This is a genomic window from Pseudomonas wadenswilerensis, assembly GCF_900497695.1.
Lineage (GTDB): Bacteria > Pseudomonadota > Gammaproteobacteria > Pseudomonadales > Pseudomonadaceae > Aquipseudomonas > Aquipseudomonas wadenswilerensis.
Genome location: NZ_UIDD01000001.1, coordinates 561747 through 614228 on the forward strand (window position 1 = coordinate 561747; position 52482 = coordinate 614228).

General features: G+C 63.0%; 44 protein-coding genes (1 of these 44 cut by a window edge). 25 read left to right on the top strand and 19 right to left on the bottom strand.

From position 1 onward, the window contains the following. Positions 1 to 62, top strand: partial view of a cell envelope integrity protein CreD gene (gene creD / locus CCOS864_RS02715; protein ID WP_115084952.1) — the end only. 1273 nt of this gene lie to the left of the window's left edge; only the last 62 of its 1335 coding nucleotides appear in the window; the start codon falls outside the window, past its left edge; the stop codon is at positions 60 to 62. Then, on the top strand, positions 59 to 307 hold the full coding sequence (locus tag CCOS864_RS02720) for a hypothetical protein (protein WP_115084953.1): 249 nt from the start codon (positions 59 to 61) through the stop codon (positions 305 to 307). Before creD ends, CCOS864_RS02720 begins: the two co-directional genes overlap by 4 nt. Here the strand turns inward: CCOS864_RS02720 and CCOS864_RS02725 are convergent. The 5 genes from CCOS864_RS02725 to aceE form a co-directional block, all read right to left on the bottom strand. Next, complete coding sequence (locus tag CCOS864_RS02725) at positions 300 to 932, bottom strand: glutathione S-transferase (RefSeq protein ID WP_115084954.1); 633 nt, start codon at positions 930 to 932, stop codon at positions 300 to 302. The genes CCOS864_RS02720 and CCOS864_RS02725 overlap by 8 nt on opposite strands. 9 nt (positions 933 to 941) lie before the next feature. Next, positions 942 to 1610, bottom strand: coding sequence for a peptide-methionine (S)-S-oxide reductase MsrA (gene msrA, locus CCOS864_RS02730; RefSeq protein ID WP_115084955.1), 669 nt, complete (start codon positions 1608 to 1610; stop codon positions 942 to 944). A gap of 90 nt (positions 1611 to 1700) precedes the next feature. After that, positions 1701 to 4394 carry a putative bifunctional diguanylate cyclase/phosphodiesterase gene (locus tag CCOS864_RS02735; RefSeq protein ID WP_115084956.1) on the bottom strand — a complete coding sequence of 898 codons (2694 nt, stop codon included), beginning with the start codon at positions 4392 to 4394 and terminating at the stop codon, positions 1701 to 1703. 315 nt (positions 4395 to 4709) lie between these two features. Then, a complete protein-coding gene (gene aceF / locus CCOS864_RS02740) occupies positions 4710 to 6338 on the bottom strand; it encodes a dihydrolipoyllysine-residue acetyltransferase (RefSeq protein ID WP_115084957.1) in 1629 nt (542 codons plus the stop codon). Positions 6339 to 6351: 13 nt separating this feature from the next. Then, positions 6352 to 8997 (bottom strand): pyruvate dehydrogenase (acetyl-transferring), homodimeric type, encoded by a 2646-nt coding sequence (gene aceE / locus CCOS864_RS02745; RefSeq protein WP_115084958.1) that lies wholly within the window; start codon positions 8995 to 8997, stop codon positions 6352 to 6354. Positions 8998 to 9431: 434 nt separating this feature from the next. Between aceE and glnE the strand changes: the two genes are divergently transcribed. The 8 genes from glnE (at position 9432) to CCOS864_RS02785 (ending at position 19485) form a co-directional block, all read left to right on the top strand. After that, positions 9432 to 12368: a bifunctional [glutamate--ammonia ligase]-adenylyl-L-tyrosine phosphorylase/[glutamate--ammonia-ligase] adenylyltransferase gene (gene glnE / locus CCOS864_RS02750; protein ID WP_115084959.1), complete on the top strand. Its 2937-nt coding sequence runs from the start codon at positions 9432 to 9434 to the stop codon at positions 12366 to 12368. Between the two features lie 156 nt (positions 12369 to 12524). Further along, on the top strand, positions 12525 to 13574 hold the full coding sequence (gene waaF / locus CCOS864_RS02755) for a lipopolysaccharide heptosyltransferase II (RefSeq protein ID WP_115084960.1): 1050 nt from the start codon (positions 12525 to 12527) through the stop codon (positions 13572 to 13574). Beyond that, positions 13575 to 14633, top strand: a complete 1059-nt coding sequence (gene waaC, locus CCOS864_RS02760) for a lipopolysaccharide heptosyltransferase I (RefSeq protein ID WP_115084961.1) — start codon at positions 13575 to 13577, stop codon at positions 14631 to 14633. Further along, positions 14633 to 15757, top strand: a complete 1125-nt coding sequence (locus CCOS864_RS02765; protein ID WP_115084962.1) for a glycosyltransferase family 4 protein — start codon at positions 14633 to 14635, stop codon at positions 15755 to 15757. The genes waaC and CCOS864_RS02765 overlap by 1 nt, the downstream gene beginning before the upstream one ends. Next, positions 15754 to 16560, top strand: a complete 807-nt coding sequence (gene rfaP, locus CCOS864_RS02770) for a lipopolysaccharide core heptose(I) kinase RfaP (protein ID WP_115084963.1) — start codon at positions 15754 to 15756, stop codon at positions 16558 to 16560. Before CCOS864_RS02765 ends, rfaP begins: the two co-directional genes overlap by 4 nt. Next, entirely contained in the window at positions 16560 to 17294 is a 735-nt protein-coding gene (locus CCOS864_RS02775; RefSeq protein WP_115084964.1) for a lipopolysaccharide kinase InaA family protein, read from the top strand. The genes rfaP and CCOS864_RS02775 overlap by 1 nt, the downstream gene beginning before the upstream one ends. Continuing rightward, positions 17291 to 18043: a lipopolysaccharide kinase InaA family protein gene (locus CCOS864_RS02780; protein WP_115084965.1), complete on the top strand. Its 753-nt coding sequence runs from the start codon at positions 17291 to 17293 to the stop codon at positions 18041 to 18043. Before CCOS864_RS02775 ends, CCOS864_RS02780 begins: the two co-directional genes overlap by 4 nt. Beyond that, positions 18043 to 19485 (top strand): lipopolysaccharide kinase InaA family protein, encoded by a 1443-nt coding sequence (locus CCOS864_RS02785; protein WP_115084966.1) that lies wholly within the window; start codon positions 18043 to 18045, stop codon positions 19483 to 19485. Before CCOS864_RS02780 ends, CCOS864_RS02785 begins: the two co-directional genes overlap by 1 nt. A 33-nt stretch (positions 19486 to 19518) precedes the next feature. Here CCOS864_RS02785 and CCOS864_RS28140 read toward each other — a convergent pair whose 3' ends face one another. From CCOS864_RS28140 to CCOS864_RS02815, 7 genes are all read right to left on the bottom strand, one after another. After that, the gene (locus CCOS864_RS28140; protein ID WP_166675629.1) at positions 19519 to 19692 is read right to left on the bottom strand and encodes a hypothetical protein; all 174 of its coding nucleotides are present in this window, start codon (positions 19690 to 19692) and stop codon (positions 19519 to 19521) included. Continuing rightward, entirely contained in the window at positions 19689 to 20822 is a 1134-nt protein-coding gene (locus CCOS864_RS02790) for a PepSY-associated TM helix domain-containing protein (RefSeq protein WP_115084967.1), read from the bottom strand. Before CCOS864_RS02790 ends, CCOS864_RS28140 begins: the two co-directional genes overlap by 4 nt. Positions 20823 to 20830: 8 nt before the next feature. Further along, complete coding sequence (locus CCOS864_RS02795; RefSeq protein WP_115084968.1) at positions 20831 to 23257, bottom strand: TonB-dependent siderophore receptor; 2427 nt, start codon at positions 23255 to 23257, stop codon at positions 20831 to 20833. 148 nt (positions 23258 to 23405) lie between these two features. Then, positions 23406 to 24371, bottom strand: coding sequence for a FecR domain-containing protein (locus CCOS864_RS02800; protein ID WP_115084969.1), 966 nt, complete (start codon positions 24369 to 24371; stop codon positions 23406 to 23408). Then, positions 24368 to 24886 carry an RNA polymerase sigma factor gene (locus CCOS864_RS02805; protein WP_115084970.1) on the bottom strand — a complete coding sequence of 173 codons (519 nt, stop codon included), beginning with the start codon at positions 24884 to 24886 and terminating at the stop codon, positions 24368 to 24370. The genes CCOS864_RS02800 and CCOS864_RS02805 overlap by 4 nt, the downstream gene beginning before the upstream one ends. A 95-nt stretch (positions 24887 to 24981) precedes the next feature. Beyond that, positions 24982 to 25692 (bottom strand): 3'-5' exonuclease, encoded by a 711-nt coding sequence (locus CCOS864_RS02810; protein ID WP_115084971.1) that lies wholly within the window; start codon positions 25690 to 25692, stop codon positions 24982 to 24984. After that, positions 25689 to 27626 (bottom strand): DUF294 nucleotidyltransferase-like domain-containing protein, encoded by a 1938-nt coding sequence (locus tag CCOS864_RS02815; RefSeq protein ID WP_115085004.1) that lies wholly within the window; start codon positions 27624 to 27626, stop codon positions 25689 to 25691. The genes CCOS864_RS02810 and CCOS864_RS02815 overlap by 4 nt, the downstream gene beginning before the upstream one ends. Before the next feature lie 234 nt (positions 27627 to 27860). Between CCOS864_RS02815 and CCOS864_RS02820 the strand changes: the two genes are divergently transcribed. Then, entirely contained in the window at positions 27861 to 28304 is a 444-nt protein-coding gene (locus tag CCOS864_RS02820) for a response regulator (RefSeq protein ID WP_115085005.1), read from the top strand. 109 nt (positions 28305 to 28413) lie between these two features. Here CCOS864_RS02820 and CCOS864_RS02825 read toward each other — a convergent pair whose 3' ends face one another. Further along, complete coding sequence (locus tag CCOS864_RS02825) at positions 28414 to 30591, bottom strand: malate synthase G (RefSeq protein ID WP_115084972.1); 2178 nt, start codon at positions 30589 to 30591, stop codon at positions 28414 to 28416. A gap of 434 nt (positions 30592 to 31025) precedes the next feature. Here CCOS864_RS02825 and CCOS864_RS02830 point away from each other — a divergent pair, with 434 nt between their 5' ends. Further along, a complete protein-coding gene (locus CCOS864_RS02830; protein ID WP_115084973.1) occupies positions 31026 to 31544 on the top strand; it encodes a glycine cleavage system transcriptional repressor in 519 nt (172 codons plus the stop codon). Between the two features lie 98 nt (positions 31545 to 31642). Here the strand turns inward: CCOS864_RS02830 and rarD are convergent, their stop codons facing one another. The 5 genes from rarD to CCOS864_RS02855 form a co-directional block, all read right to left on the bottom strand. Further along, positions 31643 to 32530 (bottom strand): EamA family transporter RarD, encoded by an 888-nt coding sequence (gene rarD, locus CCOS864_RS02835; RefSeq protein WP_115084974.1) that lies wholly within the window; start codon positions 32528 to 32530, stop codon positions 31643 to 31645. Positions 32531 to 32595: 65 nt separating this feature from the next. Then, positions 32596 to 33570, bottom strand: a complete 975-nt coding sequence (locus CCOS864_RS02840) for a serine/threonine protein kinase (protein ID WP_115084975.1) — start codon at positions 33568 to 33570, stop codon at positions 32596 to 32598. A 169-nt stretch (positions 33571 to 33739) separates the two neighbouring features. Continuing rightward, positions 33740 to 35641: a PhoX family protein gene (locus tag CCOS864_RS02845; RefSeq protein WP_115084976.1), complete on the bottom strand. Its 1902-nt coding sequence runs from the start codon at positions 35639 to 35641 to the stop codon at positions 33740 to 33742. Positions 35642 to 35704: 63 nt separating this feature from the next. Further along, positions 35705 to 36469, bottom strand: a complete 765-nt coding sequence (locus tag CCOS864_RS02850) for a TOBE domain-containing protein (RefSeq protein ID WP_115084977.1) — start codon at positions 36467 to 36469, stop codon at positions 35705 to 35707. 59 nt (positions 36470 to 36528) lie between these two features. Beyond that, the gene (locus CCOS864_RS02855) at positions 36529 to 37266 is read right to left on the bottom strand and encodes a ComF family protein (protein WP_115084978.1); all 738 of its coding nucleotides are present in this window, start codon (positions 37264 to 37266) and stop codon (positions 36529 to 36531) included. An 89-nt stretch (positions 37267 to 37355) separates the two neighbouring features. Here CCOS864_RS02855 and bioB point away from each other — a divergent pair, with 89 nt between their 5' ends. The 9 genes from bioB (at position 37356) to CCOS864_RS02900 (ending at position 47731) form a co-directional block, all read left to right on the top strand. Further along, positions 37356 to 38414 carry a biotin synthase BioB gene (bioB, locus tag CCOS864_RS02860; protein WP_010221404.1) on the top strand — a complete coding sequence of 353 codons (1059 nt, stop codon included), beginning with the start codon at positions 37356 to 37358 and terminating at the stop codon, positions 38412 to 38414. A gap of 7 nt (positions 38415 to 38421) precedes the next feature. After that, positions 38422 to 39594 (top strand): 8-amino-7-oxononanoate synthase, encoded by a 1173-nt coding sequence (gene bioF / locus CCOS864_RS02865; protein WP_115084979.1) that lies wholly within the window; start codon positions 38422 to 38424, stop codon positions 39592 to 39594. Then, a complete protein-coding gene (locus CCOS864_RS02870) occupies positions 39587 to 40318 on the top strand; it encodes an alpha/beta fold hydrolase (RefSeq protein WP_115084980.1) in 732 nt (243 codons plus the stop codon). The genes bioF and CCOS864_RS02870 overlap by 8 nt, the downstream gene beginning before the upstream one ends. Further along, positions 40311 to 41135: a malonyl-ACP O-methyltransferase BioC gene (gene bioC / locus CCOS864_RS02875; protein ID WP_115084981.1), complete on the top strand. Its 825-nt coding sequence runs from the start codon at positions 40311 to 40313 to the stop codon at positions 41133 to 41135. The genes CCOS864_RS02870 and bioC overlap by 8 nt, the downstream gene beginning before the upstream one ends. 1 nt (position 41136) lies before the next feature. Continuing rightward, the gene (bioD, locus tag CCOS864_RS02880; protein WP_115084982.1) at positions 41137 to 41817 is read left to right on the top strand and encodes a dethiobiotin synthase; all 681 of its coding nucleotides are present in this window, start codon (positions 41137 to 41139) and stop codon (positions 41815 to 41817) included. 107 nt (positions 41818 to 41924) lie between these two features. Then, entirely contained in the window at positions 41925 to 42221 is a 297-nt protein-coding gene (locus CCOS864_RS02885) for a pyrroloquinoline quinone biosynthesis protein PqqE (protein WP_115084983.1), read from the top strand. 269 nt (positions 42222 to 42490) lie between these two features. Continuing rightward, the gene (locus tag CCOS864_RS02890) at positions 42491 to 44296 is read left to right on the top strand and encodes a phenylacyl-CoA dehydrogenase (protein ID WP_115084984.1); all 1806 of its coding nucleotides are present in this window, start codon (positions 42491 to 42493) and stop codon (positions 44294 to 44296) included. Positions 44297 to 44546: 250 nt separating this feature from the next. After that, the gene (locus CCOS864_RS02895) at positions 44547 to 45830 is read left to right on the top strand and encodes a GGDEF domain-containing protein (RefSeq protein ID WP_115084985.1); all 1284 of its coding nucleotides are present in this window, start codon (positions 44547 to 44549) and stop codon (positions 45828 to 45830) included. Positions 45831 to 45952: 122 nt separating this feature from the next. Continuing rightward, positions 45953 to 47731: an acyl-CoA dehydrogenase C-terminal domain-containing protein gene (locus tag CCOS864_RS02900; protein WP_115084986.1), complete on the top strand. Its 1779-nt coding sequence runs from the start codon at positions 45953 to 45955 to the stop codon at positions 47729 to 47731. Positions 47732 to 47960: 229 nt separating this feature from the next. On the opposite strand, the gene CCOS864_RS02905 is transcribed toward CCOS864_RS02900, so the two are convergent. Further along, positions 47961 to 48884 (bottom strand): LysR family transcriptional regulator, encoded by a 924-nt coding sequence (locus tag CCOS864_RS02905; RefSeq protein WP_115084987.1) that lies wholly within the window; start codon positions 48882 to 48884, stop codon positions 47961 to 47963. A 102-nt stretch (positions 48885 to 48986) separates the two neighbouring features. On the opposite strand from CCOS864_RS02905, the gene CCOS864_RS02910 reads away from it, so the two are divergent. From CCOS864_RS02910 to CCOS864_RS02925, 4 genes are all read left to right on the top strand, one after another. Continuing rightward, positions 48987 to 49685: an MOSC domain-containing protein gene (locus tag CCOS864_RS02910; protein WP_115084988.1), complete on the top strand. Its 699-nt coding sequence runs from the start codon at positions 48987 to 48989 to the stop codon at positions 49683 to 49685. Then, entirely contained in the window at positions 49682 to 50962 is a 1281-nt protein-coding gene (locus tag CCOS864_RS02915) for an aspartate aminotransferase family protein (protein ID WP_115084989.1), read from the top strand. The genes CCOS864_RS02910 and CCOS864_RS02915 overlap by 4 nt, the downstream gene beginning before the upstream one ends. A 164-nt stretch (positions 50963 to 51126) precedes the next feature. Then, positions 51127 to 51285 (top strand): YqaE/Pmp3 family membrane protein, encoded by a 159-nt coding sequence (locus CCOS864_RS02920; RefSeq protein ID WP_003177654.1) that lies wholly within the window; start codon positions 51127 to 51129, stop codon positions 51283 to 51285. A gap of 245 nt (positions 51286 to 51530) precedes the next feature. Beyond that, a complete protein-coding gene (locus CCOS864_RS02925; RefSeq protein WP_115084990.1) occupies positions 51531 to 52460 on the top strand; it encodes an IS110 family RNA-guided transposase in 930 nt (309 codons plus the stop codon). Positions 52461 to 52482: the final 22 nt, after the last annotated feature.

Below are 52482 nucleotides of genomic sequence, written 5' to 3' on the forward strand. Positions count from 1 at the left end.
TGTTCATGGTCCTGACCCGTCGCCTGGACTGGTATCGGGTTGGCCAGGTGAAACTGTCATGAGTGGCTTGCGCGAGGAGAGGGTATTGGGTGCAGTGCTGGCGACCCACATCGCCGGCCTGTGGACAGCAGAAGTGATTGTCGGCGCCGGCCTTGTCGGGGATGAGATTGCTCTGCTGTCTGGTAATGCGCGGCGCCTGCATCGCTGGCAAAGCCAGCTCCCACACAGTCAGCGGTACACCGATGCACTGTGGGAGCCGGCCTTGCCGGCGATGGGCTGCACAGCAGCCCCTGGCAATGTCAGGTAGCCGAAGGATCAGTCGCCTGCATCGACTCACGCTGACTGACTTGCGCATACCACCCCGCCAGCTGCGGCTGTTGCTCACGCCAGCCGAAGTCCGGGAAGCGCAGGTCGAGGTAACCCAGGGCACAGGCCACGCCGATGGCGGCGATGTCGAACACCGAGGCCAGTTCGGCGAAGTGTTCCTGCTCAAGGTTGCTCAGGCCACGACGGATCTTGTCCTGTTGCGCTTCGATCCAGGCGTCCCATTGTTTGTCCTTGGGCCGCAGGAAAGTCTCGTAGCGCGTCAGCACCGCGGCATCCATGATCGCATCGGCCAGCGAGGCGAGGGTCAGGCGGTGCCAGCGCGGCCAGCCTTCACGGGGGATCAGCGGGTTACCGACATGCTGCAGGTCGAGGTACTCGCAGATCACCCGGCTGTCGTGCAGCACGCTACCGTCGGCCAGGCGCAGGGCCGGGATCTTGCCCGCCGGGTTGCCCTGGTTGAGCTCGGCTACCGGGTTGACCGGAGTGAGGTTGACGGCGTGCAGGGCCACGCGGTCGGTTTGCCCGGTTTCGTGCAACACCACCAGGACCTTGCGCACGAACGGCGAGGCCGGCGAATGGAACAGGGTCATGCTCGGTGCGGACATGTCGATCCCTCAGTTGCCTTGCAGGCTCGGTGGCAGGCAGACACCGGTACCACCGATGCCGCAGTAGCCTTCTGGGTTCTTGGCCAGGTACTGCTGGTGGTAGGCTTCGGCGAAGTACACGGTCGGCGCCTGGTCGATCTCGGTGGTGATTTCGCCGAAGCCGGCCTTGCTCAGTTCGGCCTGGTAGGCCTGCTTGCTGGCCAGTGCCTCGTCCAGTTGCTGGGGACTGGTGCAGTAGATCACCGAGCGGTACTGGGTGCCGACGTCGTTGCCCTGGCGCATGCCCTGGGTCGGGTTGTGCAGTTCCCAGAACATCGCCAGCAGCTCTTTGTAGCTGACCTTGTCCTTGTCGAACACCACCAGCACCACTTCGGTGTGGCCGGTCAGGCCCGAGCAGACTTCTTCGTAGGTCGGGTTGGGGGTGAAGCCGCCGGCATAGCCGACCACGGTGCTGACCACGCCTTCACGTTGCCAGAAGCGCCGCTCGGCACCCCAGAAGCAGCCCAGGCCAAAGATCGCAAAGTCGATGGCGCCTTCGAAGAACGGGCCGAGCAGCGGGGTGTCCTTGAAGACGAAATGCTTCTCGGGCAGGGTCATCGGCGTTTCGCGGCCAGGCAGGGCCTGTTCCGCAGTGGGCAGGGCGTTTTTGTTCACCAGAATCTCCGAGCGCAGGACCATGATCGTTCCTCTGCTGATAAAAGGTAGGAGCGGGCTTGCCCCGCGAAGGGGCCTGAATGAACTCTATATTGCCCGAGAGAAACGCCGCTGTCAGGCGATAGGGCCACGCGGATAGCGTTTGAGCTTATCGATCAGCTCACTGCCTGGAATCGGCCGGTCGAACAGGTAGCCCTGGCCGACATCGCAGCGGTGACGACGCAGGAATGCCAGCTGCTCGGCGGTCTCGATGCCTTCGGCAACCACTTTGAGCTTGAGGTTGTGGGCCATGGCCACCACCGCCGAGGTGATCTCCATGTCGTCCTGGTTGTCGGGGATTTCGTGGATGAAGCTGCGATCGATCTTGATGATGTCGATCGGGAATTTCTTCAGGTAGCTCAGCGACGAATAGCCGGTGCCGAAGTCGTCCATGGCCAGGGTCAGGCCCAGTTGCTTGAGCTGGTCGAGCTGGCGGTGGGTGTCTTCGGTGGCTTCCAGCAGCAGGCCCTCGGTCAGCTCCAGCTCCAGCAAGTGCGGGGGCAGGGCTTCCTCCTTGAGGATGTTGGCGATCGAGGCGACCAGGTCGGGGTCGGAAAACTGCTTGGGCGAGAGGTTGATCGCCACCTGCAGGTTACCCAGGCCTTCGGTGCGCAGCTTCTGGCTCATGCGGCAGGCCTGGCGGGCGATCCACTTGCCGATAGGGATGATCAGCCCGGTCTCTTCGGCGACGCTGATGAACTGGTCGGGGCGGATCATGCCCTTTTCCGGATGGTTCCAGCGCAGCAGCGCTTCCAGGCCCAGCAGGCGGCCACTGCGCAGGCACAGCTTGGGCTGGTAGAACACGTCCAGTTCGTTCTGGGTCAGGGCGCGGCGCAGGTTGTTCTCGACGAACAGCTTGTAGCTGGCCTCGGCATTCAGCGCCTCGGTGAACACCTGGACCTGGTGCTTGCCGTTGGCCTTGGCCTTGTGCAGGGCCAGGCCTGCGTTCTTCATCAGGGTCTGCGGGTCGCGGCCATGCAGCGGCGCGCAGGCAAGGCCCACGGAGCCGGTGACGTTGATCAGCTGGTTGTCGACGAACATCGGCTTGTCGAGGGTGCGCAGCAGTTGCTGGGCAACCTGTTGGCCGCCCTCCAGGTCGGTGTCTTCGAGCAGCACGGCGAATTCGTTGCTGGCAAAGCGCGCCAGGCTGCCGCCGGGGCTCAGGCTGTTGCGCAGGCGTCGGGCCAGGCTGATCAGCAGCTTGTCGCCGGTCTGGTGGCCGAGGCTGTCGTTGATTCGCTTGAAGTTGTCGATGTCCACCAGCAGCAGGCTGATCGGGCTGTCGCTGTCGCGGGCGAAGCGCTCGTCGAGGTTGCGGATGAACGCCGGGCGATTGCCCAGGCTGGTCAGGTTGTCGGTATAGGCCAGGCGCTCGATGCGCTGCTGGGCCAGCTTGCTCTGGGTGATGTCTTCGTAGATGCCGATGTAATGGGTCAGTTCGCGGTTGTCGCCGAACACCTTGGAAATCGACAGCTGGCCCCAGTAGGGCTCGAGGTTCTTGCGCCGGCTCTTGAATTCGCCCTGCCAGCTGTTGCCCATGGCCAGGCTGGACGGCGCGTCGAACAGCAGTTCGCTCAAGTTTTCCAGCGCCGGCAGTTCCGACAAGCGGTGGCCGTGGACTTCATCGGTGCTGTACTGGGTAATGGCGGTAAAGCTTGGGTTGACGTACTCGACCACGCCGTCGCGGTTGACCAGCAAAAAGGCGTTGGCGCTTTGCTCGACGGCGCGCTGGAACAGGTGCAGGGCGTTGGTCGCGGTGCGCCGGTTGTGGTTGTTGATGACCTGGGCGAACTGGTCGGCCAGCTCGCCGGCAAAGGCAATTTCATCGGTTTGCCAGGCGCGCGCCGAGCCGGTTTGCTCCAGGCACAATACCCCGACCACCTGGCCATCGATGCGGATACTGGCGTCGAGCATGGCGTTGATGTCGCGCGGGCGCAGGCTCTCGGCCATTTCCCGGGTGCGCGGGTCGTGGGTGGCGTTGTGGGCGTCGATGGCGCGGCTGGTGTGCAGGGCTTCGAGGTAGTCGGGAAAGCGACTGGCGTCGATCGGCTCGGGCAGGCGGTATTCCTGGGTGTCTCGGTAGAACGCCGAGATTGGTTGCAGGTGCTGGTCTTCCAGGTACCAGATGCTCGCGCAGTCGATCTTGTAGATCTCGCAGGCACTGCGGGTGATCAGTTCGGCGGCTTCGAGCAGCGAATTGCTGGCGCTGTAGCGATGGCGGGCCAGGTGCAGGATCAGGTCCTGCTGGGCACGTACCCGCTCCAGGTGCTCGAGCTGTTCCTGCTGGGCCCGCTGGTTGAGCTGCAACGCGATCTGCAGGCGGCTGTTGCGGGTTTCGAGGTCGGCGGCCGACAGGTCTGGCGTGTCACCCGGCTGGCTGTCGAGGACCATCAGGTAACCGCGCAGCAACTGGCGGTTGTGCTGCTTGTAGGCTTCGCCCAGCTCCAGCAGGTGCAGCGGGCCCTGGGCGGTGTGCAGGGTATAGCGCACCAGGTAATGCGGGCGCTGGGCCAGTTGCAACTGAATGGCATCGTGCAGTTTGTAGCGCGCTTCGGGCTCCATCAGGCTGGCGTAGGGCGAGCCGACCAGTGCACAGAGTTCCACTGCGGCCAGGCCAAATTGCCGTTCACAACCAGGATCAAGATAGAGCAGCGCCCAGCTCGCCTCGTTCAGCCGCTCGAAACGCAGCATCCCGAGCCGCGAGGGCACGGGCAACTGCGTCACGACCTCGGCCACCATACGGCTGGCGGCATCAGGTTGGCTTTTCATCGAGAGCTCGCTTCAAGAAGGCTGTTCGCGCAAATAGAGCAATCTGCTACTACGCGTGTCGGCAAGGTTGCATCATGCGCTTGAGGCTGACAAGCGATACAGAGACCTCCGTACTAACTGTGTCGGCATTGGCGTAGGAATCTTAAGTCAGACGCTGCCCATCGCGGGGCAAGTCGGACCGCCGCATCGCCGCGCCCACAGGGGGACCATTCCAGCAGATAAAAAAAGCCCCGCCAAAATGACGGGGTTGAGGTACGAGCGTGGCAGCTCGAAAAGGGAGCCTGTCTCCCCGGCAGGGGAGACAGGAAACAGCAATTACAGGAGCATGGTGCGGATGTCGGTCAGCAGGTCGCCCAGGCGCTTGGTGAAGCGCGCAGCAGCTGCACCGTTGATCACGCGGTGATCGTAGGACAGCGACAGTGGCAGCATCAGCTTCGGCTGGAAGGCTTTGCCGTCCCAGACTGGCTGGATGGTCGCCTTGGACACACCGAGGATCGCCACTTCCGGCGCGTTGACGATCGGCGTGAAGCCGGTGCCGCCAATGTGGCCGAGGCTGGAGATGGTGAAGCAGGCGCCTTGCATGTCGTCGGCCGAGAGCTTCTTGGTCCGGGCTTTTTCCGCCAGGGCAGCAGCTTCGCCAGCCAGTTGCAGCAGGCTCTTCTGGTCGACGTTCTTGATCACAGGGACCAGCAGGCCGTCCGGGGTATCAACCGCGAAGCCGATGTTGACGTACTTCTTGCGGATGATCGCCTTGCCGCTAGGGGCCAGCGAGCTGTTGAAGTCCGGCAGTTCCTTGAGCAGGTGGGCGCAGGCCTTGAGCAGCAGGGGCAGCACGGTCAGCTTGACGCCAGCCTTCTCGGCCACGGCCTTCTGGGCTACGCGGAAAGCTTCCAGCTCGGTGATGTCGGCGCTGTCGAACTGGGTCACGTGCGGCACGTTCAGCCAGCTGCGGTGCAGGTTGGTGGCGCCAACTTGCATCAGGCGGGTCATCGGCACTTCTTCGATTTCGCCGAAACGGCTGAAGTCGACTTCCGGGATCGGCGGAATACCAGCACCACCGGTTGCACCGGCGGCTGGAGCTGCCTTGGCCTTCTGCATCATGGCCTTGACGTAAACCTGTACGTCTTCCTTGAGCACACGACCGTGCGGGCCGCTGGCAGCGACGGCGCTCAGCTCGACGCCGAATTCACGGGCCAGCTGACGTACGGCAGGGCCGGCATGCACCTTGGCACCGTTTGCCGCAGGGGCAACAGCAGGAGCAGGTGCGGCCTCGGCTTTGGCAGCTGGCGCAGGGGCGGCTGCGGCGGGCGCAGCTTCAGCCTTGGCCGGAGCAGCAGCGGCAGGCGCTGCTGCTGGCGCGGCGGCGCCCTGGACCTTGAGCTTGAGGATGAAGTCGCCAGTGCCGACTTCGTCTTCCAGCTTGACGCCGATGCTTTCCACCACGCCGGCAGCCGGCGACGGGATTTCCATCGAGGCCTTGTCGGATTCCAGGGTGATCAGCGACTGGTCGGCTTCGACCGTGTCGCCAACCTTGACCAGCAGCTCGATGATCTTGGCCTTGCCCGAGGAGCCGATGTCCGGAACATGAATGTCCTGAACAGTGGCAGCCGCCGGTGCAGCGGCCGGGGCCGCAGGGGCCTCGGCAGCAGCAGGTTTTTCCGCGGCAGCAGGTGCTGCGGCAGGGGCAGCCGCAGGGGCCGCAGCAGCGGCGCCCTCGACTTCCAGTTCCAGCAGTTCGTCGCCTTCTTTCAGGCGGTCGCCCAGCTTGACCTTCAGGCTCTTGACCACACCGGCCTTGGGAGCAGGGATTTCCATGCTCGCCTTGTCCGATTCCAGGGTCAGGATGCTCTGGTCGGCTTCGATACGGTCGCCAACTTTGACGAACAGCTCGATGACTTCACCTTCACCGCTGCCGATGTCAGGTACGCGAATGAGTTCGCTCACTTAAAAATACTCCTCAGCAGTCCAGTGGGTTGCGTTTGTCCGGGTCGATGCCGAACTTGGTGATGGCTTCAGCCACGACCTTAGGTTCGATATCGCCACGGTCAGCCAAGGCTTCCAGGGCAGCCAGCACCACGAAGTGACGGTCGACTTCGAAGAAGTGACGCAGCTTCTTGCGGCTGTCGCTGCGACCGAAGCCATCGGTACCCAGGACTTTGAACTCTTTGCTCGGTACCCACTGGCGAATCTGTTCGGCGAACAGCTTCATGTAGTCGGTGGAGGCGATGACCGGGCCCTTGCGGCCAGCCAGGCACTCTTCGACGTAGGTAACCTGAGGTTTCTGACCAGGCTTGAGGCGGTTGCTGCGCTCTACGGCCAGGCCGTCGCGACGCAGTTCGTTGAAGCTGGTAACGCTCCAGACGTCGGCGCCAACGTTGAACTCTTCACGCAGGATCTTCGCCGCTTCGCGCACTTCACGCAGGATGGTGCCGGAGCCCAGCAACTGAACGTGGTGTGCAGCTTCGCGGGTGTCTTCCTCGAGCAGGTACATACCCTTGATGATGCCTTCCTCGACACCGGCCGGGATGGCTGGCTGCTGGTAGGACTCGTTCATCACGGTGATGTAGTAGAAGACGTCCTGTTGCTCTTCGGTCATCTTCTTCATGCCGTCCTGGATGATCACCGCCAGCTCGTAGCCGTAGGTCGGATCATAGGTGCGGCAGTTCGGGATGGTCGCGGCCAGCATGTGGCTGTGACCGTCTTCGTGCTGCAGGCCTTCACCGTTGAGGGTGGTACGGCCGGCGGTACCGCCGATCAGGAAGCCACGGGTGCGGCTGTCGCCAGCGGCCCAGGCCAGGTCGCCGATACGCTGGAAGCCGAACATCGAGTAGAAGATGTAGAACGGCAGCATCGGCTGGTTGTGGTTCGAGTACGAAGTACCGGCAGCGATGAAGGAGGACATGGCGCCCGCTTCGTTGATGCCTTCTTCGAGGATCTGGCCCTTCTTGTCTTCGCGGTAGAACATCACCTGGTCTTTGTCGACTGGCTCGTAGAGCTGGCCGACGGACGAGTAGATGCCCAGCTGGCGGAACATGCCTTCCATACCGAAGGTGCGGGCTTCGTCCGGGATGATCGGGACGATGCGCTGGCCGATTTCCTTGTCCTTGACCAGTTGCGCGAGGATCCGCACGAAGGCCATGGTGGTGGAGATTTCACGGTCGCCCGAGCCGTCGAGGATCGCCTTCAGGGTTTCCAGTGGCGGCGTCGGGATGCTGAAGCTCTTCGCGCGGCGCTGCGGCACGAAGCCACCCAGGGCGCTGCGGCGCTCGGCCAGGTAACGGGCCTCGGCGCTGCCTTCTTCAGGTTTGAAGAACGGCAGGTTTTCCAGCTCTTCGTCCTTGACCGGGATGTCGAAACGATCGCGGAAGTGACGCAGGCTGTCGACGTCGACCTTCTTGGTGTTGTGCGCGGTGTTCTTGGCTTCGCCAGCACCGGTGCCGTAACCCTTGATGGTCTTGGCCAGGATGACGGTCGGCTGGTCTTTGTGGTTGACCGCCTGGTGGTAGGCCGCATAGACCTTGTACGGGTCGTGACCACCACGGTTGAGCTTCCAGATCTCGTCGTCGGACAGGTCTTCGACCATGGCCTTGAGCTCTGGAGTGTTGAAGAAGTGCTCACGGACGAACGCGCCGTCCTTGGCCTTGTAGTTCTGGTACTCGCCGTCGATGACTTCGTCCATGCGGCGTTGCAGGATGCCGTCGACGTCCTTGGCCAGCAGCGGGTCCCAGAAACGGCCCCAGACCACTTTGTTGACGTTCCAGCCACCGCCACGGAACACACCTTCGAGTTCCTGGATGATCTTGCCGTTGCCGCGAACCGGGCCGTCGAGGCGCTGCAGGTTGCAGTTGATGACGAAGATCAGGTTGTCCAGCTTCTCGCGGCCAGCCAGCGAGATTGCGCCCAGGGATTCCGGCTCGTCACACTCGCCGTCGCCCATGAAGCACCAGATCTTCTGCTTGCCGGCAGGGATGTAGCCACGGCTTTCCATGTACTTCATGAAACGCGCCTGGTAGATCGCCTGGATCGGGCCCAGACCCATGGAAACGGTCGGGAACTGCCAGAAGTCAGGCATCAGCCATGGGTGTGGGTAGGACGACAGGCCCTTGCCATCGACTTCCTGACGGAAGTTGTTCATTTGGTCTTCGGTGATCCGGCCTTCCATGAACGCACGGGCGTAGACGCCTGGCGAAGCGTGACCCTGGAAGTAGATCAGGTCGCCGCCGTGCTCGTCGGTCGGGGCCTGGAAGAAGTAGTTGAAGCCGATGTCATACAGGGTGGCGCTGGAGGCGAAGCTGGAGATGTGGCCGCCCAGATCCGAGTCTTTCAGGTTGGTGCGCATTACCATGGCCAGCGCGTTCCAACGTACCAACGAGCGAATGCGGCGTTCCATGAACAGGTCGCCAGGCATGCGTGCTTCGTGGGTTACGGGGATGGTGTTGCGGTATGGCGTGGTGATGGCATATGGCAGCTGAGAGCCACTACGGGTGGCCAGCTCGCCCATACGGGTCATCAGGTAGTGAGCGCGGTCTTCGCCTTCTTTGTCGAGAACCGACTCCAGGGCGTCCAGCCATTCCTGGGTTTCGACGGGATCGAGGTCTTGCATGGCTTGCTCCAGGGCGGAAAGGCTTCCAGAATCGGTTGCCTGAGTTTGCGACTGGCCTTTTGGGCAGACGACATGAAATTCTTGGATTACCGGAGAGTGTACCGGCGTTGTGTAGTTTTACTACAAATGAATCACCATTTCATGCTTTTGAGGTGATCGGGCAGTAGTAAAACTACACAAAAATGGCTCGTGGCCGCTGTTCGGGTTGTGGGAAAAATCGATACCGGTGGTTAAAAACAAGTTAAGAAAAGGTTTGCTGCGATGGTTTCTGCCAGAAAATCAGTTTTTACAGCTATTTCTAACTTTTGTACGACAGTCCAGCAGTGGTCGGTAGGAGCGGGCTTGCCCCGCGAAGCGATTTTCCTGAAAAAGCCCAATCGCGGGGCAAGCCCGCTCCCACTCGCCAATCTTTTCTCGCCGATCAAGGATAGACCATGAGCCTGCCTTTGCTGGCCGAACTGCCGGCCACCCTCACTGCCTTGGTCAGCCGTAACGAGCAATCGTTTCGTGCGGCTGTCGCCCAGCTCCCCGAATTGTCTGTTGAAGGCTGGAACGCCGAGCGCTGGGCGCAGTTTGCCCGGGTGACTGCGGCCAGTGATTTCGTCCTTGAACAGGTGCTGCGCGACCCGGCGATGCTGGTTGATCTGGCCGCCAGTGGCGAGCTCGACCGGGCATTTGCCCCAGGTGCGCTGTGCGCGCAGATCGCTGCCGCCACCCAGGCTGCCGAGAGCGAAGACGAACTGGCGCGCAACCTGCGCCGCCAGCGCAGCCGCCAGCAGGTGCGGATCATCTGGCGCGACCTGACCCGCCAGGCCGACCTGGTGCAGACCTGCCGCGACCTGTCCGACCTTGCCGACGCTTCTATCGACCAGGCCTACAACTGGCTGTACCCGCGCCATTGCCAGCAGTTCGGCACTCCGATCGGCCACCGCAGCGGCCAGCCGCAGCACATGGTGGTGCTGGGCATGGGCAAGCTCGGCGCGGTGGAACTGAACCTGTCGTCGGACATCGACCTGATCTTCGCCTTCCCTGAAGGCGGCGAGACTGAAGGGGTCAAGCGCTCGCTGGATAACCAGGAGTTCTTCACCCGCCTGGGCCAGCGCTTGATCAAGGCCCTGGACCCGATCACCGTCGACGGTTTTGTGTTCCGTGTCGACATGCGCCTGCGCCCTTACGGTTCGGCCGGCGCCCTGGTGCTCAGCTTCAATGCCCTGGAGCAGTATTACCAGGACCAGGGCCGCGATTGGGAACGCTACGCGATGATCAAGGCGCGGGTGGTGGCTGGCGACCAGGTCGCCGGTGCGCAACTGCTGGATATGCTGCGGCCCTTCGTCTACCGGCGGTACCTGGACTTCTCGGCGATCGAAGCGCTGCGCACCATGAAGCAGCTGATCCAGCAGGAAGTGCGGCGCAAGGGCATGGCCGAGAACATCAAGCTGGGTGCCGGCGGCATCCGCGAAGTCGAGTTTATCGCCCAGGCCTTCCAGCTGATTCACGGCGGGCGCGACCTGAGCCTGCAACAACGGCCGTTGCTCAAGGTGCTGTCGACCCTCGAAGGGCAGGGCTACCTGCCAGCGGCGGTGATTGCCGAGCTGCGTGAAGGCTATGAGTTCCTGCGTTACACCGAACACGCGATCCAGGCGATTGCCGACCGCCAGACCCAGATGCTCCCGGACGACGAACTGGACCGCGCGCGCATCGCCTTCATGCTCGGCTTTGCCGACTGGCCGAGCTTCCATGCCCAGCTGATGCACTGGCGTGGGCGTATCGACTGGCACTTCCGTCAGGTGATTGCCGACCCGGACGAAGACGAGAATGAAGAAGGTGAAGTGATCGTCGGCGGCGAATGGCTGCCGCTGTGGGAAGAAGCCCAGAATGAAGAGGCCGCCTGCCGTCAGTTGCAGGACGCCGGTTTCGCCGACCCGGAAAAAGCCCTCAAGCAGCTTGCCGGCCTGCGCGTCAGCCCGCAGTTGCGGGCCATGCAGCGCCTGGGGCGTGAGCGTCTGGATGCCTTTATCCCACGTTTGCTGGCCCAGGCGGTGGAGCACGCCGATCCGGACCTGGTGCTGGAGCGGGTGTTGCCGCTGGTCGAAGCCGTAGCCCGGCGTTCGGCCTACCTGGTGCTGCTCACCGAAAACCCCGGGGCGCTGCGCCGCCTGCTGACCCTGTGCGCCGCCAGCCCGTGGATCGCCGAACAGATCACCCGTTTCCCGCTGCTGCTCGACGAGCTGCTCAACGAAGGCCGCCTGTTCAGCCCGCCGCAGGCCCCGGAACTGGCCGCCGAGTTGCGCGAGCGGCTGACGCGCATCCCCGAAGACGACCTTGAACAGCAAATGGAAGCCCTGCGCCACTTCAAGCTGGCCCACAGCCTGCGCGTGGCCGCTTCGGAAATCGCCGGCAACCTGCCGTTGATGAAAGTCAGCGACTACCTGACCTGGCTGGCCGAAGCCATCCTCAACCAGGTGCTGGCCCTGGCCTGGCGCCAGACCGTGAGCCGTCACGGCCAGCCCAAGCGCAGCGACGGCAGCCTGTGCGACCCGGGCTTCATTATTGTCGGCTACGGCAAGGTGGGTGGCATCGAGCTGGGCCACGGCTCGGACCTGGACCTGGTATTCATCCACGACGGTGACCCGCAGGCCGAAACCGACGGTGCCAAGCCGATCGACAGCGCGCAGTTCTTCACCCGCCTGGGCCAGCGCATTATTCACCTGCTGACCACCCAGACCAACTCCGGCCAGCTCTACGACGTTGATATGCGCCTGCGCCCCTCGGGTGCCTCAGGTTTGTTGGTCAGCTCGCTGGGCGCCTTTGAGCGTTACCAGCAAAACGAAGCCTGGACCTGGGAGCATCAGGCCCTGGTTCGCGCCCGGGTGCTGGTCGGTTGCCCGCAGGTGGGTTCGGCGTTCGAGACCGTGCGTGCACGCATTCTCGGCCAGGCGCGCGACCTGCCCAAGCTGCAGGCCGAGGTCAGCGAGATGCGCGCCAAGATGCGCGACAACCTCGGCACCAAGCTCAGCGCCGCCGGGACGGCGGCCAACGCCTTCGATGCCGGTGTGCCCTTCGATATCAAGCAGGATGCCGGTGGTATCGTCGATATCGAATTTATGGTGCAATACGCCGCTTTGGCCTGGTCTCACGACCATCCGGCGCTGCTGCGCTGGACCGACAATATCCGCATCCTCGAAGAGCTCGAGCAGGCTGGGCTGATGCCCGCCAGCGATGCCGTGCTGCTGCGCGAGGTGTACAAGGCGTTCCGTTCCGCCGCGCACCGCCAGGCCCTGCAGAAGCAGGCCGGGGTGATCGATGCCGGACAGTTCGTTCAGGAGCGCCAGGAGGTGCGGCGGATCTGGTCGGAGCTGGGCTTGAGTTGATACATCGGCCAGGCGGTTCAGGCATCAGGACGCCTGCCACGACCACAGTACAGCCCGAGTGGCGTACACTGGTCGACATATAGCCTGAATATAAAGAGGGGAGGCCAGGCTGTTTGCGGACAGTTTGCAGCCTCCCTGATCGTTTCTGGATAAAGCATGAGAATTTTGATCATTGGCCCCAGCTGGGTGGGCGACATGGTAATGGCGCAGACTTTGTTCCAGTGCCTGAAGCAGCGTCACCCGGAATGTGTGATCGATGTGCTGGCACCCGAGTGGAGCCGGCCGATCCTCGAGCGCATGCCCGAAGTGCGTCAGGCCTTGAGCTTCCCGCTCGGCCACGGCGCGCTCGAACTGGCTACGCGTCGGCGTATCGGCAAATCCCTGGCCGGCCAGTACGACCAGGCGATCCTGCTGCCCAACTCGCTGAAATCGGCGCTGGTGCCGTTCTTTGCCGGCATCCCCAAGCGCACCGGCTGGCGCGGCGAGCTGCGTTTCGGCCTGCTCAACGACGTGCGCAAGCTCGACAAGGCCAAGTACCCGCTGATGATCGAGCGCTTCATGGCCCTGGCCTACCCGGCTGGTGCCGAGCTGGCGCAGCCGTACCCGCGCCCGAGCCTGCAGATTCAAGCGCAGAGCCGCGACGCCGCCCTGGCCAAGTTCGGCCTGAGCCTGGACCGCCCGGTATTGGCGCTGTGCCCCGGTGCCGAGTTCGGTGAAGCCAAACGCTGGCCGTCGGAGCATTACGCCAAGGTTGCCGAGACCAAGATCCGCGAAGGCTGGCAAGTCTGGCTGTTCGGCTCGAAGAACGACCACGCCGTCGGCGAGGCCATTCGTGCCCGCTTGATTCCGGGGCTGCGCGAAGAAGCCAGCAACCTCAGCGGCGAGACCTCGCTGGCCGAAGCCATCGACCTGCTGTCGTGCAGCAATGCGGTGGTGTCCAACGACTCCGGGCTGATGCATGTGGCCGCCGCGCTGAACCGTCCACTGGTGGCGGTCTACGGCTCGACCTCGCCGGGCTTCACTCCGCCCCTGGCCGATCAGGTCGAGGTGGTGCGCCTGGGCCTGGACTGCAGCCCCTGTTTCGACCGTACCTGCCGATTCGGCCATTACAACTGCTTGCGTCAACTGGAGCCGGAAGCCGTGGAAGCTGCGCTGCAGCGCCTGAACGGCCCGAACCTGATCGACGTCATGGCCGAGGTCGATTAAGTGCGGGTACTGCTGATCAAGACCTCGTCCCTGGGCGATGTGATCCACGCGCTGCCGGCGCTGACCGACGCCGCCCGGGCAATCCCCGGCATCCGCTTCGACTGGGTGGTCGAAGAAGGCTTTGCCGAGATCCCCAGCTGGCACCCAGCGGTGGACAAGATCATCCCGGTGGCCATTCGTCGCTGGCGCAAGAACCTCTGGCAGACCTTCAAGAGCGGCGAGTGGCGCCAGTTCAAGCAGCGTCTGCGCGAGAGCAAGTATGACCTGGTGATCGACGCCCAGGGCCTGGTCAAATCCGCCTGGCTGACCCGTTACGTCAAGGCGCCGGTGGCCGGCATGGACCGTTACTCGGCCCGTGAAGGGCTGGCGAGCCGCTTCTACGACCGGCGTTTGTCGGTGGAGCGCGGCCAGCATGCGGTGGAGCGGGTGCGCCAGCTGTTCGCCCTCGCTCTGGGCTACAACCTGCCGGCTGGTCTGGGCGATTACGGCCTGGACCTCAACCGCCTGCAGTTGCCGCCGGCGGCGCCGTTCGTGGTGTTCCTGCACGGCACCACCTGGGCGACCAAGCACTGGCCGGAAGCCTACTGGCGTCAGTTGGCCGAACGCCTCGGCCAGCAAGGCCTGCAGGTACGCCTGCCGTGGGGCAACCCGGCCGAGCAGGCGCGAGCCGAGCGCATTGCCAAGGGCCTGAGCAACTGCCAGGTGTTGCCCAAGTTGAACCTGGTCGGAGTCGCCCGCGTACTGGCCGCAGCCAAGGCCTGCATTGCCGTGGATACCGGCCTCGGTCACCTGGCGGCAGCACTGGATGTACCGACCCTGTCACTGTTCGGCCCGACCAACCCGGGCCTCACCGGTGCCTATGGCAAGTCCCAGGTGCATATCGCCAGCGATTTTGCCTGCGCGCCGTGCCTGCAAAAAAAATGTACCTACAAGCCGAGCGCTGATGACCAGCGCCGGTTCGATCTCAAACGCGAGTGGCCACTGTGCTTCACTCGCCTGAATCCCGAGCGTGTGGCGAGCCAATTGCGCGCGTTGCTGCTGGCTGAGGATGTTCGTTGATGCAACTGGCTTTTGTTCTATACAAGTATTTCCCCTTCGGCGGCCTGCAGCGTGACTTCATGCGCATTGCCCTGGAGTGTCAGCGTCGCGGTCACCAGATCCGCGTCTACACGCTGATCTGGGAAGGCGATGTGCCCGAGGGCTTCGAAGTGCTGGTGGCACCGGTCAAGGCGCTGTTCAACCATCGGCGCAACGAGAAACTCAGCGCCTGGATGGAAGCGGACCTGGCCAAGCGCCCGGTTGACCGCCTGATCGGCTTCAACAAGATGCCCGGGCTGGACGTTTACTACGCCGCCGACGGCTGCTTCGAAGACAAGGCGCAGAACCTGCGCAACTCGCTGTATCGGCGCTGGGGCCGCTACCGGCACTTTGCCGAGTACGAGCGGGCGGTGTTCGCCAAGGATGCCAAGACCGAGATCCTGATGATCTCCGAAGTCCAGCAGCCGCTGTTCATCAAGCATTACCAGACACCGATCGAGCGCTTCCATTTGCTGCCACCTGGCATCAGCCAGGACCGCCGCGCGCCGGCCAATGCCGCCGAGATCCGCGCCGAATTCCGTCGTGAGTTCGGCCTTGAGGATGATCAACTGCTGATGGTGCAGATTGGCTCCGGCTTCAAGACCAAGGGTGTCGACCGCAGCCTCAAGGCCCTGGCCGCCTTGCCGTCGTCCTTGCGCAAGCGCACGCGCTTGATGGTCATCGGCCAGGACGACCCCAAGGTGTTCCAGCTGCAAAGCGCAACCCTCGGGCTGAGCGACCAGGTGCAGTTCCTCAAGGGCCGCAGCGATATCCCGCGCTTTCTGCTCGGCGCCGACCTGCTGATCCACCCGGCCTACAACGAAAACACCGGCACCGTGCTGCTCGAAGCGCTGGTCGCCGGGCTGCCGGTACTGGTTTCGGCCGTGTGCGGCTATGCCCATTACATCGCCGAAGCCGACAGCGGCCTGGTGCTCGATGAGCCGTTCGAACAGGAGCAGCTCAACCGCTACCTGCAGCGCATGCTCGAAGAGGGTAACGCTCGCGCCGAGTGGGCGCGCAATGGCCTGGCGTTTGCCGACAGCGCCGACCTCTACAGCATGCCCGAGCATGCCGCCGACGTGATCCTGGCGCAGGAGCGCGCATGAAACTGATACTGGCTGAGCCGTTCAAACGCCTGTGGGCCGGGCGCGATGCCTTCGAGGCCGTCGAGGCCCTGCAAGGCGAGGTGTACCGCGAGCTGGAAGGCCGCCGTACCCTGCGCACCGAAGTCGAAGGCCGTGGCTATTTCGTCAAGATCCACCGTGGCATCGGCTGGGGCGAGATCTTCAAGAACCTGTTCACCGCCAAGCTGCCGGTGCTCGGCGCCGGCCAAGAATGGCAGGCCATCCAGCGCCTGCACGAAGTGGGCGTGCCGACCATGACTGCGGTGGCCTATGGTGAGCGCGGTGATAATCCGGCTGCCCAGCATTCGTTCATCGTCACTGAAGAACTGGCACCGACCGTCAGCCTCGAAGACTTCAGCATCGACTGGGTCAAGCAGCCACCCGCGCCGCGCCTCAAGCGTGCGCTGATCGCCGAAGTAGCGCGCATGACCGGCATGATGCACCGCGCCGGGGTCAACCACCGCGACTGCTACATCTGCCATTTCTTGCTGCACACCGACCGGGCGGTGACCGCCGATGACTTCAAGTTGTCGGTTATCGACCTGCACCGCGCCCAGACCCGGGCGAAAATCTCCCGCCGCTGGCGTGACAAGGACCTGGCCGCGCTGTACTTCTCGGCACTGGACATCGGCCTGACCCGGCGCGACAAGTTGCGCTTCTTGCGTGGCTACTTCCAGCAGCCGCTACGGCAGATTCTGGCCGAGGAAGCCGGGCTGCTGGCCTGGCTGGAAGGCAAGGCGCAGAAGCTCTACGAGCGTAAACAACGGTACGGAGACGCGCTCTGATGGCGGGTTGGAAACTGGAGCCTGCCTACCAGGCCCTGGCGACGGATTTTGGCAGCATCGACGCGGTGTTCGCCCTCAAGGGCGAGCGCCTGACCCACGACCCGCTGAGCGAAGTGATCCGTGTCGAGCGCGACGGGGTCAACTATTACGTCAAACGCTATACCGGCGCAGGCAAAGGCCTGCGCCGGTATTTGGGGCGCCCGCGGATCAAGGCCGAATGGCAGAACCTCAAGCAGTTCGCCAAGTGGGACATCCCCACCGCCGAAGTGGTCGCCTTTGGCCTTGAGCGTAATGGCCTGGCCTTTGGCCGCGGGGCGATGATCACCCGCGAGCTGCCGCGCACCGAAGATCTGTCGGCTCTGGCCGAGCGCAACGATGCGCGCCTGGCCGATCGCGGCTGGGTTGACCACATCAGCCGTCAGCTGGCCCGGCATACGCGAATCATGCATGACCACCACTTCACCCATAACGATCTGAAGTGGCGCAACCTGCTGGTGGATGACCAGGCCACGCTATTCTTCATCGACTGCCCGACCGGCGATTTCTGGTGGGGCTTCATGCTGCGTTACCGCATCACCAAAGACCTGGCGTGCCTGGACAAAGTGGCCAAGTATCACTTGTCGAATACCCAGCGTCTGCGCTTCTACCTGCAGTACCGCGGGCGCGAGCGTCTGAATGAATCGGACAAACGCCGCATTCGCCATGTGGTGACGTTTTTCGAGGGACGCGAATGACTGACTTTCTTGCCAGTGCCGATGTGGCACTGCTTGAGCGCCATGGCCTCAACGGTTTCGACCAGCTCTGGGCCCTGCAGCTCGATGCGGTGGATGAGCCCAATACCGGTCGTGGCGGCTGGAGCAGCGTCTATCGCCTGGAGCTTGAAGGCAAAGGCTACTACCTCAAGCGCCAGAGCGATTACCTGACCCGCACCCTGCACCGGCCGTTCGGCGAGCCGACCTTCGCTCGCGAGTTTCGCAATATCAGCCGCTACCAGAAGCTCGGGATTCCCGCTTTGCAGGCGGTGTATTACGGCGAGCGCAAGGTCGAAGGCGAGCGTCGGGCGATCCTCATGACCCGTGCCCTGGATGACTGGAGCGACCTCGACAGCCTGCTGGCGCAGTGGCCGCAGCTGGACATCGGCCAGCGCCAGGGCATCCTGCGTGCCTGCGGGCAGCTTGCGCGTACCCTGCACGCTGCCAATCAGGTGCATGGCTGCTTTTACCCCAAGCATATCTTCCTGCGTACCCGTAGCGATGGCTGGCTGGCGCAACTGATCGACCTGGAGAAAACCCGGCCGCTGCTGCTGGGCATGCGTGACCGGCTCAAGGACCTTGAGCCGCTGTTGCGCCGGGCACCGATCTGGAGCGAAGCTGAAGTGCGGGTGATGCTCTCGTCCTACCTGGACCAGCCCACCGACAGCCCGCTGGTGGATACCTGGCTGCAGCGCCTGACGCGCCGCCGCCGTGAGAAAGAGGCTCGCTGATGCGTTTGTCTGAACTCAAGGATGCCGGGCGCAGCCCGGATCTGCCCCTGAACATCAGCCTGGCCGACGCCGCCGGCAGTGCCGAGCTGCAGTTGCTCAGCCTGCTGCGGGTGCTGCCGGGCCAGCGTTATGTTGGCGCCGGGATCTGGCGCGGCAAGCCGGTACTGGCCAAATTGCTGGTCGGCAGCAGTGCTGCCCGGCATTTTCAGCGTGAGCTGGAGGGTGCGCGGCTGCTGGCCGCCCAGGGCCTGACCACGCCGTTGCTGCTGGCCGATGGTTTGCGCGAAGGCGAGGGCGGTTGGCTGCTGTTCGAGTTTCTCGAAAACGCCGTGAGCCTGGCCGATGCCTGGGCTGAAGTCGAAGCCCTGCCGCCGCTGGCCGATGAACAGCACCTGGTGCTCGGCGAAGCCCTGACGGCGGTGGCGCAGATGCACGCCAAGGGCCTGTGGCAGGACGACCTGCACCTGGACAACCTGCTGCGCCATAACGGCCAGCTGTATTTGATCGATGGCGCCGGGATCAAGGCCGAAACCCTTGGCCAGCCGTTGTCGCGCCAGCAGGTGCTGCAGAACCTCGGCGTACTTTTCGCCCAGTTGCCCAAGCGCCTGGAGCCGTTCATCGAAGAGCTGCTGGTGCATTACCTGCTGGCCAACGCCGAGCACGCGTTGCCGCTGGAAACGCTGCAAAAGCAGATCGACAAGGTCCGTAGCTGGCGTCTGAAGGACTACCTGGACAAGGCGGGTCGCGAGTGCACGTTGTTCAGCGTCGAGCGCGGTCCGTCGGGCCTGCGTTCAATTCGCCGCAATGAAGTGGTCGCCATGCTGCCGGTGCTGGAGCAGGCCGATACCCTGATCGACCAGGGCCACCTGTACAAGACCGGCGGCGCCGCCAGCGTGGCCAAGGTCGAGGTCAATGGCCGGCCACTGGTGCTCAAGCGCTACAACATCAAGAACACCGCCCATTGGTTCAAGCGCTTCTGGCGCCCGAGCCGGGCCTGGCATTCGTGGATCGAAGGGCATCGCCTGGAGTTTCTCGGCATTGCCACGCCCAAGCCGCTGGCGGTGCAGGAGCTGCGCTTCATGGGCTTGCGCAGCCGCGCCTATCTGGTCACCGAGTACGCTGATGGCCCGGATCTGTTGGCTTGTTTCGCGCCGTATGTCGAATCCGGCGAGGTGCCCGAGGAGCAACTGCAGGCCTTGCAGCACCTGCTCGCTCAGTTGATCCACGAGCGCATCAGCCACGGCGACATGAAGGGCCACAACCTGTTCTGGCAGGACGGCCAATGGTCGCTGATCGATCTGGATGCCATGTGTCATCACGCTACCCAGATGAGCTTTGCCCAGGCCTTTGCCCGTGACCGGGCGCGGTTGTTGCGCAACTGGCCCGCTGGCAGTGCGCTGTACAAGCGCCTGGATGAGTGCCTGCCGAAGCTGGCGGACTGATAGAGCCGCATCGCGGGGCTTGCCCCGCGATTGCTATCGAGCCAAGCCGCGCAAGCTGTACAGCGCTGGCAAGCCCAACCCCGCCCAGGCCAGCGCATCCCACCAGCCATCGCCAAGCAAGGCGGCAAACAGGCCCAGCGTGCCCACCAGTGCTATCGCCACTGGCATGCCGAACACGCTCCAGAAACCTGACGACTTGCGCTTCATTGCACCGTCTCCGCTTGTGCCACCGCCACCGGCTTGCTGGCCCGCCGGCGCACTACCCACAGGTACACCCCGCTACCCAGCACGATGATGGTCAGCACATCCAGCACTGCCCAGAGAACTTGCATCGGCCGGCCGCCGTAATCACCGAAGTGCAGTGGCTGCGACAGGCCCATGGCGTCCATGTACCAGGGCCGGTCACCGATGGCGGTGACTTCAAGGTTACTGGCGTCGATCAGCACCGGGGTCAGCAGGTGTGCGGTCAGGTGTGTGCTGCCCTTCATGAACACCGCATAGTGATGCTCGCTGGAGAAACGCGTGCCGGGGAAGGCGATGAAGTCCGGCTGCATGCCCGGTGCGGCGTCGGCGGCGATATCCAGCACGCGGCTGACCGGCGCAAGCTCCATTAGCGGCGGTGCATCGCGGTAGGGCGCGACCATCGCCGTCAGGCTTTCGTTGCGCCACGCCGCGATGACCAGATCCGACAGGGCGCTGATGACCCCGGTAACCCCAACCACCAGCGCCCAGGTCAGGGTGACGATGCCGATCAGGTTGTGCAGGTCGAGCCAGCGCAGGCGTGTGGACTTGTCGTTGCGCACGGTAGCGAATTTCACCCGGCGCATGAACGGTGCATAGAGCACCACGCCGGAGATGATCGCCACCACGAATAACAGCCCCATGAACGCCAGCAGCAGCTTGCCGGGCAGCCCGGCGAACATGTCCACATGCAGGCGCAGCATGGTCATCATGAAGCCGCCATTGGCCGAAGGCATTTCCACCGCTTCGCCGCTGCGTGCATCGAGCATGAACGTGTGCGACGAATTCGGTTCGGTGCCTGCGGTGGCGGCCATGATTGCGATCACGCCGTTGCTGTCGTCCTCATCCCAGCCGAAGTACTGCATCACCTCGCCAGGGCGATGGGCCTGGGCCTTGAGCACCAGTTCCTGCAAATCGAGCTTGGGTGTGTCGGCCGGCATCTGCTTGAGCTCGGGGGCATCGCCCAGCAGGTGGTCGATCTCGTGATGAAAGATCAACGGCAAGCCGGTGACTGCCAGCATCAGCAGGAACAGGGTGCAGATCAGGCTGGTCCAGGTGTGAACGAAGGACCAGCGACGGATGGTTCGGCTTTTCATCCGCGGCCTTAGAACTTGTAATTGACGCTGGCGACCACATTGCGCTCGTCACCGTAGTAGCACCAGTAACCGTCGCAGTTGGCCAGGTAGTCCTTGTTGAACAGGTTCTTGGCTTCGACGGCGACGGTCATGCCCTTGAGCGTGCTGACCTTGCGGCCCAGATCGTAATGCACCGACGCGTCGTAGACGGTGTAGGAGCCGACATAACCGAGATCGGTGTTGGTGGTGTTGCCGTAGTTGTCACCGACATAACGCACGCCACCGCCGACGCCGAAGCCGTCGAGCAGGCCGCTGTGCCAGGTGTAGTCGGCCCACAGGGTCGCCTGGTTGCGCGGGATCAGCGCCATGCGGTTACCTTGCTCGTTGGCCGCACCCTTGAGGATCTCGGTATCGGTGTAGCTGTAGGAACCGATCAGCTTGAGGTTTTCGGTCACCTGTGTGGTGGCCTCCAGCTCAAGGCCGCGAACCTGCAACTGGCCAACCTGCTGGGTGATGTTGCCTTCGGTGACTTTCACGTTGTCCTGGCGCAGGTCATACACGGCTGCGGTGTAGAGGTTCTTGCTGCCAACCGGCTGGTACTTGATGCCGACTTCGTATTGGCGGCCTTCGGTCGGTTTGAACGAATCGGTGGAGGCGACGGCGGCGCCGGTAGTCGGCTGGAACGACTCGGTGTAGGAGACGTACGGGGTCACGCCGTTGTCGAACACGTAGCTCAGGCCGACGTTGCCGGTGAAGGCCTTGTCGCGCTCGGTGCTGGTCGCATCGTTCTGGTTGTGGAAGGTGGTGCCGGTGTGCACCCAGTCTTCACGCCCGCCCAGGGTCAGGCGCCAGTTGTCGAGGGCGATCTGGTCTTGCACGTAGAAGCCGGTCTGACGGATTTTCTGGCCGTAGTCGTACATGGTGAAGTAATCCACCTTGGAAAAGTCCTGGCCGTACGGCGGGTTGATCACGTTGCCTGGCGGCACGCTCGGGCTCAGGCCGTAGTCCCAGCGGTAGTTGGTGTTCGAGCGCTGGTGGTCGAGGCCGATCAGCAGGGTATGGCTCAGGGCGCCGGTCTGGAAGTCGGCCTGGAAGTTGTTGTCGACGGCGAACTGGCTGATGTCTTCGTTGACGATGCCGGTCTCGCGAGGAACGGTGCCGTCAGGCTGGATCGTGTCGTTGTTCATGGTCGCGACGTTGATACCCTGGAACGACAGGTCGCTCTTGGTGTAGCGCAGGTTCTGGCGGAACTGCCAGACATCGTTCAGACGGTGTTCGAAGGCATAGCCCAGGGCGTAGTAGGTGCGGTCGTAGAATTCCCAGTCCGGGTCACCGAGGTTCTTGTGGTGGGAGATATCACCGGCCGGCGAGCCCAGCTTGGTGCCCTGCAGCGGCAGGAACTGGCCGCTGATCCCGGTATCGTCACGGGTGAACTGGGTGATGAAGGTCAGGCTGGTGTCTTCATCCATGTTCCAGGTCAGGCTTGGCGCGAGGTTGTAGCGCTTGTCCGGAACATGATCGGTCGGCGCGCCACTGTCGCGTACGACACCGCTGACACGGTACAGGAACTGGCCTTGGTCATCGATCTTGCCGGTGCTGTCGAAGTTGATCTGGCGGTGGTTGTTGCTGCCGACCTGAGCTTCGATCTGGTGGGCGCTTTCAGCCTGGGGGCGACGGCTGACCATGTCGAGCATGCCGCCGGGTGGGGTCTGGCCATAAACCGACGATGCCGGGCCACGCAGCACGGCGATGCGCTCCAGGTTCCACGGCTCGACTTTCGGGTTGGCGAACGAGCCCTTCGGCAGCGGCAGGCCGTCGAGGAACTGGGTCGGGTCGAAACCCCGCACGCGCAGCCAGTCGGCGCGGGTGTCGGAGCCGTAACCGCTGCTTTGTACGCCGGCGGTGTAGCGCAGGGCGTCGTTGAGGTTGAGGACCTGGCGGTCGTCCAGCTGCTCACGGGTGATCACGCTCATCGAGCGCGGCACTTCAACGATCGGAGTGTCGGTTTTGGTCCCGGCTGCGGTGCGGGTGGCGGTGAAGCCGGTGGCCGGGCCCCAGGCGCTTTCATAGTCGCTGCGTGCATTGACGCTGGTTTCCGGCAGGGCCAGGGTGCCTTCGGGTGCCGCAACCAGGCTATAGGTGCCGGCGCTGCTCTGTTGCAGTTGCAGGCCGGTGCCGCGCAGGGCCGCCTGCAGGGCGCCGACGCCGTCGTACTGGCCGCTGACCGGCGCCGAGGTGCGGCCGCTGGCCAGGCTTGGGTCCAGGGCCAGGGCGATGCCGGCCTGGCTGGCGATCTGGTTGAGCGTGGTGGACAGCGGGGCTGCGGGCAGGTTGTAGCTGCGCAGGTTGCCCGATTGCTCGGCGGCGATCAGCGGGCTACTCGCCAGAGGCGCTGTCAGGGCAATGGCCACGGCCAGCAGGCTGGGACGCAGGAAGTTCTCAAAAGCGCGGGACATACAGCGGCTCCTCGACGGAAGTAAGTGCTAACTAGCTTCCTTGCCGAGTGAGTTGGGAAAAGTGTCAGGGGGTAGTGGAAATAATTTCGATTTCTATTTCATGCCTATCGCGGGGCAAGCCCGCTCCCACAGGGCCCGCATCGGGCCCTCAGTGCGTATCGCGTTTAGCTACCACCGTCACCCACCACGGTGTGCGCTGTTCGATCTGCACCGGCAAGGTCGGCAGCAACGAGGTCAGCGCCAGGTCGGTATCGTTGAGCGGGAAGCTGCCGGTAATGCGCAGGTCCGCTACATCCGCAGCAACCCCCAGATGCCCGCTGCGGTAACGTCCCAGCTCGTCGACCAGATCGGCCAGGCGCACGTTGTCGACCACCAGCATGCCGCGGGTCCAGGCATCGGCACCGGCGGCCAGGCCGTCAGCCCGGCCCAAGCGGTCGTGGCTCATTAGCACTTGCTGGCCTTCTTTGAAGATTTGCTCGTCGCCGCTGTTCTGCGGCCGGGCAGCCACCGCCGACTGCAGCACGCTCAGGCGCGTGCCCTGGTCTTCGAGCCTGACCAGGAAGCGCGTACCCAGTGCGCGCATGCGGCCGTCCTCGGTAGTGACTACAAACGGGCGATCGTCCTTGTGGCCGGTCTCGATAGAGATTTCACCTTCGTGCAACACGATCAGGCGCTCTTGCTCGTCGAAGCGGATATCCACTGCCGAATGGGTGTTGAGGCTGATCAGGGTGCCATCGGTGAGGCGCAAGGTACGCTGCTCACCCGTGCCGGTGCGTTGATCGGCCAGCCAGTAGCCCAGCGTCTGATGGGCACTGACCCAGCTCAGCAGACCCACCACCAGCACCAGGCTGGCCAGGCCGCTGCCCAGCTTGCGTACCCGTTGGCGCAGACCGGCGCGTGATTGCAGCAGGGCCTGGCGCGCAGGGCCGGCCGCGGCGCTGAAGCGCTGGTCGAGCATGCCCAGTTGCATCCAGGCGCGCGCGTGTTCTTCGTTGGCGGCATGCCAGCGGGCGAACTCGGCGCGTTCGTCGGTGCTGCCACTGCCCGAGTCCAGGCACAGCTGCCAGGCGATCGCGGCATCCAGCACCCGCGCCGAAACCGGCTTGTTATTCATGTCGGTTCACCGTACAGCGCCACGTAGCACTGGCGCATGCCCTGGGCCAGGTACTGGCGCACCCGCGATACGGAAACGCCCAGGCGTTCGGCGATCTCGGCATGGCCCAGGCCGTCCAGGCGGTTATACAGGAATGCTGCCCGGGCCTTGCTCGACAGCTTGCCAAGCAGGCGGTCGATGGCCTTGAGGTCTTCGAGGATCAAGTGTTGTTCTTCGGGGGAGGGCTGCTCGGCTTCGGGGATCAGCATCAGCTCGGCCAGATACGCCTGCTCCAGTGCGGCGCGGCGAAAGTGGTCGAACAGCAGGCCCCTGGCAATGGCCAGCAGGAACGCCCGGGGTTCGCGTGGCGCAGGCAATTGCTCGCGCCCGAGCAGGCGCACGAAGGTGTCCTGGCTCAGGTCTTCGGCGCGCTCGGCGCAGGCGATATTGCGTCGCAGCCAGGCGAGCAGCCAACTGCGATGGTCACGGTACAGCGTACCGACCAGCTCAGTGTGTGGGCTTTGCACAGACGACAAGGCGTTCCCCGAAAAGATGCGTTAACTAACGAGAATTATTCGCGATTGTCGCAGAAGCTCCCCATCAGACGCAATTCACGCTCATCGGATGATGCTTAAAAGCCATGACTTTGTTGCCGACGCCTGCGCAGGCGATGCAACTGTTGGTCAAGCAGAGCCGGACTGTCCAGTTGCTGGCGCCGGGCCTGGCTGAACAGGATCAGCGCCAGCTCGGCGGTGACCAGGGCATCGGCACTGGCGTTGTGGCGCTCGGCGGCTTCCAGGTTGAAGTAAGCGGTCCAGTCATCCAGCCCGGCTTCGCGCAGGGTGATCTGCGGGTTGAGCAGGGGTGCCAGTTCCGCGACATCGAAGAACGGGTGCTGCAGGCGATAACCGAGATGGTCCTTCAAAGCGCGGCTGAGCATGCGTTGATCGAACGGCGCATGGAAGGCCAGTAACGGGCTGTCGCCGATAAAGTCCATCAGCTCAAGCAGGGCTTGGGCCGGGTCACAGCCAGCAGCGATGGCGCTGGGCCCCAGGCCGTGGATCAGCACACTGGAGGTGAGCTTGTGGTCGCGCTGGTGCAGGGTACGTTCGAACTGCTGGCGGAAGTCGATGGCACCGTCTTCGATCACCACCGCGCCAATCGACAGCACGTGGTCACGGTTGAGGTTCAGGCCGCTGGTTTCCAGGTCGAGCACCACCCAGCGCTGCTGGCGCAGGCTATGTTCGGCCAGCGGCGCCGGGGCAGTCAGCTGTTGCACGCGCTGGCGCAGTTGCTCGTCGAGCCGTGGTGGGCTGGGGCGCAGCCAGGCAAACAGGCTCATAGCTGGTACCGCAGGGCCAGGCTGCTTTGCAGGCGCTGCGCCTGGCGCAGGGACTCGCGCAAAATGCGCCGGTCCAAGTGGTTGAGGCTGTCAGGGTCGACCCGGTTGGAGTAGGGCAGATTTTGCCGGCTCTGTAGTTGATGTTGCTGCATACGGGTTTGCTGAATGAAGTGGTAGGCCTCTTCATAAGCGGCGCCGTCGAGCGGGTCGATCACTTCCCTGGCCACCAGTTGGCGCAGGCGCTCCAGGGTGTTGTTGGCGCCGATGCCGTTGGCCAGGGCCAGCAAGCGTGCGCCATCGACGAACGGCGTCAGGCCCTGGACCTTGAGATCGAGGGTGGCGGCCTTGTCGTTACCCTGGCGGGTCAGCACGAATTCTCGGAAACGGCCCACCGGCGGGCGCTGGCGCAGGGCGTTGTCAGCCATCATGCGCTGGAACAGGCGGTTGTCGGCCACCTGCTCAAGGATGCTCTGGCGCAGTTGTTCACAGGCCTGCTCATCGCCCCAGACCACCCGCAGGTCGAAGTAGATGCTCGAAGCCAGCAGGTTCTCCGGCGTGGCTTCACGAATGAAGGCGGCAAAGCGCCTTGCCCATTCGGCGCGGGACAGGCACAGCTCGGGGTTGCCGGCCATGATGTTGCCCTTGCACAGGCTGAAGCCGCATTGCGCCAGGCCCTGGTTGATGTGCTGGGCCAGCGGCAGCAGGCGGCCGCGAATCTCGGCGGCATGGGCGGCATCGCGGGCTTCGAAAATGATGCCGTTGTCCTGGTCGGTGTGCAGGGTCTGTTCACGCCGGCCTTCACTGCCGAAGCACAGCCAGCTGAACGGCACGCCCGGGTCGCCCTTGTCTTCGATGGCCAGCTCGATCACCCGGCACACGGTGTGGTCGTTGAGCAGGGTAATGATCTGGGTAATCTGTGTCGACGAGGCGCCATGGGCCAGCATGCGCTCGACCAACTGGCTGATTTCGCCGCGCAATGACACCAGGTTTTCGACCCGGCTGGCGTGGCGGATGGTGCGCGCCAGGTGCACCAGGTCAACCCGTTGCAGGGAGAACAGGTCTCGCTCCGACACCACGCCACACAAGCGCCGCTCTTCGACCAGGCAGACGTGGGCAATATGCCGCTCGGTCATGGCGATGGCGGCATCGAAGGCACTGGCTTGCGGGCTCAGGTAGAAGGGCGAGGCGGTCATGTGCCGGTTGATCGGCTGGGCGAAGTCGGCGCTGGCATCGGCCACCACCTGGCGCAGGTCGCGCAGGGTGAAGATACCGATGGGAAAGCGCTGCTCGTCGACAATGACAATGCTGCCGACCTGCTGCTCGTGCATCAGGCGCACCGCTTCACGCAGCGGCGTAGCCGGATCGCAGACCACCGGATGACGCATGGCCAGTTCGCCCAGGCGGGTGTTCAGCGAATACTGGTTGCCGAGGGTTTCCACGGCGCGACGCTGGACCTGCTGGTTGACCTGGTCGAGCAGGCTGCTGACCCCGCGCAGGGCGAAGTCACGGAAGGCTTCGGAGAGGGTGAACAGGCGGATGAACGCGGCCTTGTTCAATTGCAGGCAGAAGGTGTCTTCGCCTGCCAGGTGTTCGGTGCGGGTAGCCCGTTCGCCGAGCAAGGCGGCGAGGGGGAAACACTCGCCGCTGGTGATCTCGAAGGTGGTTTCGGTGCCCGGGCGGGTCACGTGCTGACGCTCACCGACCACACGGCCTTGCTTGACGATGTAGAAGTGCTCGACCGGGCCGTCAGCGGGCTTGATGATGCTGTCATTGGCCGCATAGAAGCGCAGCTGGCACTGTTCGACGAGAAACGCCAGGTGGGCATTCTCCATCTGATTGAAGGGTGGAAAGCGTTGCAAGAATTGCATGGTCCCCTGGATGTTCTGCATCACTGCAGATTTTCCTGCCTGGGCGAAGGCGTCCATTTTGCTCATGAGCATTACCGCGTCTTTGTGTCGAACTGTGATCATCGACCTTGTTGTTTTCGACCTTCATGGTCGGTCGCGGGGTGCTCAGTGCCCATTGGACGTAAGTCTATAAACCGCGTCAGGGTGTTGAAGCAGTGCGTCATGTGTCAATTACCCGACGAAAGGCAGTTTGCAAGTAATCTGAATGCAGTCTGAACTGATTCACAGGACATTTTGCAGGTCATTGATGATGAGGCAGCCATGTCCGACCATGAAGACATACTGAGCGAGGACGAGCGTGAGGCGCTGGCATCGGTAACGGCGCCACCGGCTGCGCCGCTGAAGGTATTGATCGTTGATGACAACCGTGTGGCCCGCGAAGCCCTGGCCAGGTACCTGAGCTCCAAGCGTATCAAGTGCCTGACCGCGAGCAGCGGCAAGCAGGCGCTGGAGTGCCTGGTCAAGGAGCGGGGTATTGGCCTGGTGATCACCGACCTGCGCATGGGCGCTTTCGGTGGTCTTGAGCTGATTCGACACATACGCGAATCGGAGCGCGCGGCGATGCCGATCATCATCGTGTCAGGGGCTGCGGATGTGCAGGACGCCATCGAGGCGATGCACTTGAGCGTTGTCGACTTTCTGCTCAAGCCGATCGATCTGGACAAACTGGTGGAGTTGGTGCGCAGGGAACTGGGGATTTCTTAGGCAGGTCTGGCCTCATCGCTGGCAAGCCAGCTCCCACAGGTACTGCATTCACCGACCCTGTGGGAGCTGGCTTGCCAGCGATGGGGCTGCAAAGCAGCCCCCGAGGATGCTACAGGCCGTTCCTGGCCTTGAACTCACGGCGACGACGATGCAGCACCGGCTCGGTATAACCGTTCGGTTGCTTGGTGCCTTCGACGACCAGTTCGACCGCCGCCTGGAAGGCGATGTTGTTGTCGAAGTCCGGTGCCAGCGGGCGGTACAGCGGGTCGTTGGCGTTCTGCTTGTCGACCACCGGCGCCATGCGCTTGAGGCTTTCGAGGATCTGCGCTTCGCTGACCACGCCGTGACGCAGCCAGTTGGCCAGCAACTGCGCGGAAATCCGCAGGGTGGCGCGGTCTTCCATCAGGCCGACATCGTTGATGTCCGGCACTTTCGAGCAACCGACACCCTGGTCGATCCAGCGCACGACATAACCAAGGATGCCCTGGGCGTTGTTGTCCAGCTCGTTGCGTTTTTCTTCGTCCGACCAGTTCGTGTCGGCCGCCAGCGGGATGGTCAGGATGTCATCGACCGAAGCCGGTGCGCGCTTGGCCAGTTCCGCCTGACGGGCGAACACGTCAACCTTGTGGTAGTGCAGGGCGTGCAGCGCTGCGGCCGTCGGCGATGGCACCCAGGCGGTGTTGGCACCGGCCAGCGGGTGAGCGATCTTCTGCTCGAGCATGTCGGCCATCAGGTCCGGCATGGCCCACATGCCTTTACCGATCTGGGCGCGGCCTTGCAGGCCGGTGGCCAGGCCGATGTCGACGTTGGAGTTCTCGTAGGCGCCGATCCACTTCTGGGTCTTCATGGCACCCTTGCGCACCACGGCGCCGGCTTCCATGGAGGTATGGATCTCGTCACCGGTACGGTCGAGGAAGCCGGTGTTGATGAACACCACGCGCTCACTGGCAGCCTTGATGCAGGCCTTGAGGTTGACCGTGGTGCGGCGCTCCTCGTCCATGATGCCGACCTTCAGGGTGTTGCGCTTGAGGCCCAGGGCATCTTCGATACGGCCGAACAGTTCGTTGGTGAACGCTGCTTCTTCCGGGCCATGCATCTTCGGTTTGACGATGTACATGGAGCCGGTGCGGCTGTTCTTGCGGCTGGTATTGCCGTTGAGGTTGTGGATCGAAGCCAGGCTGGTGACCAGGCCATCGAGGATGCCTTCCGGCACTTCGTTGCCGTCCTTGTCGAGGATGGCATCGATGGTCATCAGGTGACCGACGTTGCGCACGAACAGCAGCGAACGGCCGTGCAGGCTGACCGAGCCACCGTTTGGCGCGGTGTACTCGCGGTCCGGGTTCATGGTCCGGGTGAAGGTCTGGCCACCTTTGCTGACGCTTTCGGCCAGGTCGCCTTTCATCAGGCCCAGCCAGTTGCGGTAGATCACCACTTTGTCGTCGGCATCGACGGCAGCGACCGAGTCTTCGCAGTCCATGATGGTGGTCAGGGCGGCTTCCATCAGCACGTCTTTGACACCGGCGGCATCGGTCTGGCCGACCGGGGTGCTGGCGTTGATCTGGATTTCGAAGTGCAGGCCGTTGTGCTTGAGCAGGATCGCGGTCGGCGCCGAGGCGTCGCCCTGGTAACCGATCAGCTGGGCGTCATCGCGCAGGCCGCTGTTGCTGCCACCCTTGAGGGCGACCACCAGCTTGCCGCCTTCGATGCGGTAAGCGCTGGAATCGACATGGGAACCAGCAGCCAGTGGCGCCGATTCGTCGAGGAAGGCACGGGCGAAGGCAATTACCTTGTCGCCGCGAACCTTGTTGTAGCCTTTGCCTTTCTCCGCGCCGCCGGCTTCGCTGATGGCGTCGGTGCCATACAGCGCGTCGTACAGCGAACCCCAACGGGCGTTGGAGGCGTTCAGGGCAAAGCGGGCGTTCATGACCGGCACCACCAGCTGCGGGCCGGCCATGCGAGCGATTTCGTCGTCGACGTTCTGGGTCGAGGCCTGGAAGTCTGCCGCTTCTGGCAGCAGGTAACCGATGTCCTGAAGGAAGGCTTTGTAAGCCACGGCATCGTGAGCCTGGCCTTTGCGCGCCTGGTGCCAGGCGTCGATCTGCGCCTGCAGTGCGTCACGTTTGGCCAGCAGTGCTTTGTTCTTTGGAGCGAGGTCGTTGATGATCTTTTCCGCACCCACCCAGAATTGTTCGGCGTTGACGCCGGTTCCGGGAATGGCTTCGTTGTTCACGAAGTCGAACAGGACTTTGGCGACCTGAAGGCCACCGACTTGAACGTGTTCAGTCATTGCTTGCCTCACTCTGCTCAGCTATTCAGCTCTTCTATTTAAGCCTTGCGCGCTTCTCTAAACACGGCACCAGAACATGCCCTCGCGGGCGGCTGGGTGCGGCCTGCCAGACAGGCTGGCGGGCGTTGGCGTATTTTCACAGGCGCCTTGGCAGACATCGATCCAACGTTTTGTAGTCCGCGCTGCGGCATACTACATGATGCGCTGCGGTTGTGAAAATTAGACTAAATACGTCGTTCTGCGACCAATTGGTCGCATAGGGTCACGCTGGGAATCGGTATGTTCTCAAAAAACCGGAAGATTGTTCCAGATAAATCTTGAAACAGTACACGATTAGTCATTCGAAGCTCCTGCGGCAGGTTGCCGCGCCTTGCCTATACTTTCTCCGCGCCCTTTGATTTCGGGGCTGAACGTTAAAAGCAGAGGGTTGCCGCGTGGATCATCTCGTATTGACAGTGATCGCCCCCGATAAGGCCGGGCAGGTCGAGCGTATCGCTGAATGTATTGCCGAGCATAACGGTAACTGGTTGGAGAGCCGCATGTCGCGGATGGCCGGGCAATTTGCCGGCATTCTCAAGGTGGCGGTGCCGGCCGAGTCCTACGATGAGCTGGTCGAGGCGCTGCAGGCCCTGGGCAAGTACGACATTCGTGTGCTGATCGCCGAAAGCGGCATCGAGCCGTCCTGCACCTGGAAGCCGATCGCCATGGAACTGGTGGGCAATGACCGCCCGGGTATCGTCCGCGACATTACCCGCTTGCTGGCCGACCAGGGCGTCAACGTCGAGCGCCTGACCACCGAGGTGCGCCCGGCGCCGATGAGCAGCGAGCCGCTGTTCCATGCCGATGCCTTGCTGGCCGTGCCGCTGACACTGTCGCTGGATGTCTTGCAGGGCAAACTGGAGGCGTTGGCCGACGACCTGATGGTGGAATTGAACCTGCGCCCTGAGGATTAGTTATCCCGGTTTATCGGGGATGCGCCTGTGGATAACCTTGGGAGATGTCGCTGCAGGCCACTAATTGCGTGGCCTGCATGGCTTTGTACGTTTTTTGATCAGCTGCGCCGGCGCAGGCTCAGCCAGGCATCCACGCTGTACAGCGCCAGGCCCGCCCAGATGAACATGAAGGCCACCAGGGTGCTGCTCGACAGATGCTCGCCAAACAGCCACACCGCCTGCAGCAGTACCAGGGTAGGCGCCAGGTATTGCAGGAAGCCCAGGGTGGTGTAAGGCAGATGCCGGGCGGCGGCGTTGAAACACACAAGTGGCACCAGTGTCACCGGGCCGGCGGCTATCAGCCACAGGGCTTCGCTGCTGGTGTAGAAGCTCGCCTGGGCGCTATGGGCCATGGGGTTGAGCAGCATCCAGCCGATGGCCAGCGGTACCAGCATCCAGGTTTCCACCACCAGCCCGGGCAGGGCGGCGACCGGCGCCTGTTTGCGGATCAGGCCGTAGAAGCCGAAGCTCAGTGCCAGCACCAGCGATACCCAGGGCAGGCTGCCGACCTGCCAGACCTGCTGGGCCACCCCGAGTGCAGCCAGGCCCACGGCTACCCACTGCAGGCGGCGCAGGCGCTCACCGAGCAAGAGCATGCCCAGCAACACATTGACCAATGGGTTGATGTAGTAGCCCAGGCTGGCTTCGAGCATGCGCCCGTTGTTGACCGACCACACGTAGGTCAGCCAGTTGCCGGCGATCAGCGAGCCACTCAGGGCCAGGATTGCCAGGCGTTTGGGGTTGTCGCGCAGCTCGCGCAACCAGCCAGGATGTTTCCAGACCAGTAGCAGCAACGAGCCGAACAGGGCTGACCAGAGCACCCGGTGGACGATGATTTCCACGGCGGGAACGCTTTGCAGCGCTTTGAAGTAGAGCGGGAACAAACCCCAGATGATGTAGGCGCTCAGGCCCAGGATGTACCCGCGGCGCGGGTTGGCGGCGTGCATGCAGATTCCTTGCTTAGGCAGCTATCTAAAAGCAGGGGGCTATTGTAGACAGACTCGCGCACGCTTCAGAACAATTTCAGCGGTTCTTCATCCAGTGCCGCCATTTGCTCACGCAGGGCGAGGATCTGGTCGCCCCAGTAACGCTCCTGGCCGAACCAGGGGAAGCTGCGCGGGAACGCCGGGTCGTCCCAGCGCCGGGCCAGCCAGGCACTGTAGTGCAACAGGCGCAGGGCGCGCAGGGGTTCGATCAGGGCCAGCTCGCGCGGATCAAAATCGTGGAACTCGTTGTAGCCATCCATCAGCTCGGCCAACTGGCCCAGGCGCTCGTGGCGATCGCCGGCAAGCATCATCCACAAATCCTGGACCGCCGGGCCCGTGCGGCAGTCATCGAGGTCGACGATGTGAAACACCTCGTCGCGGCACATCATGTTGCCCGGGTGGCAGTCGCCGTGCAGGCGAATGACCTGGTGCGGGGTGCTGGCGTAAACCGCCTCGACCCGCTTGAGCAGGTCGCGGGCCACCGACTCGAAGGCCGGCAGCAGGCTTTTGGGGATGAAGTTGCCTTCGAGCAGGGTATTGAGCGAGGCGTGGCCGAAGTTATCCACGGCCAGTGCTTCACGGTGCTCGAACGGGCGGGTGGCGCCGACCCCATGCAGACGGCCGAGCAGTTGCCCAAGGCGATACAGCTGATCGAGGTTGCCCGGCTCTGGTGCACGGCCACCGCGGCGCGGGAACAGGGTGAAGCGAAAGCCGCTGTGTTCGAACAGGGTCTTGTCGTTGTGGACAAGTGGCGCGACCACCGGCACTTCGCATTCGGCCAGTTCAGCGGTAAAGCTGTGCTCCTCGAGGATCGCCGCGTCGGTCCAGCGGTCCGGGCGGTAGAACTTGGCGATCAGTGGTTCAGCCCCTTCGATACCCACCTGGTAGACCCGGTTCTCGTAGCTGTTCAGTGCCAGCACCCGGGCGTCGCTGAGAAAGCCGATGCTTTCCACGGCGTCGAGGACCAGGTCGGGGGTGAGTGTTTCAAAGGGGTGGGACATGCTCGCTCCTGCTGTGCGGTTCCCTGCATGGTATCGCACATCGGCGGCTCGTGTGGGAGCGGGCTTGCCCCGCGATGCAGACACCACCTGATGTGCCGTCTGCACTGGGGTCATCGCGGGGTACGTCGGGTCGCCGCATCGCCGCTCCTATAGATTGGGCTGCACAGACTCAACCCCCAACGATCCCGCCATCCTCCCTGCTGATCGCCATCACCGAGGAGCGCGGCTTGCCGTCGGGCAGGTGCTCGGGAAAGGTCGAGCCACCGGTTTCCCCCGGATGCTGAATACCGACGAACAAGGTGCGCTGATCCGGAGCGAAGGCGATCCCCGTCACTTCGCACGCCACCGGCCCGACCATGAAGCGGCGGATCTCACCACTGGCCGGGTCGGCGCAGAGCATCTGGTTGTTGCCCATGCCGGCAAAGTCACCATTGTTGCTGTAATCGCCGTCAGTCAGGATCCACAAGCGGCCATCGGCATCGAAGCCCAGGCCATCAGGGCTGTTGAACATGTTCTGTGGGGTGATGTTGGCGGAACCTGCCTTGGCATCACCGGCATGCACGGCCGGATTACCCGCTACTACAAACAGGTCCCAGTCGAAGCTCATCGCGCCATGGTCATCGGCGCTTTCGCGCCAGCGCAGGATCTGCCCGTAGACGTTCTTCTCGCGCGGGTTGGGGCCGCCGACTGGCTGGCCTTCTTCACCGCGTTTGACGTTGTTGGTCAGGGTGCAATAGACCTGGCCGTCCCTGGGGCTGACCACGATCCACTCCGGGCGGTCCATGCGCGTGGCCTTGAGGTGGCTGGCGGCCAGGCGCGCATGGATCAGTACCTGGGCCTGGCTGGCAAAACCGTTGGCGGCGTTGAGGCCGTTCTTGCCATGGGTCAGCTCCAGCCATTGGCCCTTGCCGCGCGGATGATCAAGGTTATGGTCGCCATCGTCGAAGCGCGCCACATACAGGGTGCCGTGGTCCAGCAGGTTGCGGTTGGCGTTGGCGTTCTTGTGGTCGATGCGATCGCGGCTGATGAACTTGTAGATGAACTCGCCACGCTCATCGTCGCCCATGTACACCACGGCGCGGCCGTCGCGGGTTTCGGCCAGAGCGGCGTTCTCGTGCTTGAAACGGCCCAGGGCGGTGCGTTTGACTGGAGTCGATTGCGGATCGAACGGATCGATTTCCACCACCCAGCCATGACGGTTCAGTTCGTTGGGGTTCTTGGCCAGGTCGAAGCGCGGGTCGTGCTGGTGCCAGTCGACCTCCTTGCCGGTGAGCGAGGCACCGTAGCGCTTCTGTGCGGCGTCGAAGGCCTGGGATGAATCGCTGCTGCCGAAGCAGTCGGTGAAGTTCTCTTCGCAGGTCAGGTAAGTACCCCACGGCGTCTTGCCGTTGGCGCAGTTCTGGAAGGTGCCCAGCGCCTTGCGCCCGCTGTTGTCGGCCGCGGTTCTGAGCAGTGCATCGCCGGCGGCCGGGCCATTCAGGCTGATGGGTGTGTTGCCATGGATACGCCGGTTGTAGGGTGAGTCCTGGACGAACTGCCACTGGCCATCACGGCGCCGCACTTCGATCACCGACACCCCTTCGGCGGCCTGGGCCTTGTGCACCTCTTCAGCAGAGGCCGGCTTGCCGCCATGGCTGAACAGGTAGCGGTAGTTGGTGTACTCGTTGTTGATCGCCATCAAGGCGCGGTCGTCGTCGCCGGGGAAGGGAAACAGGCTCATGCCGTCGTTGTGGTCACCGAACTGCAGTTCCTGCGCCAGGGCGCTGCCATTGCCGGAAGGGTCGAAGGCCGGGGCGTCGGCATGCAGCGGCTGGCCCCAACTGATCAGTACCCGGGCCTTGTAGCCTGGCGGCAGGCTGATGCTGTCGGCGGTGGCGGCGGGGATGCTGGCAAAGCCCAGCAGGCTGCTGCCGCCGGCGCTGACGCTGGCCGCCAGTACGCTGCGGCTGAGCAGATTGCCACCGAGAAACAGCGCCGCGCCGCACAAGGCGCCGGCGCCGATGAAGCGGCGGCGGCTGAGACGGGTCAGGTGTTCAAGGTCGGTTGGCTGATGTTCTTCTAATAGGTGCATGACAGGCTTCCTGCGGGTTTGGCAGTCACCTTAGTCAGGGTGCATGACGGTTTTGTGGCAGTTTTATAGAGGAGTTCCGAGAAGCACGTAGGAAGGTTGGAATTGCACTTGCAAGTTGCTGCCTACAACGACCTGATGGTCCTTCAGCCAGTGTGCTTCAGCGAAGGCGCAAAGGGTTTGCCCGCTGGCCAGTGCCAGACGCACTTCGGTGGGGCCTTCGGCGTCATCAAGCAAGGCATCGACCTTGACCGGCAAACAGTTGTAGCCCTCGGCAGGCTGTTGGTCGAGGCCCAGCAACTCGAGCCAGCCAGCCTTGATCAGCGCCACGACGGCGGTACCGGGGGTCAGTTCCAGGCGGCCGGTGCTGTCGTGGGTGATCTCGGCATCAATGCGCAGTTCGCCCGCCAGGGTCAGGCTGATGCGGTCATAGCGGCCCTGGGCTTCAATCGAGCTGATGCGCCCGTGCAGCTGGTTGCGCGCGCTGGTGCGCAGCATCAGGCGGCCGAGCAGGTCGAGATCGCTGGCGTCCTCGGCGGCTTCAAGGATCTGCGCCTGCAGGGCCTGCAAGCGCTGGTACAGACGCAGCACCCGTTGGCCTTCGGCAGACAGTTTTGCTCCACCACCACCGCGACCGCCAACACTGCGCTCGACCAGCGGGCTGGCCGCCAGGTTGTTGAGTTCGTCGATTGCATCCCAGGCTGCTTTGTAACTCATGCCGGCGCTTTTTGCCGCACGGGTGATCGAACCTTGTTCGGCAATGTGTTGCAGCAAGGCAATACGCTGCGGGCGGCGGACGATGTGCTGGGTGAGCAGGGCAGGCAGAGACATAAGCGGTAACGGGCACCTGAAAGGAAACAGCCCGAAAGTGCCCGCACCCCGCGTTCAAGTCAAGCGCTGCCGGGCTTGGCGGTGCGTGCGAGACAATAGACATCGACCCGTCGGGCACCCGCCTTGAGCAGCAGGCTGGCCAATGCCTGGGCAGTGGCGCCAGTGGTCAGTACGTCATCCACCAGCGCTACATGACGCCCGGCAATCAGGCTGCTGTCGTGCACGGCGAAGGCCTGGCGCAGGTTGCGTTTGCGTGCCTTGGCCTTGAGGCCTTGCTGGGCCGGGGTATCGAGGGTGCGAGTGAGTACCTGTTCGCTGCAGCTTATACCCAGCTGTTGCGCCAGCCAGTTGCCCAGCATGCCCGCCTGGTTGTAGCCGCGTTGACGCAAACGCCGCCGTGACAGCGGTACCGGCAGCAACAAGGCCGGGCGCGGTAGCCCTTCGTCAAAGCGGTGGATCAACCAGCGCCCGAGCAGTTGCGCGAGCAGGCGGCCCAGCGGCCACTGGCTGTTGTGCTTGAAGCGGGTAACCAGCGCATCGACCGGAAACCCGTAATGCCAGGGCGCCTCGACCCGATAGAAGGCCGGCGGGCGCCGGCTGCACTGGCCGCAGACCAGGCCATGCATGGGCAACGGCAGGGCACACACCTGGCAGCGATCATCCAGCCAGGGCAGTTCGCTTTCGCAGGCGACGCACAGGGGGTAGGGCTGCTCGGCCGCTTCATTGCAGAGTAGGCATGCATGGTTATTAAATAGCCAATTGTAAACCAGTATTTTGAGTTGTGGTTGACAGTGCATCAGCCTTCCTTAACTATGCGAGCTATCCGTGATGCGCTGGCGGGGTTTCCTGTGCCGGCGCCAGTACAAGCCTAAACAAGGAATCGCCGATGAGCGCCAGCACAACTGCAACAACACGTCACGACTGGTCCCTGGCCGAGGTCAAAGCCCTGTTCCAGCAGCCGTTCAATGACTTGCTGTTCCAGGCGCAAACCGTGCACCGCGCGCATTTCGACGCCAACCGCGTGCAGGTCTCGACCCTGCTGTCGATCAAGACCGGCGCCTGCCCGGAAGATTGTAAATATTGTCCGCAGTCCGGCCACTACAACACCGGGCTGGAAAAACAGAAGCTGATGGAAGTGCAGAAGGTCCTCGAAGAGGCAGCCCGGGCCAAGGCCATCGGCTCGACCCGCTTCTGCATGGGGGCGGCGTGGAAGCATCCGTCCGCCAAAGACATGCCCTACGTGCTGCAGATGGTCAAAGGGGTCAAGGCCATGGGCCTGGAAACCTGCATGACCCTCGGCAAGCTCGACCTGGAGCAAACCCAGGCGCTGGCCGAGGCCGGGCTTGACTACTACAACCACAACCTCGACACCTCGCCGGAGTTCTACGGCAGCATCATCACCACCCGCACCTACAGCGATCGCCTGCAGACCCTGGCCTATGTGCGTGATGCCGGAATGAAGATCTGCTCGGGCGGTATCCTCGGCATGGGCGAGTCGCTGGACGACCGCGCAGGCCTGCTGATCCAGCTGGCCAACCTGCCGGAGCACCCGGAGTCGGTACCGATCAACATGCTGGTGAAAGTCGCCGGCACCCCGCTGGAGAACGCCGAAGAAGTCGACCCGTTCGACTTCATCCGTATGCTCGCCGTGGCCCGGATCCTCATGCCCAAGTCCCACGTGCGGCTGTCCGCTGGCCGTGAAGCGATGAACGAGCAGATGCAAGCCCTGGCGTTCTTTGCTGGCGCCAACTCGATCTTCTACGGCGAGAAACTGCTGACCACCGCCAACCCGCAAGCCGACAAGGACATGCAGCTGTTCGCGCGCCTGGGTATCCAGCCCGAAGCCCGTGAAGAGCACGCCGACGAAGTCCATCAGGCGGCCATCGAACAGGCCCTGGTGGAACAGAAGAGCAGCGAGCTGTTCTACAACGCCGCCTCGGCCTGAGGCGGCCATGGCTTTTGATCTTCGCGCGCGGCTGGAGCAACGCCGCGCAGCTGACTTGTACCGTCAGCGGCCGCTGCTGCAAAGCCCGCAGGGCCCTGAAGTGGTGGTCGACGGCCAGCCGTTGCTGGCGTTTTGCAGCAACGATTACCTGGGCCTGGCCAATCACCCGGAAGTGATCGCCGCCTGGCGCGCCGGTGCCGAGCGCTGGGGGGTCGGCGGCGGTGCCTCGCACCTGGTGATAGGCCACAGCAGCCCCCATCACGCGGTAGAAGAAGCCCTGGCCGAGCTGACCGGGCGGCCGCGGGCGCTGCTTTTTTCTACTGGCTACATGGCCAACCTCGGTGCGTTGACCGCACTGGTCGGGCAGGGCGACACGGTGCTGCAGGACCGTCTCAACCATGCCTCGTTGCTGGATGCCGGCCTGCTCAGCGGTGCGCGTTTCAACCGCTACCTGCACAACGATGCCGTGAGCCTGGCCAGCCGCCTGGACAAGGCCGTCGGCAATACCCTGGTGGTGACTGACGGCGTGTTCAGCATGGACGGCGACCTGGCCGATTTGCCAGCCCTGGCTGCGGTGGCCAATGCCCGCGACGCCTGGCTGATGGTCGACGATGCCCATGGCCTCGGCACCCTGGGACGCAACGGCGGCGGCATCGTCGAGCATTTCGGCCTGAGCCTCGAACAGGTGCCGGTCCTGATTGGCACCCTGGGCAAAGCCTGTGGCACCGCAGGTGCTTTTGTCGCTGGCAGCGAAGAGCTGATTGAATGCCTGATCCAGTTCGCCCGGCCCTACATCTATACCACCAGCCAGCCACCGGCCCTGGCCTGTGCCACCCTGCGCAGCCTGGAGTTGCTGCGCAGCGAACACTGGCGCCGTGAGCACCTGGCGGCGTTGATTCAGCAGTTTCGCAGCGGCGCCGAACAGATCGGCCTGCAACTGATGGACAGCTTCACGCCGATCCAGCCGATCCTGATCGGCGACAGCGCGCGGGCCTTGCGCCTGTCGCAGATGCTCCGCGAGCGCGGCCTGCTGGTGACCGCGATCCGCCCGCCAACGGTACCCACCGGCAGCGCGCGCCTGCGCGTGACCCTGAGTGCGGCGCACAGCCCGGCGCAGGTGCAGCTATTGTTGAATGCACTGGCTGACTGTTATCCGCTGCTGGAGCCTGCAGATGCGTAATCATTTGATCCTGTTGCCAGGCTGGGGCCTGGGCAGTTCCGCCTTGCAACCGCTGGTGGCGACCCTGCGGGCCATCGACCCTGGCTTGCGGGTCGAAATCCAGGCCTTGCCCAGCCTGGTGTCCAGCAACCCCGAGGACTGGCTCGACAAGCTCGATCGGCAGTTGCCGCGCAATGCCTGGCTGGGCGGCTGGTCGCTGGGCGGCATGCTCGCCGCCGAACTGGCTGCACGGCGCGGCGATGACTGCCATGGGTTGATCACCCTGGGCAGCAACCTCAGTTTTGTCAGCCGCCCGGACTGGCCGCACGGCATGGCGCTGGATACCTTCCAGACCTTCCTCGAAGGTTGCCGCTATCACACCCAGGTCACCCTCAAGCGCTTCGTTTCGCTGTGCAGCCAGGGCGCCGAAGAGCCGCGCAGCCTGGCCCGCCTGCTCAGCGCCGGGATGCCTGCTCCCGCTCCGGAGCAGTTGGTGGCGGGGCTCGAAGTCCTTGGCCAGCTCGATACGCGTGCAGCCCTGCAGCGTTATGGCGGTCCGCAATTGCACCTGTTTGCCGGGCGGGATGGGCTGGTACCGGCGGAGGTCGCCGGCGAGTTGCTGGAAATACTGCCCGACGTGGAAGTCGGGCTGCTGGAAGACAGTGCTCATGGTTTTGTGATGGAAACACCTCATGAGTTGGCGGCGGCAATCAAGGCCTTTGTACATGAGAGTGACGATGACTGATCTTTCCCTGCCGGGCCTGCCCGGCGCCTTGCCCGATAAACGTCAGGTCGCAGCGTCGTTCTCCCGCGCTGCCGCCAGCTACGACAGCGTCGCCGAACTGCAGCGCGCGGTGGGCAATGCACTGCTTGAGCAGTTGCCTGGTGCATTCGAGCCGCAACGCTGGCTGGACCTGGGCAGCGGTACCGGCTACTTCAGTCGCGCTCTGAACCGCCGTTTTCCCCAGGCTGCCGGTGTTGCCTTGGATATTGCCGAAGGCATGCTCCTGCACGCCCGGGAGCAGGGCGGGGCGCACCACCATGTGGCTGGCGATGCCGAGCGTTTGCCGCTGCGGGACGCCAGTGTCGAGCTGATCTTCACCAGCCTGGCGGTGCAATGGTGCGGCGATTTTCGCGCCGTGCTCAGCGAGGCCCGACGCGTTCTGCAGCCGGGCGGCGTGCTGGCCTTCGCCAGTCTCTGCGTCGGCACCCTGCATGAGCTGCGCGAAAGCTGGCAGGCGGTCGACGGCCTGGTGCATGTCAACCGCTTCCGGCGCCTTGAGGACTATCAACGCCTGTGCGGCGAAAGCGAGCTGAAGGTGCTCGGCCTGCAGGCTCGGCCCCATGTATTGCACTACCCGGACGTGCGCAGCCTGACCCACGAACTCAAGGCCCTCGGCGCCCACAACCTTAATCCGGGGCGCCCCGCCGGGCTTACCGGACGGGCACGAATGCAGGGCCTGTTGCAGGCCTACGAACGCTTCCGTCAGCCTCAGGGACTACCGGCTACCTATCAGGTGGTCTACGGTGTACTGCAAAAGCCGCCGGTAGAAGGGGAGTGAGATGAGCCGGGCCTATTTCATTGCAGGGACCGACACCGATGTCGGCAAGACCACCATTGCCGCCGGCCTTCTGCATGCCGCGCACCTGGCCGGGTTCAGCACCTTGGGTGCCAAGCCCGTGGCCTCGGGCTGTGAGGTCAGCAGCAAGGGCCTGCGCAATGCCGATGCCATGGCGCTGATCGCCGAAAGTTCGCTCAAGTTGCCCTACGAACAGGTCAATCCGTTCGCTTTCGAACCGGCCATTGCTCCGCACCTGGCTGCGCGGGAAGCCGGTGTCGCCCTGAGTGTTCAGGCCTTGTTGACGCCGATGCGCGAGGTGTTGGCCAAAGAGGCGGATTTCACTCTGATCGAAGGGGCTGGAGGCTGGCGCGTGCCGCTATCTGGTGAAGCCAACCTGTCAGACCTGGCCGTTGCCCTGAAGCTGCCGGTAATTCTAGTGGTCGGTGTGCGCCTGGGGTGTATCAACCACGCCTTGCTCACGGCCGAAGCCATCGCCCGCGATGGCCTGCAACTGGCCGGATGGGTCGCCAACATCGTCGATCCACGCACCTCGCGGCTGGAAGAAAACCTCGCCAGCCTCGCCGAGCGTTTACCGGCGCCGTGCCTGGGGCGGGTGCCCAAGCTCAAGCAGGTCAGCGCCGAAACCGTGGCTGCGTACCTGCAACTGGACCTGCTGGACTGAGACTGGTCTATCATAAGGCAAAGTGCCATTAGTGTTTTCAACGGGTCTTTTGCCAGCAAGTCTGCTTCAATAGAGGCCGTTCGCTTTTAGTGTCATGGAGTTTCGACATGGAAATCTCGGGCAGTTCAGCATACTACGCAGGGCTCGGTGCCATTAACGCTGGGCAAAACCGCGTCGATCAGGCCGCCAGCCAGATCGCCAACACCACCGTCGAGCGTGCCGCCACCAGCCAGTCCAGTGACTATCAGGCCGAGCGCCTGCGCGCGGTCGACCGCAGCCAGCAGATGGACCTGGCCACCAGCAGTGTCGAGATGGCGCTGGGCAAGCATCAGGTCGAACTCGGTGTCAAAGTGGCCAAAGCATCGGACGAAATGCTCGGCACCCTGATCGACACCTACGCCTGACCCCCTTCGGCTCGCCCTTCGCGAGCCTTCAACTAGTCTTTATGTATCAGCGCTTTGGCCTTGTTGGCCGGCGTTCGGCTGCGCGTTTGCCGGGCATTTTGCCAAGGCAATCGCGCAGTCTGGCATGGCCGAACTGCCCTCTGCTTGATGCTTGACAAGTTTTCGGCGTAAACGTATGTTTCAAACAACTGTTTGACCGAAAGCCGCCTAGAGCTGGTCGGTATATCGCGGTCTCCCTATCCAGGATTCATCAGCAGAGGTTCATCGCTATGCCTGATTACAAAGCCCCCTTGCGTGATATTCGCTTCGTTCGTGACGAGCTGCTCGGCTACGAAGCGCATTATCAGAGCCTGCCGGCTTGTCAGGACGCCACCCCGGACATGGTTGACGCCATCCTCGAGGAAGGCGCCAAGTTTTGTGAACAGGTACTGGCCCCGCTGAACCGTGTCGGCGACCTGGAAGGCTGCACCTGGAGCGAATCGGGCGTTAAAACCCCGACCGGCTTCAAGGAAGCCTACAAGCAGTTCGTCGAAGGTGGCTGGCCGAGCCTGGCCCATGACGTCGAGCACGGCGGTCAGGGCCTGCCTGAGTCGCTGGGCCTGGCGGTCAGCGAAATGGTCGGCGAGTCGAACTGGTCCTGGGGCATGTACCCTGGCCTGTCCCACGGCGCGATGAACACCATCTCCGAGCACGGCACCGCCGAGCAGCAGGAGACCTACCTGACCAAGCTGGTTTCCGGCGAGTGGACCGGCACCATGTGCCTGACCGAGCCACACTGCGGTACCGACCTGGGTATGCTACGCACCAAGGCCGAGCCTCAGGCTGATGGTTCGTACAAAGTCACCGGCACCAAGATCTTCATCTCGGCCGGTGAGCACGACATGGCCGACAACATCGTCCACATCGTTCTGGCCCGCCTGCCCGATGCACCGGCTGGCACCAAAGGCATCTCGCTGTTCATCGTGCCGAAGTTCCTGCCGACCGCCGAAGGCACCGTCGGTGAGCGCAACGCCGTGTCCTGTGGCTCCCTCGAACACAAGATGGGCATCCACGGCAACGCCACCTGCGTGATGAACTTCGACGCCGCTACCGGCTACCTGATCGGCCCGGCCAACAAAGGCCTGAACTGCATGTTCACCTTCATGAACACCGCTCGCCTGGGTACCGCGCTGCAAGGCCTGGCCCACGCTGAAGTGGCGTTCCAGGGCGGCCTGAAATATGCTCGCGACCGCCTGCAAATGCGCTCGCTGACTGGCCCGAAAGCGCCGGACAAAGCCGCTGACCCGATCATCGTCCACCCGGACGTACGTCGCATGCTGCTGACCATGAAGGCGTTCGCCGAAGGCAACCGCGCGATGGTCTACTTCACCGCCAAGCAGGTGGACATCGTCAAGTACAGCCAGGACGAAGAAGAGAAGAAGAAAGCCGACGCACTGCTGGCCTTCATGACTCCGATCGCCAAGGCATTCATGACCGAAGTCGGCTTCGAAGCGGCCAACCACGGCGTGCAGATCTATGGCGGCCACGGCTTCATCGCCGAGTGGGGCATGGAGCAGAACGTTCGCGACAGCCGTATCTCGATGCTGTACGAAGGCACCACCGGCATCCAGGCGCTGGACCTGCTCGGCCGTAAAGTCTTGATGACCCAGGGCGAAGCGCTCAAGGGCTTCACCAAGATCGTGCACAAGTTCTGCCAGGGTAACGAAGGCAACGAAGCAATCAGCGAGTTCGTCGCGCCGCTGGCCCAGCTGAACAAAGAGTGGGGCGAGCTGACCATGAAGGTCGGTATGGCCGCGATGAAAGACCGTGAAGAAGTCGGTGCCGCTTCGGTGGACTACCTGATGTACTCCGGTTATGCCTGCCTGGCCTACTTCTGGGCTGACATGGCGCGCCTGGCTGCCGAAAAACTGGCTGCCGGCACCACTGAAGAAGCCTTCTACACCGCCAAGCTGCAGACCGCGCGCTTCTACTTCCAGCGCATCCTGCCGCGTACCCGCACCCACGTAGCAACCATGCTGTCGGGCGCCAACAACCTGATGGACATGAAAGAAGAGGACTTCGGTCTCTCCTACTAAGTCAAAGGCTGTAAGAAAAAACGCCTGCCCTCACCGGCAGGCGTTTTTTTTTGCTTTTGCTTCCTGTGGGAGCGGGCTTGCCCCGCGATAGCTTTCTGTCAGCCACATCGCATCGCGGGGCAAGCCCGCTCCCACCCAGCCCACCCCACCCCATCCAGCCATCCCGATCAAGTGCATTCATCTATTCATGTGCGCTGCCGATACATTAAGGCACAATGCCATTATTGATCTGCCGGGTCGGAGATTACCCTTGTTTCGTTTATCCGCTGTACGCCTGAGCCACTTCCTGCCATCGGTCTGTTTGCTGGTGTCAGGGCTCGCGGCCGCTTACGTGAGAGACCTCAGTGTGTTTTTCACGTCGCTGTTCAATGTCCTGCCCACCTTGGTTTTGTTGCTCGGCGGCGCCTACTGCGCCGTGTACCGCCGCCAACGTGAACTGTTTCTGATGCTCACGGTGTACATCGCCTACTTCCTGCTCGACACCCAGACCGACTTCTACCGCGACAACGGCCGCGTGCGAGAAGATGCAGCGGTGGTGTTCCACCTGGTCTGCCTGCTGTTGCCGCTGATGTTCGCCCTGTATGGCGCCTGGCAAGAGCGCACCCATCTGTTCCAGGACATGGTCGCGCGTTTCGCCGTATTGTTGGCTGTGGGCAGCGTCGCCCTGGGCCTGGAGCAGAGTTTTCCCCAAGCGCTGTTGAGCTGGCTGGCGGAGATTCGCTGGCCTTCGTTGCATGGCCAGTGGATGAGCCTGATCCAGCTGGCCTATCCGGTGTTCCTCTGCGCCTTCATCCTGCTGGTGGTGCAGTACCTGCGTGAACCGCGTCCCTTGCACGCGGCGCAGGTGATCGGCCTGATCGGTATCTTCTGGATGCTGCCCAAGACCTTCATCCTGCCGTTCACCCTGAACATCATGTGCAGCCAGGTGATGCTGATGATTGCCGCGGCGGTGTCCCACGAGGCCTATCAAATGGCTTTTCGTGATGAGCTGACCGGATTGCCCGGCCGCCGCGCGCTCAACGAGCGCATGCAGCGCCTGGGGCGCAACTATGTGCTGGCGATGACTGACGTCGACCACTTCAAGAAATTCAACGACACCCATGGCCACGATGTGGGTGACCAGGTACTGCGCCTGGTGGCGAGCAAACTGTCCAAGGTCACCGGCGGCGGTCGGGCCTATCGCTATGGGGGTGAGGAATTCGCCGTGGTATTTGCCGGCAAAACTATCGAAGAGTGTATGCCGCACCTTGAGGCAGTGCGCGAGGTGATCGCCAACTACAACATCCAGTTGCGCAACCAGGACAACCGCCCCCAGGACGACCAGCAGGGTCGACAACGGCGTGGGGCGTCGGCGGCTTCCAGTGTGTCGGTGACTATCAGTATTGGTGCCAGTGAGCGCCTGGCCGATCATCGTTCACCCGATGAAGTGCTCAAATCCGCCGACCAGGCCCTCTACAGCGCCAAGGGCGCCGGGCGCAACTGTGTCATGGCCCATGGGGTTCAGGCAAAACGTGGTGCGGTGCGCATGGCGTGACCGAAATAGACTGCATAGTCGCCAGATGACCCTATGTGTCACAAAAGTTGTTCGGTTACACTGGTTTCATAACAGTGATGCGGCCCTGTAGGCCGTCCCCGACTCTAGTGTGAGAGGTAGCCATGGCTGACTATAAAGCGCCCCTGCGCGATATGCGCTTCGTCCTCAATGAAGTCTTCGAAGTCGCCAAGCTCTGGGCGCAGTTGCCCGGCCTTGCCGAAGCGGTGGACGAAGACACCGCCCTGGCGGTGCTGGAAGAAGCCGGCAAGGTCACCAGCAAGAGCATCGCGCCGCTGAGCCGCAGCGGCGATGAAGAAGGTTGCCACTGGGATAACGGCGCCGTGAGCACTCCGGCCGGTTTTATCGACGCCTACAAGACCTACGCCGAAGGCGGCTGGGTTGGCGTCGGTGGCGACCCAGCCTACGGCGGCATGGGCATGCCCAAGGTGATCTCGGCCCAGGTCGAGGAAATGGTCAATTCCTCCAGCCTGTCCTTCGGCCTGTACCCGATGCTGACTGCTGGTGCTTGCTTGTCGATCAACGCCCACGCCAGCGACGAGCTCAAGGAAAAATACCTGCCGAACATGTATGCCGGTGTCTGGGCCGGCTCCATGTGCCTGACCGAGCCGCACGCCGGTACTGACCTGGGGATTATCCGCACCAAGGCCGACCCTCAGGCCGATGGCAGCTACAAGGTCAGTGGCACCAAGATTTTCATCACCGGTGGCGAACACGACCTCACCGAAAACATCATCCATCTGGTGCTGGCCAAGCTGCCGGATGCGCCTGCCGGGCCGAAGGGTATTTCCCTGTTCCTGGTGCCGAAGTTCATGGTCAATGCCGATGGCAGCCTGGGCGCACGCAACCCGGCCACCTGTGGCTCGATCGAACACAAGATGGGCATCCAGGCCTCGGCCACCTGCGTGATGAACTTCGACGAGGCGGTCGGGTACCTGGTCGGCGAGCCGAACAAGGGCCTGGCGGCGATGTTCACCATGATGAACTACGAGCGTCTGGGCGTGGGTATTCAGGGCCTGGCCTCGGCCGAGCGCTCTTACCAGAACGCCATTGAATACGCGCGCGACCGCCTGCAAAGCCGCGCGCCAACCGGCCCGCAAGCAAAGGACAAGGTCGCTGACCCGATCATCGTCCACCCTGATGTGCGACGCATGCTGTTGACCATGAAGGCCCTCAACGAAGGCGGTCGTGCATTTTCCACCTACGTGGCGATGCAGCTCGATACCGCCAAGTTCAGCGAAGACGCCGACACGCGCAAACGCGCCGAAGAACTGGTGGCGTTGCTGACTCCGGTGGCCAAGGCGTTCCTGACGGACCTGGGCCTGGAATCGGCCGTACACGGCCAGCAGGTATTCGGCGGCCACGGCTACATCCGTGAGTGGGGCCAGGAGCAACTGGTGCGCGACGTGCGCATTACCCAGATCTACGAAGGCACCAATGGCATCCAGGCTCTCGACCTGATGGGCCGCAAGGTGGTTGGTAGCGGAGGGGCGCTGTACAAGCTGTTTGCCGACGAAATCCGTCATTTCACCGCCAGTGCCGACAGCAACCTGGCCGAGTTCGTCAAACCGCTCAACGCGGCTCTGGACAATCTTGACGACCTGACTGCCTGGGTCCTGGATCGGGCCAAGAACAACCCGAACGAAATTGGCGCAGCCTCGGTGGAATACCTGCAGGTGTTCGGCTATACCGCTTATGCCTACATGTGGGCGTTGATGGCCCGTACGGCCTTGGCCAAGCAAGGTGAAGACGATTTCTATGCCAGCAAGCTGGGCACTGCGCGCTTCTATTTCGCCCGTCTTCTGCCGCGTATCCACTCGCTCAGCGCCTCGGTAAAAGCCGGTAGCGAATCGCTGTACCTGCTCGATGCGGCACAGTTTTAAGGGTGTTAGTTGTTTGTAAGCATTCTCTTACATGACGTGGTGACTTTTCGCCTCTATCGGAAGATTGGATCCACAGTTAATCTTCTCACATGGACGTAGCGCAGGAAGCGCAAAGTACAGAACACGGACACGAAGGATTCCTGCCAGGATGGCGGGGCGAAAAGGATGTCAGGGAAACAGTCTGCAAAGCCCCGCTTCGGCGGGGTTTTCTTTTGCCTGCGATTTAACCTCAGCCCAGCACATCCAGCGGCGACACCCCGATCTGCCGCGGATCGGCTTCTTCTTCCAGCAGGTTGCGCAGCAGCTCCACCGACGCTTGCTGGCGTTGTGCATCGCGGAACACCAGGCCAATTTTCAGCGGCACCCGTGGTTCGCTCAATGGCTTCCACAGCAGTTCCTGGTCATCTTCGACCACTTCCTTGGCGCGCCCCGGCAATACGGTCGCCAGCGAGGTATGCGCCAGGCTGTCGAGAATCCCGCCCATGTTGTTCATTTCTGCCTGTACCTGCGGCCGCCGGCCGAGGTTGGCCAGTTGCGACTGCCAGATCTGCCGTACCTGGAACTCTTCGCCGAGCAGCAGCATGGGTAACTCGGCAGCCTGCTTGAGCGAGACTTTCTTGAATTCACGCAAGGGGTGGGTGTTGGGGATGACCAACTGCAGTTCATCTTCGTACAGCAGCAGCCCATGCAGGCCCGGTTGGCGCGGTGGCAGGTAGCTGATGCCGATATCCAGGCTGCCGTTGAGCAGACGCCGTTCGATCTCCAGGCCCGACAGTTCGTAGATCTGTACCACCAGATGCGGCTGCGCCTTGCGCACTCGGTCGAGCAGCTGCGGTACCAGGCTTGGGCGCACGGTCTGCAGTACGCCAATGGCCAGGGTACGCAACGCCTGGCCCTTGAAGTTGCGCAGCGCCTCGCGAGCCCGCTGCAGGCCGTCGAGCAGGGGCAGGGCATGGTTGTACAGGGTGTGCGCGGCCAGGGTCGGCAGCAGGCGCTTGTTGCCACGCTCGAACAGGCTCACATCGAGGTTTTGCTCAAGCTGGCGGATCTGCTGCGAAAGCGCCGGTTGCGACAGTGACAGGCGCTCGGCAGCCCGGCCGACGTGGCCTTCTTCATACACCGCGACGAAATAACGCAGTTGGCGAAAATCCATAAGAATTACTTATCAAAAATGCTCGAAAAACCAAATGGCCGTTAGCCTGCAAGAAGCCTAGTCTATCCCGTATTCACAAGGTTTACAGGGCCAGAAGGCGCGATGAATACCGTGTATGTGGATGGCGTTTACATAGGCAAGGCAAAAAACCTCGGGCATGGCTTATTGACTGATATCGATAAGCAGGAGGTTGCAAGACGGTTGTGGTTATGGCCACAGGGGCTGGGGAGCGACGAACACGGCGACCCACGCTTTCACACCGGCCCTGAACGGGCCTTGCACCATTACCCGGCCGAGCACTACGCCTGGTGGCGGCAACGTTATCCACAACTCGATTGGCGCGCCCCGGGTTTCGGCGAGAACCTCTCGACCCACGGCCTGGATGAACATCAGGTGTGCCTGGGGGACATGTTCCGCTGGGGTGGGGCGCTGTTGCAGATCAGTCAGCCGCGCTCGCCATGCTATCGCCTGAGTCATCGCTGGGGCGTGCCGAACCTGCCGCAACAGGCGCAGGACAGTGGCCGCTGTGGCTGGTTCTACCGGGTGCTCAAGCCGGGTTTTGTCAGCGCCGATGAACCTTTCGAACTGATTCAACGTAGTTATCCGGGCCTGACCGTGGCCTGGGCGCTGCGCACTTTTTACCGTGAACCTCTGGAGCATGCAGGTTTGAAAAAGCTGGTGGATTGTCCGGCCCTCTCGTCACGCTGGCGCGATATCGCGATCAAGCGCATGCGCACCGGTCAGGTCGAAGACTGGACCGCGCGTCTGCTTGGCCTGCCGCTCGAGGGGCTGCGCGCATGAACCTGTTCAACCTGCGCCGCCCGGCTGTGGCCGTGGCCGAGCGCAAGATCGCACCTGCAGTTACTCAGCCTGCAGACGCATTGTCGCGTGAATACCTGATGCCGGCGGTAGAGCGCGCGCCCCAGGTTTTCGTCCGCGGCCAAGGCTCATGGTTGTGGGACAGCGAAGGTCACGCATATCTGGATTTCACCCAGGGCTGTGCAGTCAACAGCCTCGGCCACAGCCCCAGTGTGCTGGTCAAAGCCCTGGGCAGCCAGGCGCAGGCGTTGATCAATCCGGGGGCGGGTTTTCATAACCGTGGCCTGTTGAACCTGGTCAATTGCCTGTGCGAAAGCACCGGCAGCGATCAGGCCTACCTGCTCAACAGCGGCGCCGAAGCTTGCGAAGGGGCAATCAAGCTGGTGCGCAAATGGGGTCAGCTGCACCGCAACGGCGCCTATCACATCATCACCGCCAGCCAGAGCTGCCATGGCCGCAGCCTGGGCGCGCTGTCCGCCTCCGACCCATCGCCGTGCAACCGTTGCGAGCCGGGTTTGCCGGGCTTCAGCAAGGTGCCGTTCAACGACCTTGAAGCGCTGCACGCGGCTGTCGATTCGCGCACCGTGGCAATCATGCTCGAACCGATCCAGGGCGAAGCCGGGGTGATTCCGGCGACCCAGGCGTATCTCCAGGGTGTCGAGCGACTGTGCCGCGAGCTGGGCATCCTGCTGATCCTCGATGAAGTGCAGACTGGCGTCGGTCGCTGCGGCGCGATGCTCGCCGAACAGTTGTATGGCGTGCGCGCTGACATCCTTACCCTTGGCAAGGGCCTGGGGGGCGGCGTACCACTGGCGGCCCTGCTGGCCCGTGGCAGTGCCTGCTGCGCCGAGGCTGGCGAGCTGGAGGGCAGCCACCATGGCAATGCGCTGATGAGTGCGGCGGGCCTGGCGGTGCTGCAGACCGTGCTGGAGCCGGGGTTCTTCGAACATGTGCAGGATTCAGGGCGGCACATGCGCGACGGTCTGAGCCGTCTGGCGGGTCGCTATGGTCAGGCCGAGGTGCGCGGCCAGGGGCTGCTCTGGGCGTTGCAGCTGAGCGAAGACATCGCCACCGAGCTGGTCCAGGCCGCCTTGCACGAAGGCTTGCTGCTCAACGCTCCGCAGGCCGACGTGCTGCGCTTTTCGCCAGCGCTGACGGTGAGCAAGGGCAACATCGACGAGATGCTCCTGCGCCTGGCCCGGGCCTTTGCCCGTGTGCACGCCGCGCAGCAGAACCTGCGGCGCGAGGCCACGGCCTGATCACTACACCGCACTAACGAATTTTCCGAACCGTCTCGCGTTCCTGCGCATCGCCCCGGGCCTGTTGTTTTTGGCTTGGGGCGTTTTTTTGTCTGCTGCTTACAAGTGGAACCCCGGTGACGCGCTAGAGTCAGTTCTAGTACATCTTTGAAGGGAGCTGCCCAATGGACTTTATCCGCATCATCATCGCCATTCTCCTGCCGCCGCTTGGCGTGTTTCTGCAGGTTGGCTTCGGCGGCGCCTTCTGGCTGAACATCTTGCTGACGTTGCTGGGGTATATCCCGGGCATCGTCCATGCGGTGTATATCATCGCCAAGCGGTGAGGCCAATCGCGGGTCAAGTCGGGGCGCCGCACCGCCGCTTGTGTCTTGAGGTAGGAATAGAATCAGAAGTGAGAGCGGTGAATGGCAAGCTGTACGCCGGTAGTGCTTAAAGCACGTGTGGGAGCAAAGCTGCCATTCACCTCTCCACTCTGGCCCGAGCCCGAACAGTTGATTGAGCGCCTCTCGAATCACAAGCGTGGGCCAAGCCAGAGCGCTCTCACAACTGAGTGTAAGAGGGTTCAGCCATGTTGTCTTCTGTTGGAATCGACACTGCCAAAGCCACTTTGGAAATCTGCATCAAACCTCAGAAAATCCGCTTCGAAGTGGCCAACAACTCCGCAGGCTTCGAGGCGTTGCTTGAGCGTCTGAAGGACTTCAAGATCAGTCGAGTGCTGATCGAAGCGACAGGCGGCTACGAGAAAGATGTGTTGATCGCCCTGGCCTCAGCAGGACTGGAAACCATCTGCATCAACCCAGCCCGTGCCCGAAAATTCGCCGATGCCATGGGTAAAAAAGCCAAAACCGACAAGATCGACGCCGAAGTCCTTGCGGACTTCGCTGCACACCTCAGCGCCCCTCAAGGCCAACCGGTCAGCCCTGAACGCGAAGAGCTGCGAGAGCTGGTGAAGCAGCGCGCCCAATTTGTGCAGAGCCGTGATGACGACAAGCGGCGTCGCCAGCAATGTCGCTCGGCAACAGTGATGGCCCACTTCGATGAGCATATAGAGCAGCTGAAAGTGCTGATCAAACGCCTCGACGAAGAAATTGACCAGGCGATGGTGCAACTGGACGATACCAGGGCGAGTCAGTTGTTGGCGGTGAGCGGAATCGGTCGGGTAACCGCCGCAAATCTGCTCGCCTCACTGCCTGAACTGGGGCAGTTGGACCGCCGTCAGATCGCCGCGCTGGTGGGCGTAGCGCCTTACAACAACGATAGCGGTAGCCATCGAGGGCACCGCCAGATATGGGGAGGCCGGGCGCATGTAAGGCGAGTTCTGTACATGTCGAGCTGGATCATCATCCGCCACAACACGGAATTTAAAGCACGCTACGAAGCACTTCGGGCACGTGGCAAGTGCGCCAAGGTGGCACTCGTAGCTTGCATGCGGGTGCTGATCGTCAGGCTGAATGCAATGCTGCGGGACAATACCCCTTGGCGAGAGCAAACAGCCTGATCAAGACAGTTGCTCCCACAGT

Coding starts and splice junctions, on each gene's coding strand:
- CCOS864_RS02720 (WP_115084953.1), top strand. CDS start 59: ATGAGTGGCTTGCGCGAGGAGAGGGTATTGGGTGCAGTGCTGGCGACC.
- CCOS864_RS02725 (WP_115084954.1), bottom strand. CDS start 932: ATGTCCGCACCGAGCATGACCCTGTTCCATTCGCCGGCCTCGCCGTTC.
- msrA (WP_115084955.1), bottom strand. CDS start 1,610: ATGGTCCTGCGCTCGGAGATTCTGGTGAACAAAAACGCCCTGCCCACT.
- CCOS864_RS02735 (WP_115084956.1), bottom strand. CDS start 4,394: ATGAAAAGCCAACCTGATGCCGCCAGCCGTATGGTGGCCGAGGTCGTG.
- aceE (WP_115084958.1), bottom strand. CDS start 8,997: ATGCAAGACCTCGATCCCGTCGAAACCCAGGAATGGCTGGACGCCCTG.
- glnE (WP_115084959.1), top strand. CDS start 9,432: ATGAGCCTGCCTTTGCTGGCCGAACTGCCGGCCACCCTCACTGCCTTG.
- waaF (WP_115084960.1), top strand. CDS start 12,525: ATGAGAATTTTGATCATTGGCCCCAGCTGGGTGGGCGACATGGTAATG.
- CCOS864_RS02765 (WP_115084962.1), top strand. CDS start 14,633: ATGCAACTGGCTTTTGTTCTATACAAGTATTTCCCCTTCGGCGGCCTG.
- rfaP (WP_115084963.1), top strand. CDS start 15,754: ATGAAACTGATACTGGCTGAGCCGTTCAAACGCCTGTGGGCCGGGCGC.
- CCOS864_RS02775 (WP_115084964.1), top strand. CDS start 16,560: ATGGCGGGTTGGAAACTGGAGCCTGCCTACCAGGCCCTGGCGACGGAT.
- CCOS864_RS02780 (WP_115084965.1), top strand. CDS start 17,291: ATGACTGACTTTCTTGCCAGTGCCGATGTGGCACTGCTTGAGCGCCAT.
- CCOS864_RS02785 (WP_115084966.1), top strand. CDS start 18,043: ATGCGTTTGTCTGAACTCAAGGATGCCGGGCGCAGCCCGGATCTGCCC.
- CCOS864_RS28140 (WP_166675629.1), bottom strand. CDS start 19,692: ATGAAGCGCAAGTCGTCAGGTTTCTGGAGCGTGTTCGGCATGCCAGTG.
- CCOS864_RS02790 (WP_115084967.1), bottom strand. CDS start 20,822: ATGAAAAGCCGAACCATCCGTCGCTGGTCCTTCGTTCACACCTGGACC.
- CCOS864_RS02795 (WP_115084968.1), bottom strand. CDS start 23,257: ATGTCCCGCGCTTTTGAGAACTTCCTGCGTCCCAGCCTGCTGGCCGTG.
- CCOS864_RS02800 (WP_115084969.1), bottom strand. CDS start 24,371: ATGAATAACAAGCCGGTTTCGGCGCGGGTGCTGGATGCCGCGATCGCC.
- CCOS864_RS02810 (WP_115084971.1), bottom strand. CDS start 25,692: ATGAGCCTGTTTGCCTGGCTGCGCCCCAGCCCACCACGGCTCGACGAG.
- CCOS864_RS02815 (WP_115085004.1), bottom strand. CDS start 27,626: ATGAGCAAAATGGACGCCTTCGCCCAGGCAGGAAAATCTGCAGTGATG.
- CCOS864_RS02820 (WP_115085005.1), top strand. CDS start 27,861: ATGTCCGACCATGAAGACATACTGAGCGAGGACGAGCGTGAGGCGCTG.
- CCOS864_RS02825 (WP_115084972.1), bottom strand. CDS start 30,591: ATGACTGAACACGTTCAAGTCGGTGGCCTTCAGGTCGCCAAAGTCCTG.
- rarD (WP_115084974.1), bottom strand. CDS start 32,530: ATGCACGCCGCCAACCCGCGCCGCGGGTACATCCTGGGCCTGAGCGCC.
- CCOS864_RS02840 (WP_115084975.1), bottom strand. CDS start 33,570: ATGTCCCACCCCTTTGAAACACTCACCCCCGACCTGGTCCTCGACGCC.
- CCOS864_RS02845 (WP_115084976.1), bottom strand. CDS start 35,641: ATGCACCTATTAGAAGAACATCAGCCAACCGACCTTGAACACCTGACC.
- CCOS864_RS02850 (WP_115084977.1), bottom strand. CDS start 36,469: ATGTCTCTGCCTGCCCTGCTCACCCAGCACATCGTCCGCCGCCCGCAG.
- CCOS864_RS02855 (WP_115084978.1), bottom strand. CDS start 37,266: ATGCACTGTCAACCACAACTCAAAATACTGGTTTACAATTGGCTATTT.
- bioB (WP_010221404.1), top strand. CDS start 37,356: ATGAGCGCCAGCACAACTGCAACAACACGTCACGACTGGTCCCTGGCC.
- bioF (WP_115084979.1), top strand. CDS start 38,422: ATGGCTTTTGATCTTCGCGCGCGGCTGGAGCAACGCCGCGCAGCTGAC.
- CCOS864_RS02870 (WP_115084980.1), top strand. CDS start 39,587: ATGCGTAATCATTTGATCCTGTTGCCAGGCTGGGGCCTGGGCAGTTCC.
- bioC (WP_115084981.1), top strand. CDS start 40,311: ATGACTGATCTTTCCCTGCCGGGCCTGCCCGGCGCCTTGCCCGATAAA.
- bioD (WP_115084982.1), top strand. CDS start 41,137: ATGAGCCGGGCCTATTTCATTGCAGGGACCGACACCGATGTCGGCAAG.
- CCOS864_RS02885 (WP_115084983.1), top strand. CDS start 41,925: ATGGAAATCTCGGGCAGTTCAGCATACTACGCAGGGCTCGGTGCCATT.
- CCOS864_RS02890 (WP_115084984.1), top strand. CDS start 42,491: ATGCCTGATTACAAAGCCCCCTTGCGTGATATTCGCTTCGTTCGTGAC.
- CCOS864_RS02900 (WP_115084986.1), top strand. CDS start 45,953: ATGGCTGACTATAAAGCGCCCCTGCGCGATATGCGCTTCGTCCTCAAT.
- CCOS864_RS02905 (WP_115084987.1), bottom strand. CDS start 48,884: ATGGATTTTCGCCAACTGCGTTATTTCGTCGCGGTGTATGAAGAAGGC.
- CCOS864_RS02910 (WP_115084988.1), top strand. CDS start 48,987: ATGAATACCGTGTATGTGGATGGCGTTTACATAGGCAAGGCAAAAAAC.
- CCOS864_RS02915 (WP_115084989.1), top strand. CDS start 49,682: ATGAACCTGTTCAACCTGCGCCGCCCGGCTGTGGCCGTGGCCGAGCGC.
- CCOS864_RS02920 (WP_003177654.1), top strand. CDS start 51,127: ATGGACTTTATCCGCATCATCATCGCCATTCTCCTGCCGCCGCTTGGC.
- CCOS864_RS02925 (WP_115084990.1), top strand. CDS start 51,531: ATGTTGTCTTCTGTTGGAATCGACACTGCCAAAGCCACTTTGGAAATC.